The organism is Pseudoalteromonas sp. SR41-8 (assembly GCF_014163915.1).
Taxonomy (GTDB): domain Bacteria; phylum Pseudomonadota; class Gammaproteobacteria; order Enterobacterales; family Alteromonadaceae; genus Pseudoalteromonas; species Pseudoalteromonas rhizosphaerae.
In genome coordinates, this window is the sequence record NZ_JACJEE010000008.1 from 57,672 (window position 1) to 111,352 (window position 53,681).

41 protein-coding genes and 2 pseudogenes (1 of these 43 only partly in view) are annotated in these 53,681 nt (G+C 39.9%); 24 read left to right on the plus strand and 19 right to left on the minus strand.

Features of this window, described 5'->3' with window-relative positions:
- From H5162_RS07470 to H5162_RS07480, 3 genes are all read right to left on the minus strand, one after another.
- Positions 1–452, minus strand: the 5' portion of a protein-coding gene (locus H5162_RS07470; protein ID WP_182778118.1) for a PepSY domain-containing protein. 742 nt of this gene lie to the left of the window's left edge; 452 of the gene's 1,194 nt are visible here — the first part of the coding sequence; it begins with the start codon at positions 450–452; the stop codon falls past the left edge of the window.
- A gap of 17 nt (positions 453–469) precedes the next feature.
- A complete protein-coding gene (locus H5162_RS07475; protein WP_182778120.1) occupies positions 470–2,626 on the minus strand; it encodes a TonB-dependent siderophore receptor in 2,157 nt (718 codons plus the stop codon).
- Between the two features lie 99 nt (positions 2,627–2,725).
- Positions 2,726–3,289 (minus strand): hydrolase, encoded by a 564-nt coding sequence (locus tag H5162_RS07480; RefSeq protein ID WP_182734063.1) that lies wholly within the window; start codon positions 3,287–3,289, stop codon positions 2,726–2,728.
- 133 nt (positions 3,290–3,422) lie between these two features.
- Here H5162_RS07480 and H5162_RS07485 point away from each other — a divergent pair, with 133 nt between their 5' ends.
- Positions 3,423–7,961: an EAL domain-containing protein gene (locus tag H5162_RS07485; RefSeq protein WP_404936099.1), complete on the plus strand. Its 4,539-nt coding sequence runs from the start codon at positions 3,423–3,425 to the stop codon at positions 7,959–7,961.
- Positions 7,962–7,965: 4 nt separating this feature from the next.
- Here H5162_RS07485 and H5162_RS07490 read toward each other — a convergent pair whose 3' ends face one another.
- Both H5162_RS07490 and H5162_RS07495 read right to left on the minus strand, forming a co-directional pair.
- Positions 7,966–10,689: an ATP-binding protein gene (locus tag H5162_RS07490; RefSeq protein ID WP_310736420.1), complete on the minus strand. Its 2,724-nt coding sequence runs from the start codon at positions 10,687–10,689 to the stop codon at positions 7,966–7,968.
- A gap of 130 nt (positions 10,690–10,819) precedes the next feature.
- A complete protein-coding gene (locus tag H5162_RS07495) occupies positions 10,820–11,707 on the minus strand; it encodes a cation diffusion facilitator family transporter (RefSeq protein ID WP_182759460.1) in 888 nt (295 codons plus the stop codon).
- 217 nt (positions 11,708–11,924) lie between these two features.
- Here H5162_RS07495 and H5162_RS07500 point away from each other — a divergent pair, with 217 nt between their 5' ends.
- A complete protein-coding gene (locus tag H5162_RS07500; protein ID WP_182778124.1) occupies positions 11,925–13,367 on the plus strand; it encodes a sensor domain-containing diguanylate cyclase in 1,443 nt (480 codons plus the stop codon).
- Between the two features lie 596 nt (positions 13,368–13,963).
- On the opposite strand, the gene H5162_RS07505 is transcribed toward H5162_RS07500, so the two are convergent.
- Positions 13,964–14,377 carry an SMP-30/gluconolactonase/LRE family protein gene (locus H5162_RS07505; RefSeq protein ID WP_259398184.1) on the minus strand — a complete coding sequence of 138 codons (414 nt, stop codon included), beginning with the start codon at positions 14,375–14,377 and terminating at the stop codon, positions 13,964–13,966.
- A 104-nt stretch (positions 14,378–14,481) separates the two neighbouring features.
- Complete coding sequence (locus tag H5162_RS07510; protein WP_182734058.1) at positions 14,482–15,213, minus strand: FadR/GntR family transcriptional regulator; 732 nt, start codon at positions 15,211–15,213, stop codon at positions 14,482–14,484.
- A 558-nt stretch (positions 15,214–15,771) separates the two neighbouring features.
- Here H5162_RS07510 and H5162_RS07515 point away from each other — a divergent pair.
- Positions 15,772–16,227 carry a hypothetical protein gene (locus tag H5162_RS07515; protein ID WP_182734056.1) on the plus strand — a complete coding sequence of 152 codons (456 nt, stop codon included), beginning with the start codon at positions 15,772–15,774 and terminating at the stop codon, positions 16,225–16,227.
- 50 nt (positions 16,228–16,277) lie between these two features.
- Here H5162_RS07515 and H5162_RS07520 read toward each other — a convergent pair whose 3' ends face one another.
- A complete protein-coding gene (locus H5162_RS07520; RefSeq protein ID WP_182778125.1) occupies positions 16,278–16,421 on the minus strand; it encodes a hypothetical protein in 144 nt (47 codons plus the stop codon).
- Between the two features lie 194 nt (positions 16,422–16,615).
- Here H5162_RS07520 and H5162_RS07525 point away from each other — a divergent pair, with 194 nt between their 5' ends.
- From H5162_RS07525 to H5162_RS07560, 8 genes are all read left to right on the plus strand, one after another.
- Positions 16,616–17,569: a slipin family protein gene (locus tag H5162_RS07525; protein WP_145234179.1), complete on the plus strand. Its 954-nt coding sequence runs from the start codon at positions 16,616–16,618 to the stop codon at positions 17,567–17,569.
- 18 nt (positions 17,570–17,587) lie between these two features.
- Entirely contained in the window at positions 17,588–18,040 is a 453-nt protein-coding gene (locus H5162_RS07530) for an NfeD family protein (protein ID WP_182734054.1), read from the plus strand.
- Between the two features lie 320 nt (positions 18,041–18,360).
- Positions 18,361–19,035: an ABC transporter ATP-binding protein gene (locus tag H5162_RS07535; RefSeq protein WP_182734052.1), complete on the plus strand. Its 675-nt coding sequence runs from the start codon at positions 18,361–18,363 to the stop codon at positions 19,033–19,035.
- The gene (locus H5162_RS07540) at positions 19,029–20,000 is read left to right on the plus strand and encodes an efflux RND transporter periplasmic adaptor subunit (protein WP_182778127.1); all 972 of its coding nucleotides are present in this window, start codon (positions 19,029–19,031) and stop codon (positions 19,998–20,000) included. Before H5162_RS07535 ends, H5162_RS07540 begins: the two co-directional genes overlap by 7 nt.
- On the plus strand, positions 19,990–21,150 hold the full coding sequence (locus H5162_RS07545) for an efflux RND transporter periplasmic adaptor subunit (RefSeq protein WP_145234188.1): 1,161 nt from the start codon (positions 19,990–19,992) through the stop codon (positions 21,148–21,150). Before H5162_RS07540 ends, H5162_RS07545 begins: the two co-directional genes overlap by 11 nt.
- Positions 21,147–22,343 carry an efflux RND transporter periplasmic adaptor subunit gene (locus tag H5162_RS07550; protein ID WP_182778129.1) on the plus strand — a complete coding sequence of 399 codons (1,197 nt, stop codon included), beginning with the start codon at positions 21,147–21,149 and terminating at the stop codon, positions 22,341–22,343. The genes H5162_RS07545 and H5162_RS07550 overlap by 4 nt, the downstream gene beginning before the upstream one ends.
- Positions 22,343–23,578 (plus strand): ABC transporter permease, encoded by a 1,236-nt coding sequence (locus H5162_RS07555; protein WP_145234192.1) that lies wholly within the window; start codon positions 22,343–22,345, stop codon positions 23,576–23,578. The genes H5162_RS07550 and H5162_RS07555 overlap by 1 nt, the downstream gene beginning before the upstream one ends.
- Positions 23,579–23,583: 5 nt before the next feature.
- The gene (locus H5162_RS07560) at positions 23,584–24,453 is read left to right on the plus strand and encodes a patatin family protein (RefSeq protein WP_182778131.1); all 870 of its coding nucleotides are present in this window, start codon (positions 23,584–23,586) and stop codon (positions 24,451–24,453) included.
- Positions 24,454–24,608: 155 nt separating this feature from the next.
- Here H5162_RS07560 and H5162_RS07565 read toward each other — a convergent pair whose 3' ends face one another.
- Entirely contained in the window at positions 24,609–26,234 is a 1,626-nt protein-coding gene (locus H5162_RS07565) for a methyl-accepting chemotaxis protein (RefSeq protein ID WP_182778133.1), read from the minus strand.
- 140 nt (positions 26,235–26,374) lie between these two features.
- On the opposite strand from H5162_RS07565, the gene H5162_RS07570 reads away from it, so the two are divergent.
- Both H5162_RS07570 and H5162_RS07575 read left to right on the plus strand, forming a co-directional pair.
- Entirely contained in the window at positions 26,375–27,187 is an 813-nt protein-coding gene (locus H5162_RS07570; RefSeq protein WP_259398185.1) for a transporter substrate-binding domain-containing protein, read from the plus strand.
- A gap of 200 nt (positions 27,188–27,387) precedes the next feature.
- Positions 27,388–27,858 carry a DM13 domain-containing protein gene (locus tag H5162_RS07575; RefSeq protein WP_182730892.1) on the plus strand — a complete coding sequence of 157 codons (471 nt, stop codon included), beginning with the start codon at positions 27,388–27,390 and terminating at the stop codon, positions 27,856–27,858.
- A gap of 98 nt (positions 27,859–27,956) precedes the next feature.
- Here H5162_RS07575 and H5162_RS07580 read toward each other — a convergent pair whose 3' ends face one another.
- From H5162_RS07580 to ahpC, 3 genes are all read right to left on the minus strand, one after another.
- On the minus strand, positions 27,957–28,361 hold the full coding sequence (locus H5162_RS07580) for a GFA family protein (protein WP_182778136.1): 405 nt from the start codon (positions 28,359–28,361) through the stop codon (positions 27,957–27,959).
- A gap of 135 nt (positions 28,362–28,496) precedes the next feature.
- On the minus strand, positions 28,497–30,071 hold the full coding sequence (ahpF, locus tag H5162_RS07585; RefSeq protein WP_182778138.1) for an alkyl hydroperoxide reductase subunit F: 1,575 nt from the start codon (positions 30,069–30,071) through the stop codon (positions 28,497–28,499).
- Positions 30,072–30,174: 103 nt separating this feature from the next.
- Positions 30,175–30,744: an alkyl hydroperoxide reductase subunit C gene (gene ahpC / locus H5162_RS07590; RefSeq protein WP_145234205.1), complete on the minus strand. Its 570-nt coding sequence runs from the start codon at positions 30,742–30,744 to the stop codon at positions 30,175–30,177.
- A 245-nt stretch (positions 30,745–30,989) separates the two neighbouring features.
- On the opposite strand from ahpC, the gene H5162_RS07595 reads away from it, so the two are divergent.
- The 6 genes from H5162_RS07595 to H5162_RS07620 all read left to right on the plus strand — a co-directional run bounded on the left by H5162_RS07595 (position 30,990) and on the right by H5162_RS07620 (position 36,595).
- The gene (locus H5162_RS07595) at positions 30,990–31,409 is read left to right on the plus strand and encodes a DUF3429 domain-containing protein (RefSeq protein WP_149980032.1); all 420 of its coding nucleotides are present in this window, start codon (positions 30,990–30,992) and stop codon (positions 31,407–31,409) included.
- A gap of 57 nt (positions 31,410–31,466) precedes the next feature.
- Positions 31,467–31,838, plus strand: coding sequence for a hypothetical protein (locus H5162_RS07600; protein WP_145234209.1), 372 nt, complete (start codon positions 31,467–31,469; stop codon positions 31,836–31,838).
- Between the two features lie 8 nt (positions 31,839–31,846).
- Positions 31,847–32,650 carry a class I SAM-dependent methyltransferase gene (locus tag H5162_RS07605; protein ID WP_182778140.1) on the plus strand — a complete coding sequence of 268 codons (804 nt, stop codon included), beginning with the start codon at positions 31,847–31,849 and terminating at the stop codon, positions 32,648–32,650.
- A 2-nt stretch (positions 32,651–32,652) separates the two neighbouring features.
- On the plus strand, positions 32,653–33,642 hold the full coding sequence (locus H5162_RS07610; protein ID WP_182778142.1) for a Gfo/Idh/MocA family protein: 990 nt from the start codon (positions 32,653–32,655) through the stop codon (positions 33,640–33,642).
- A 217-nt stretch (positions 33,643–33,859) separates the two neighbouring features.
- Positions 33,860–35,521: a methyl-accepting chemotaxis protein gene (locus H5162_RS07615; protein ID WP_149980030.1), complete on the plus strand. Its 1,662-nt coding sequence runs from the start codon at positions 33,860–33,862 to the stop codon at positions 35,519–35,521.
- A gap of 210 nt (positions 35,522–35,731) precedes the next feature.
- On the plus strand, positions 35,732–36,595 hold the full coding sequence (locus tag H5162_RS07620; protein ID WP_182778144.1) for a DMT family transporter: 864 nt from the start codon (positions 35,732–35,734) through the stop codon (positions 36,593–36,595).
- Positions 36,596–36,660: 65 nt separating this feature from the next.
- Here the strand turns inward: H5162_RS07620 and H5162_RS07625 are convergent, their stop codons facing one another.
- From H5162_RS07625 to H5162_RS07635, 3 genes are all read right to left on the minus strand, one after another.
- Positions 36,661–37,524 (minus strand): sensor domain-containing diguanylate cyclase, encoded by an 864-nt coding sequence (locus H5162_RS07625; RefSeq protein ID WP_182734040.1) that lies wholly within the window; start codon positions 37,522–37,524, stop codon positions 36,661–36,663.
- Positions 37,525–37,855: 331 nt separating this feature from the next.
- Positions 37,856–39,883 carry an ATP-binding protein gene (locus H5162_RS07630; protein WP_182734039.1) on the minus strand — a complete coding sequence of 676 codons (2,028 nt, stop codon included), beginning with the start codon at positions 39,881–39,883 and terminating at the stop codon, positions 37,856–37,858.
- Positions 39,884–40,315: 432 nt separating this feature from the next.
- Positions 40,316–42,304 carry a ligand-gated channel protein gene (locus H5162_RS07635; protein WP_182778146.1) on the minus strand — a complete coding sequence of 663 codons (1,989 nt, stop codon included), beginning with the start codon at positions 42,302–42,304 and terminating at the stop codon, positions 40,316–40,318.
- Between the two features lie 120 nt (positions 42,305–42,424).
- On the opposite strand from H5162_RS07635, the gene H5162_RS07640 reads away from it, so the two are divergent.
- Both H5162_RS07640 and H5162_RS07645 read left to right on the plus strand, forming a co-directional pair.
- Positions 42,425–43,333 carry a LysR family transcriptional regulator gene (locus H5162_RS07640; protein WP_182778148.1) on the plus strand — a complete coding sequence of 303 codons (909 nt, stop codon included), beginning with the start codon at positions 42,425–42,427 and terminating at the stop codon, positions 43,331–43,333.
- Between the two features lie 107 nt (positions 43,334–43,440).
- On the plus strand, positions 43,441–44,130 hold the full coding sequence (locus H5162_RS07645) for a VC0807 family protein (protein ID WP_149980025.1): 690 nt from the start codon (positions 43,441–43,443) through the stop codon (positions 44,128–44,130).
- Positions 44,131–44,147: 17 nt separating this feature from the next.
- On the opposite strand, the gene H5162_RS07650 is transcribed toward H5162_RS07645, so the two are convergent.
- A complete protein-coding gene (locus H5162_RS07650; protein WP_182778150.1) occupies positions 44,148–44,753 on the minus strand; it encodes a TetR/AcrR family transcriptional regulator in 606 nt (201 codons plus the stop codon).
- A 170-nt stretch (positions 44,754–44,923) separates the two neighbouring features.
- On the opposite strand from H5162_RS07650, the gene H5162_RS07655 reads away from it, so the two are divergent.
- The 3 genes from H5162_RS07655 to H5162_RS21555 all read left to right on the plus strand — a co-directional run bounded on the left by H5162_RS07655 (position 44,924) and on the right by H5162_RS21555 (position 49,685).
- Entirely contained in the window at positions 44,924–45,973 is a 1,050-nt protein-coding gene (locus H5162_RS07655) for an efflux RND transporter periplasmic adaptor subunit (RefSeq protein ID WP_145234240.1), read from the plus strand.
- Positions 45,973–49,062 carry an efflux RND transporter permease subunit gene (locus tag H5162_RS07660; protein WP_182778152.1) on the plus strand — a complete coding sequence of 1,030 codons (3,090 nt, stop codon included), beginning with the start codon at positions 45,973–45,975 and terminating at the stop codon, positions 49,060–49,062. Before H5162_RS07655 ends, H5162_RS07660 begins: the two co-directional genes overlap by 1 nt.
- A 332-nt stretch (positions 49,063–49,394) precedes the next feature.
- Positions 49,395–49,685, plus strand: coding sequence for a GreA/GreB family elongation factor (locus tag H5162_RS21555; RefSeq protein WP_392344896.1), 291 nt, complete (start codon positions 49,395–49,397; stop codon positions 49,683–49,685).
- A 305-nt stretch (positions 49,686–49,990) separates the two neighbouring features.
- On the opposite strand, the gene H5162_RS07670 is transcribed toward H5162_RS21555, so the two are convergent.
- The 3 genes and pseudogenes from H5162_RS07670 to H5162_RS07680 all read right to left on the minus strand — a co-directional run.
- Positions 49,991–52,723: a choice-of-anchor I family protein gene (locus H5162_RS07670; RefSeq protein WP_182778153.1), complete on the minus strand. Its 2,733-nt coding sequence runs from the start codon at positions 52,721–52,723 to the stop codon at positions 49,991–49,993.
- Positions 52,724–53,080: 357 nt separating this feature from the next.
- A pseudogene (locus tag H5162_RS07675) lies at positions 53,081–53,305 on the minus strand (alpha/beta hydrolase family protein); the annotation flags it as partial.
- A 71-nt stretch (positions 53,306–53,376) separates the two neighbouring features.
- Positions 53,377–53,601, minus strand: a pseudogene (locus tag H5162_RS07680) (alpha/beta hydrolase family protein); the annotation flags it as partial.
- Between the last annotated feature and the right edge of the window lie 80 nt (positions 53,602–53,681).

Genomic DNA, 53,681 nt, shown 5'->3' on the forward strand with positions numbered 1-53,681 from the left:
CTAGTAACCACTAAAATAACCAAGAGAATGGCTAAACTCGTGACGATCAACTTACCAGTCCAACCCATCGATAGATTCATGTGCCAGTTACGTAAAAAGCGCGATACTCGCCCCCACTGACCTTCGCCAAGCCATTGCCCCGTCGCACCATCAACATACACAAACAAAAACTGTTGCTGCCACTTAAGCGACACTTCGGTTGCTAAGTAAGGTTGCTGATGGCGCAATATGCTAATGATTTGGCTGCCAGGATAACGCTGGGCAAGTGTATTCTCAATTGCAGCAAAGTCAGTATTAGGGGAATGCGAGAGGGCACGAAATTTACTATCACTAAGATATTCAATTTCGTGGCTCAAGGTTGCCAACGTGCCAGATAAACACGTTATCAATAACAAGCTGCCAACCAAGAGCCCTGCCCAAGCATGTAAGTTAAACCACTGCTTTGCTTTCATAGTACGAAATTGTCAGTTTAGAAAGTGTACTTAGCCGACAAATAGACGCGGCGTGGTTCGCCCGGGAAATGCCCAGCACGAGTTATAAAGCCACTTGATGCATACTCTTTATCAAACACGTTTTTAACTGAGAGCTGCCAAACCCATTGTTGATATTCAGTCTTCCAAGCCATGTTATAAACGGTATACGGCTGTACTTTATCACCGTCTAAACTGACTTGTTCATCAACATAATCAAGACCTGCCGCGATTGATGAGTGCAACTGAGGTAACTCATAACGCGTCCACAACCCTGCGGTATTTTGTGGCGCATTGGCAAATTTATCGCTGCCTTTTGCTTGCGCGGAAAATTTTTCACTTTGCTCAACAATACGCGTGTCGTTGTATGCGTAACTTGCTGTGATCACTAAACGTTCGGTGACATCGCCAACAATCTCAAGTTCAAAGCCTCGGCTATCAACTTCGCCTAACGCTTCCATTTGATCAACGCCAGTGTCTGATAACTCAGTGCTGGCTTGTAAAATATTGTTACGGATAATGCGATAAGTTGCCATGTTCACAGCCAACGAGTCATCAAGTAACTTAGTACGTAAACCAAGTTCACGAATATTGCTGTGCTCTGGTTTAAATGGCCCGCCTACATCTTGATTTTGGTTACTAGCCGATTGTGGCATAAAGCCTGTGCCATACAGCGCATAAGGGAAAAAGGTATCGTTTAAGTTATAACTTGTGCCAATACGATACGTCACATCGCTGTCTGAAAACTCGGTGTTATTAAGGACATCGGTGTCTTCAAAACGATCGTACCGTAAGCCAACCGTAACATTCCATTTATCGGTAACATCAACTTGGTCTTGTGCATACAGGCCAATACGTGTTGACTCAGTACTTGCTAAACGCGGTGTTACGTTTGCTAAATCATAATCATCTTTTGAAGTCAGTCCATACACAGGATTTAATATTGAGATCCCTGGGACTGGGCCGCCTTTGCTGGCTTGTACAGCTGTTCTATATGCTGATTCAAACTCATGCTTATACCAATCTACACCCACCAGCATCACATGTTGCATAGCGGCAAGCTCAGTGTCAGCAATTAAATTGGCAGTAAAACTAAGCCCGGTATTTTCGCGTTGTTGATCACGAAATTCGCGCTCGCTCCAATCCAGTACTCCATCGCCATCTGTGTCACTTAGTCCACGCGGCTCATGATAGTTTTGATTAGCATCGTTACTAAAATAACGCGCAGTGATATCACTGCGAAATACCTCATTAAATTGGTGCTGAAAACTTGCTTGAAACACGTCAGCAATAACGGTTTGATAATCCGTTGCTTCATTATGATTCCAGCTAATGTCGGCAATAAAGTTACCGTTTTTATCCACTGGCACGCCACGTAATCTAGCGCCGCCTAAATCTTGATCAACATGGGTATATTGCAATACCAAATTAGTATCGTTACTAAAATCAAAACGATAGCCTAAATCAATAATGGTATTATCTTCGCTGGTATTTTCACGAAACGGTTTATCTGAATCTTTATAAACACCAACACGGTAGGCTTGGGTCTGTGCGTCATTGGCACTGCCCGTTGATTCGATTGCGGCACTAAAAAAATCATCATTACCCAGTTCAACTGCAACGGTTGTTTTACTATCATAGCTGGGCTTTTTGGTCATATAATTAATGATCCCGCCAGGGTTACCACTGCCGTACACAGCGCCACTAGGGCCTTTTAAAACAGCCACTTGCTCAATATTAAACAACTGTGGTACCGCAAAACCACTAAATGGGTCACCTTTTACACCATCGTATAAAATTTCATCTTGGCGAAAACCACGAAACGTAACACCTGAGTAACTAAAGCCATTAACACCCGCGATATTACTGTATAGATCAGTTACTTGACGTGCAGCCTGATCGCTGATTAACGCTTGCGGAATAACCTGGATTGACTGTGGAATTTTCTCTAGCGGCGTATCGGTACGAGTACCAAACGTTGATTCTGTTGGGCGATACAGTGAAAACGCTCGTCCAACGACTGAAATGGTTTCTATGTCGTTTTTTACAACAGTAGACTCATCAGTTGCAAATCCTGCTGCTGTTGTTTGCGCAGCAACGACAACAGGCGCAATGGTAATATAACTTAGGGCTAATGCTATTAAAGAAGGTTTCATTGATATTTATACAGCAATCAAAATAATTTACGGCATGATAATAAAAACCACTATCATTTACAATGCTGAAGTGGAATTATTCTCTTCTTGTTGCCAAGCTTATTTAACAATCTTTAAAATCTCTTTAAATACAGGTGTCGCTGCCACTTCGGTCCATTGAAAAATCACACTTTCAGCGCAGCTGATCACAGCACCGGCTTGTCTTAACTGAGCGATGGCTAAATCGCGGTGCAGATCATTACGCGAACTAATCGCATCCATGACTAAAAACACCTGATAACCTTGCGCCAATAAATCTAAACAAGTTTGTAATACGCATACATGCGCTTCCATACCAACTACAATGATTTGCGGGCGCTTATAGCTAGCAATAAGCTCTAAAAAACCGTCCTCTTTACACGCGCTAAAGTGGGTTTTATCAAAGTATTCAGCCTGCCCAATCTGAGCTTTTAATTGCTGATCAGTTTCGCCAAGCCCTTGTTTATATTGTTCGGTGACTAAGATAGGAATTTGCAACAATTGTGCGGCTTTTACTAATTGCACTGTGACCTGTTTTACTTGTTCATAACGAGGCATCGCCGGACTTAATTTGTCTTGAATATCGACAACTAACAGCAGACTTTGCATGGTGTGAGTATTAAATGAATGAGGCAATGTGAACATCCTGTAATCTAAACATAGCTAACAGCATAAGTGATTTGTTATATAAAGTTAATTCTTTAATTAAACTGTAAGTTGTTATGCTATATTTACTAACGGATAACAACTATTTTACCTCAGGGGAGCTGTATCATAAGTGCGGTTGAATAACTTTTTTTTCATTTTATTTAGTATTTTATGCACTTTGTTTAGTGTTAATTCCAGTGCTCAAAGCTATGCTCAGCAATTACAACGCTTGTCCACTGATGAAGGGTTATCACAAGGCCACGTTACTAGCACACTGCAAGATAAACTAGGGTTTATTTGGATCGGAACGATGCAAGGTTTAAACCGGTTTGATGGCTACGAAGTAAAAATATTCTCTGGTGAATACACACTGGATCAACTCTCGATTATTCTGTTGTTTGAAACAAGCAATGGCGATATTTTTGTATCAACTGAATATTCTGGTGCGTTTCTTATAGATCCTGTGACACTTAAAGTCAGTAAAGTTTATTCAGGTAAGTTAAACGCTGAAGATAAACACTTTTCTCCTATTTTTGCCATCGCCGAACATCAGCAGCTGTTTTATTACGCCATTAACCAACATGTGTATGCCTTTGATCCACAAAAAAATACCTATACCCATGAGTTTTCAATCAGTAAAGATGATAATTTTGTCCGCGCAATTACTGTTCATAATGACTTTTTGTATATTGCCACCACTGATGGGTTGTACTCTAAATCATTAATTGATGAACATATAACTAAAATACCTTTAGTTGCCAAGGATAAGCTCAACCTCGATAACAATAATATCAAGTTTTTAACCGTCGACTCGCAGCTTGGCCTGCTGGTTGGCACGGTCGAAGGTTTTTATTCTATTGCATTTAATAACAATGAGTTATTAGACTTCAACAACGTAAAAACGCTGCTTGCAGAACATAATATTTGGGACTACGTTAATACCCCTTATGGTGAATTTATAGTCACCGAGGATGGTCTGTATGAATACCATCGCCATACTGATCACAATGAGTTTCTTTTTCGTTTTGATCAAAGTAAATTCAACATGACCGACAACACGATTTTAGATGTAATGGTCGATAAAACAGGGCTTATGTGGCTTGCCTCGCGCTCACAAGGTGTTTTTACTTGGTCAACTTTAGCAAGGCGTTTTGGCAATATTCAAATCACCAGTAATGATAAATTGCACAGTAATGTGATCTTTGCTGTTTACCAAGACAATCATAACGTTTGGCTTGGCACCGATAATGGTCTTGCCAAAATGCGCCAAGATGGGACAACAGAGAAAACTTACTTAGTCAGCAATGACACTAAAGCGTTTTATGGCCAATTTGCTGTGTATGGCATTGCCTCGGCACACTTAAATGAGCCAGATCGTTATTTGTGGTTACTACTTTATGATGGTCTTGCTTTATTTGACAAAAAAACCGAACAAAAAATAGCTCTACCAATGCAAGGCAATACACAAGCCATTATCGACAGCGGCCCAGCTTATGGCTATCACCAAATCACGACTGATACCTTTGCATTTTTTAGCGAGAATGATTATTTCCTGTATGATGGAAACAGTGGTCAGACTAACGTAATTAAAGGTCTCAAAGAGCAGTTAGATCCCGTCAACGTGCACACCTTTTTAAAACCGTTACCGAATAAACCCGATGACTATTTGATCAGCGTATCTGGGGCGTTATATCGTTATAATGAGTCTAGCCAAAAACTCACCTTAATATACAAAGTTGAAAATTATAACCCAATAAATTATGTCACTATTGATGACTGGGTGATCGATTATAACAATACGCTATGGCTTGCCTCTTCCCAAGAAGGGCTAATTGGTCTTGACGCCAACAGCTATGAAGTAAAACACCGTATAAACCTCAGTAATGGCATTAAAACTAAAACAATTGTCGCTTTGCAAATCGACCAATTTGGCTTTTTATGGATCAGCAGTAAAAATGGCCTTTATCGGCTCGATTTAAGTTCAATGCAACTCAATGCATATACTGTTAAAGATGGCTTAACTGTGAATGAATTTAATATCGACTCACATACACTGTTAAACGATGGCCGCTTAGCCTTTGGCAGCACACGTGGCGTGCTAACACTCGCCCCACAAGACTTTTTATCCGTCCCTAATGATCGTGACAGCACTGTGACTGAAATCACCGATATATCGTTACTCTCACGCTCACTTAATTATCATCCATTGCAATACGCCAACCAGCCTTTACAACTGACTGATGAAGACATGGGTTTAGAAGTTAGTTTTTCCAACTTTGATTTTCAAAATGTTGATAGAACACGCTATAAGGTGTCATTAACTGGCCCAAGTAAATTAAGCTATGAAAAGCTAAATAACAATAAAGTCTTTTTTACTAAACTTCCTGCTGGTGATTATCAACTTACAATCGCAGCATATAACTTAAATGACTCAGGCCTCGGTGATGAAAAAACGCTTAACTTTAACGTTGCTTATGCCCCGTGGCGTTCTCCTCTTGCAATAAGTCTTTATTTATTACTTACGTTTTTAGTGCTATTTGTTATTTTTTGGCAATACCGCTCTCGTCAGCGCATTATTAAGCATACTCATGATGAAATACTGCAATCACAACAACAAACTGAGCTTGCTTTAAACAGTAGTAAAAGCGGTGTATGGGAAGTTGATATTGGCGCACATTGGATAAAGCAGCAGCGCTTAAAACACGAACTAGGCTATCAAACTTTGCCTCAGAAGTTTAATTTTGACGATTTTTGCGCATTAATACACCCTGATGATAAGCGCAAAATACTGCATGATTGGCATATATTCATCACTCAAAAAAATGCTCAACAATGGCAGGTCACGTATCGGCTTCAACATGCTAATGGAAACTGGCTTTGGTACCACGACATAGGTAAAGTGATAGAAACGAATGAGCAAGGCTATCCTACAAGATTAGCTGGAATTTATACTAATATTACAGAGCAGCGTGCTACAGCACATCAAGCTGCGGTATTAGGTGAAGCCTTTAGTCAAATAAACGATTGGCTACTTATTTTAGACAGTCAACTCATTCCATTTTCTGTTAATAATAGCTTTGCTGAAGCCTTCTCAATGCAAAAAAAACCAGCAAAGCTTGAGCTAAAAAGGTTTTTAGCGGCACTGGGTAAAAAACAATATGTCGACTTCATCAATATTCTAAAATCATTGCAGCCAAAGCAGAACTGGCGCGGTGACGCATATATAAAAACTAAGATAAATCCGTCGCACCCCATTCATATCAGTATTACCGCAGTGGCAAAAGACAGTAATGTGGTGAGCTATTATGTGGTAGTTATTTCTGATTTAACTGAGCAAAAACGTGCTGAAAATGAGCTTCGTTATCTGGCAAACTATGATCCATTAACTAAGCTGCCAAACAGAACATTAATGTATCAAAAGATATCGCATGCGATCAAAGATGCCGATACGCGCGCGAGCCTTGTTGCTTTGCTGTTTATAGATTTAGATAAATTCAAACCGGTGAATGACTCGTTTGGTCATGCGGTTGGCGATCAGCTATTATGTGATATTACCCATCGAATGAATAGCATGCTTGATAATAATGCCATTGTCGGGCGTCAAAGTGGTGACGAATTTTTGTTATTGATTAAAAACTTAGACTCACCACAAAGTTTAAGTAACTTAGTACGTAGCCTAACTGCAGAGCTTGCAAAACGGGTGGTGATCAACGATTTTGCAATTAATATCTCGGCCAGTATCGGTGTTGCACTCTACCCATTTGATGCCGATACCACCGATGAGCTTATTCGTAATGCCGATATAGCGATGATGCATGCTAAACAATCGGGCCGCAACGGCTTTAAGTTTTTCACTGAACAAATGAATAACCAAATCACCCAAAAGCTGCTGCTCGAAAATGCTTTAAAAGACGCCTACAAGGACGATTTGTTTTTTAATAATTACCAGCCAATTGTTAACAATAAAAGTAAAAAAATCAAAGGTGTAGAGCTCTTAATGCGTTGGCAGCATCAGGCTGAATTGATATCCCCAGCAGTGTTTATACCTATTGCGGAAGAAACTGGTTTAATCGATGTACTAACCGAACAAGCGCTGACCCGTGCACTTGAAGATCTCGCACCATTATTTAAAGCTAATCCGCGGTTTTACCTATCTTTAAACTTATCACCAGTGCATATTTTAAAGTCTAATTTAGCCGAACGCTTATTACTTATTCTAAATCAGCACCATATAAAACCTGTTCAGTTACGTTTAGAGATCACCGAAAACACCTTGCTTGATGACAAAAACAAAGCGGCTAAGCAGCTGCAAGCACTCAGAAGCGCTGGTTTTAAATTGTTATTGGATGATTTTGGCACCGGGTATTCTTCTTTAACGTATTTAAGTCAATTTCCAATTGATGTGATTAAAATTGATCAAAGCTTTGTGCGTAATATCGGGCGAGATAGCAATAATGAGTCAATTATCAGAACAATCCATACCTTAGCTGAAAACCTAAATCTGTATTGCATTGCAGAGGGTGTAGAAACAATTGAGCAAATACGCTTTTTAAACAGTATCGGCTGCGATGACCTTCAAGGCTATTACTTTGCAAAACCAACAACTGCCGAGATTCTCATTAGCGATGCGTATATCCAAGCACTGCAAGAGAAATTGCAAACTACATAGCTAGTTAACTCAATGTATCAGCCCACTTTTTAAGGCATTGAAAAAGTTGGGCACGATCGACCGGTTTGGCAATAAAATCGTCCATACCCACTTCTAAACAACGTTTTTGATCGTCTTCAAAAGCATTAGCAGTAATGGCTATAATAACCACAGGGCCAAATTGAGCACCATTGTTACGGATTTCAGCTGTGCACTGGTACCCATCCATAATAGGCATTTGGCAATCCATCAAAATAATATCGGCCATGTTGTGTTGTAAGCACGCCAGTGCTTTTTCACCATCGTTAGCAACCTCTAAGGTGCAATGAGTATCACTGAGCATTTTAGCAATAACGATTTGATTGATTTGGTTATCTTCTACCAGTAATACTTTCAATCCAGTTAAATCAGGGATGTTTTGCTGTATGTCAACTTCGTCACTGAGTTGCGCCACCTCAACAGGAATGGTGATAGTAAAGCAACTGCCTTTGCCAATCTCGCTGTGTAATTTAAGTTTGCCCCCCATTAACTGAACTATTCGCTTACAAATAGCCAAGCCTAAACCAGTACCACCATATTGCCGCGTGGTTGAAATATCGGCTTGAGTAAACTCACTAAACAACGATGATTGCTGCTGCCCAGAAATACCAATACCGGTGTCTGTTACAGCCACAGACAAATGATTATCAGCATAATCAATGTTCATAGTTATACTGCCAGTTTTCGTGAATTTCCCTGCATTACTCAACAAGTTATTGACAATTTGGCTTAACCTTAATGAATCTAACTGCACCACATCTGGTACTGACGGGGCAATATTTAATACAAATTCAACGCCTGGCTGTACGCCAGTATTTGTAAACACCTGCGCTAACTGGGTAAGCAGTTTTCGTACATTAACTATATGAATATCTAGTTTGACCGCCCCCGCCTCAATTTTAGAAAAATCTAAAATATCGTTTAAAATCAATAATAGATTTTTTGCGCTTTGCTGTATCATTTGCAACTGTTCACGGTATTCCAACTTCACGTCATCAGCATTAAGTAAAATATCAGTCAGCCCCATAATACCGTTCAACGGGGTGCGAATTTCATGACTCATATTCGCTAAAAATTGTGATTTAGCTTTACTGGCCTGATTTGCAGTTGCCACAGCTTTAACTAATTCATCTGTTTTTTCATTTACTTGATACTCTAACTCTACATTAAACTGTTTTAAATGCAGATTAAGTGCTGCATTTTCAGTATTTACTTGTTCTAGATCTTTAAAGTTGCTGGTCAATTTAAATGCTAAAGTTGCAAATTGCTGCTGTAAACTCAGTACTTCCAGCCACGCATTATTTTGAGTCTGTAAATCACTGATATCAGCTTTAGGATCAAAGGCATCGATTTGTTCGGTAAGCTCTTCTATTGGCCTTACCAACCAACGGCTCAACTGGGTGATAAAAATACTGATCAAAATAATCACCACAAAAGTCAGTAACAGTGATTGCCCCCACGCACTTGCCGCCACAAGATTAGCGTATTTACGTTTTAATAAGCTTGCCACATACCAGCCTTGATGCTGTGATAAATATATTTTTACGTAATATTGTTCACCATCAATGTCGGTGGTCATAATGGCTTGTTGATCACCTTTTAACTGGGTAAATTTATCTTCAGTGAGCTGAGTCAATACCGAATAATGATTAGGCAAGGTGCTAAATACCACTTGTTTTTTGGCATCAAGAATTATCAATTCACCATCATTATCAAATATGGTTGGCCTAAATTGCAAAAATGAGCCCAACACTAACGAGCCTTCAACAACTCCCCGAAAACGCCCGTTAATATGCACTGGTGCAGAAACACCCACAATGGGTTCATTACCAAATCCTCGGCCCCTAAAAACATTAGAAATATAGCCTGTTGGCGAGTCTTTACCTATTGTAAAGTAATCCCGATCGGCAACCGATAAATCGCTACCTTTTAAGCTTTCTTGTAAACTAAGTGGGTAAAATATCCGCGCAATTGCGTTTTCATCCGTAACCATTGATGTAAGAAAGTTAGGGTATAGTGCCATCAAATGACTCAGTGCTAACTGTTTATCAACCCCCTGCTCTATGGCTTTTGCAGTTAATACGATGCCTCGGCGATAGTCATTTAAATACAGGTCAATTTTTTCGGCAATGTCTTCAGATTTTTCAGAAAGCTGCGCCTTCACTTCGTATTCGATACGCGCGTAATGATTGTTGGTAAGTACAATGGAGGTTAATAACACCACTAAAATGATGAGAATGCTTACAATGTAATTAAGAATTTTATACAACGAATTTGGTCGCTTTTGCCATACCTGCTGAATAAAGAAAAAGCTCAATAAATCAATAACACATAAAACAATAGCGGCATTTAAGAAGTACTTAACTAAGGCTGTTACTATAGCAAGTATGGGTAGCTCAATGATAAAATAACCAATTAGCCCCAGCAGTGGAATACCTATTAACAGCCAATAAATAATACCGCGGATAAACAGCAGCCGCGCGGCTTTAAAGCTAAAGTGATACAGCCAAAGTATTTCGCCAACAAATACGATTGATGGCCAACAATGCCCCCAGCGATAAAAAATAAAAGCCGCACTGATAGCGCAAGCAATTAACGCGTAGCGTAAGCCAAATAGCAACAAACAAATTAAAACAAAAAGCTGACCAAATAAAAATTCAGAGCTGTCTAGAAACCAAAATGGCAGTAAATTAACAAAGCCGGCCAACACGCCCAAAAGTATGGAGCAGCTAAATGCAAAATATCGATGCTGAGAAAACGGCAATGTTTGCTTCCGAATAAAATAGACTGTATCTAAAAGTAAAAGAAAAAACGTATTTTGCCAAGTTAACTACTTGTATTTAATGCTGACAACCATGGCTTTCGATTTGTAAAACGCTATTACCAACATTAAATTGCTGGGCTAACAATTGCTCAACTTTAAGTCGACATGCTTCATCATGTTTTTCTTTAGTACAATGTTGTTTAAGTACTACATGTGCCCCAACAACTAACTCCTTATCGCGGCGCATAACCGTAACATTATGTACATTTTCTACGTGCTCAACTTGCCCTATGGCACTTTCAATATCGGCCACATCGGGTAGTTTCGCTTTATTTAAACGCAGACCTTTAACACAACCAACAATTACTTTTACGCCTGTAAACAAAACAAATAACGCAATCAACATGCTTGATAAAATATCAATAACACTCCAACCCGTTAGATAAATAAGTATACCGGCGACAAACGTAGACACGGTTGAAATCAAATCAAAAAATGAGTGCAAAAATACCGCATAAACATTAAAGCTGGCCTTTCTGCCTTTATATAATACCCATGCTGCGGCACCGTGAAATAAAAACCCTGTGGCAGCAATTACCGACATTAAATAACTATTGACAACTGGCCCTTGCCCTTCATGGTGATGCATAAAGCGCTCGCCACCTTCGTATAAAATTACTAAACTGATCGCTAAATACAAACAGCCATTGATCAAACCACCTGTCAACTCTGCTTTTTGATAACCATCGTTGTAGTTTTTAGCTAAATGAATCGCTAAGCTCGATGCGATCAAAGCAATAAATAAAGAACTATTATGAACAAATAAATGCCCTGCATCGGCTAATACAGCAAGAGAGTTTGCATAATAGGCACCAATCACTTGGATAATCATAAATGAGCTAGTGATGGCTAATGCAATTAATAATCTACGTCGTGATGCTTGGTGAGTTGTAATGTCGGTCATGAAAGGCGGTTTTACCTGTGCTTTAGTGTGCTAAGAGTCATCATTCTAAGAAACGTTAAAAGAGTAATGATATACAGTATCAATTGTAGTACTTCCATCAGTCAAACGCACTAAAAACTTAATATCGAGTTAATTTATATATAAAACGGCTAATTAAAGTACCATTTTCTTAAAATTGAATGTAAGCTTAATTTGTTAATAGGAAGTTGGAAATCCAGTGAGACAGTATTCTGTAGACGAAATTTGGCAATCTTTACAAGCCTTACCACTTGCAATCGTATTGTTTGATCAACAAACAGACACGCTGCACGCCAATGCATTGAGCCAACAGTTACTAAATTTAATGCCGGCAATAAGTCCAGTAGAAAAAGCGTTTCAGCACTTATCTATTAAACAAACAGAAAACCACACGATTGTTGATTATCACACCTTTTTAACTCCCCAAAATAACACCGAACAAACCTATAATATCGCCACAAAACACACAATATCCTGTGTAACAGTCACCTACAGTCTAATTGGCCCACAATTAATGATGCTGGTGTTAAAATCACACTCATCGTGTTCTGTGCAAGCTGACTTTGACGAAGTAATAGCAAAAATATCAACGCAACTAATTGATATACAGATAGATAATCTAGACCAACAAATCGAAAGTGCTTTAAAAACCATAGGTACATTTTGTGATGCTGACCGCAGCTATTTATTTCAATTTAGCGAAGACGGCAAAGAAATGAGTAATACCCATGAATGGGTTAATACACAGATCAAGCCATTTAAAGAAAAGCTGCAAGGTATTCAGCAAGATTTACTACCGTACTTTTTTACTATGATGAACGAAAAGCACGTTTTTAAGGTACCGAATGTTAATTTACTCCCTCCAGCCGCTGCAGCCGAAAAAGCTGAATTTGAATCCGAAGGGATCAAATCTGTTTTATGCATTGGGCTTCGCTCTGAGAACTCCTTGTTTGGTTTTATTGGCTGTGATTGCGTAACACATATACGCCACTGGACCGACACCGATCTTATGCGGATCAAACTGGTGGGTGAAATTATTGCCAATGCACTCAAAAACGTTCTGTATAAACAACGCTTAGAGCAAGCTCAACAACAATTACTATTGGTCAACCAAGAACTGCAATCACAAGCAAACCTCGACAGCCTAACAAATATCGCCAATCGTCGCTGTTTTGATCAAACATTACTTAATGAAATTCAACGTGCAACACGCTCAAATCAACCATTGAGTTTAATCATTTGTGATATCGATTATTTTAAACTTTATAACGACAATCATGGCCACCAGCAAGGCGATGAAGCGCTCAAACAAGTTGCCCATGCACTACATAACTTATGTAAGCGACAAGGTGATTTAGCAGCCCGCTACGGCGGAGAAGAATTTGCAATTGTGTTACCCAGCATTGATAAAACCCACTGTTTAAAATTTGCCAAATTACTGCAACAGCAAATCAGTCAACTAAATATCCTGCACCCAAATTCAAACATCGCCGACCACCTCACCCTCAGCATCGGATGTTACAGCTGTACACCAGATAAACATACCACCGCAGATATGATGGTCCTCGCCGCCGACAGCGCACTCTACGTAGCGAAAAAATCAGGCCGCAATCAAATTCAAATCTTTGATGAAGAGCATTAGAGCCATGTATTCGTAGCAGCGAGTTTACCTCGCGACAAATCAAAGTGAACTTAATTTCAAATAAACCGCGCTGTTAACAATCCATCCATGGAGCTTGGTTACGTCGGTCATTGCCTAAATGGATTTAGGTACTTAGATTTTGTCGGGAACAAAAATCTGCCATGACCTCACGTCCTCAGGCTGCACTCTTTACTAGATATGTCGTTTACTTTAGGCGTCCTGCCCTTCGCCATAAAGGTCTGCTTCGCAGTTCAAAAATATTCCCGATATTTTTGTCGGTCCATCGTCACCTAAGCTGTAAGCTGCCTGCGTTGCAGTGAACAATAGAATATCAGCAAAAAAATTTTAAACGGACAGTTAGATTAAATAAGGTAACTTATCTTATAAAACATGACATATTGTACCCACTGTTTGTATACCATATTTTTAAAGTTCAAAATAAAGGCTTAAGCAAGGTATCGTGTCTGGTTCATTCAAAGCTAAATCGTTGTAGTTATACTCCCCTGAACGGCTTGTTGTAGGTCAAAAATTAAACATTCTTTCGAGTGCGGCCTCTAATGACAAGTGCACACATCGTTTATTTGCGATCTACTTAATTACAGTTGGGCTGGGCTTTCTGCGATCCCTTTGACGCTTGCCGTTAAAATAAATACGGCGCCGCTGTAGGGGTATTGTTTTAGTATCTCAGGTTCTAGGCCAGTACGGGCGGAGGTAACGGCGATGGTTGTTAGGTCATCGCCAAAAAAAGTGAGGCTGGTGATCCTAGGTGCGGGAAGTCGATAAAAATGCACGATAGTGCCATTTTCACAAAAACGATAAAGGCAGTGGCCATTCCAAGACGCGACCCACAAGTGATTGTCGTTATCGACTGTCATGCCATCGGGAAAGCCCATTGTCTCGTCAAATTTTACAAATACACGCTTGTTGCTGAGATAAGCGATACAACACCCCTGTATTGTGTTGTTGATGTTTATCCATAGCGCCAAAAAATACATGCCTATTGTGCTCATTAATAAAAACACATTTAGCAACGAGACTTGAATAACTTGTTGTGTGTGATATTGAGACTAGAATTATTTCATTAAGTATTAAGAGCATTCATTAACAAACATGGTTACTTCGATTCGTTTTGAGACTCTTTTTCAGCTATTGCTTTTTCAATAAATGACATCGCTTCGTCAATCATGTTCGTCATCATGTTTTTAGCGCGCTCAGGCTCACCATTTAAAATTGCTTGGTACACTTTAAAGTGTTCATCCGCAATGGCTTTTTTATTACCTTTCGCGGGTGTTGTATGCTGAATACTAACGTTAAGAGCAGTACAAATAAAATCACGCAATTGAAAGAAAAAACGATTACCGCTGGCAAACAAAATTGCGGTATGAAAGGCTAAATCACTTTCATGGATTTCACCATCGGAGGCATCAGCCGCAGCTTGCATTTTTTCAACTGCAATCGCAATCTCTGCAATTGCTCCTTTATCAGCACGTCTTGCTGCAAGTGCCGCAGCTTGCGGTTCAATGGCTAAACGTACCTGTAAAAATTCTTTTAATACATACAAGGTCGGGCTACTATCAAGCAACCATTTTAATACACTAGTGTCGTATAAATTCCATGTGTTTGCTGGTTCAACACGAATGCCTTGACGTGGGCGCGATGAAATAAGCCCTTTGGCAGCAAGCATTTTTACTGCTTCACGAATAGCAGTACGGCTAATGCCATACTCTTCACATAATTTTGCTTCAGTAGGTAAACCCGTTTCAGCAGTGTAATGACCATTAATAATGGCTTTACCTAACTCATTAGTTACCTGTTGTGACAAATTTAAATTTTCAATGCGTGCCATAAGCAGTTCCTTTAAAAATACTCATTCTATGATACTACTATAACCTTAGCGCGTCATCAGGCAAATCTTTGACAATGCTGCTGTAAATACTTTTTATTCGCTGTTTTAACTGCGTAATAACTTAGATTCAGAAGATAAATACATAACTTGAATTGGTAGAAAAAGTGGCCAGCTGAATATATGTGAATTGCTTTAAAAAATAGAGTAAGTATTGATGAGCGGCCGCACGCTGTTGAAGATAAATCAGCATACACAGTTACAGCGGCAACGATTGATTTATTAAAGTCCTACGAAAAAGCAGTTGTTACGATCACTTCACTGCTGATAATGGTAGTGATAGCTGCATAGCGGTTATGCACTTCGAAGCTGAATCTGCCAATCCTTTTTTCATTTTGAATATATATATTTGACATTGCTCACCACGGTGATTTCCTTTATTACGCAGCTTAAAATGCAAGCTACGTTAATATTTGACTAAATTATTTTTTATTAGCTCTTTAGATCTTTACCAAGTTGGCCGATAACATACAAATATAATATTAAGGATAATCAATAATAATGCACATACACAAACAGCAAGCCTATCCAACAAAGATAGCGACAGAGCAAACAGATACCACACAGAAAACGAAACAAGAAACAGCAACAACATCAAAAAACCAAAACGGTGCTGACTATCGTTTATCAGAGAAAGAGTTAGACAACTTATCAGGCAGGGAAACGAAAGAGAAAGCGGAAAAAGAGGCAAGTTCAGATATGCCCGATCATATCGCTAAAATGATCGAACAGCTGAAAAAAGTCAAAGAACAGATTGAACAACAAAAAGAGCAACTCGTTAAGTTAAAAGCGCTAGATAACCAGCAAGATGAGGCTGTTAAAGCACAAGTCGAAGCGCAAACTAATATGATTGTATCAATGCAAGCTCAAATGGGTTCATTAGTTCAAACAATCGCTGAAGCAATGAAAGAAGCTGGTGTTACCGACACTGGTGCGCTTATCAGTGCCATGGTATGAGCTTAGATAAACATATCAATAATTAAATTGTTCAACATCACGCCCTACCTTCAACTGGCGTTATACACCATTTGCCACAACAGCGCAGTAAACGCTTGTTGCTCTAAGTTTGTGCCAGCTTTTGCAAAATTTGGCGTACCATCGTCATTCCAAGTAAATCTTTGTGCACGTAATGAACGTGTGGCACTAACCATCACCTAAAAAGCAGTAACGTCTTATTGTATCTGCTTAAAAACTAGAATATGCTCAATTTTTAACTGACATACTTTGTCACGAATTTTCACTAGGCGGGTTAACAGCACGATGGTAACCTAGGTTTAGTCACGCTAATAATTACATAAGTAATAGTGTGGCATGCCATATTGGCCACTATTAAAGGAGAGTATCTATGGACCCGATCACGCAAGTTCTCAACATGTTATTCACTGTTGAGGCGTTTTTACTCATTTTTGTTTTAGTACTGCTAAAAAGCAGTGTTAAATTTGTGCCACAAAACCGTGCGTGGCTCATTGAACGTTTTGGTAAGTATCAATCAACTAAAGAAGCAGGCCTAAACTTTATTGTGCCGTTTGTTGATCGTATTGCCGCTGATCGTAGCTTAAAAGAGCAAGCTCAAGATGTGCCGTCGCAATCTGCTATTACCAAAGATAATATTTCATTGATTGTTGATGGTGTATTGTATTTCCGTGTTATGGACCCATACAAAGCCACTTATGGTGTTGATGATTATGTGTTTGCCGTTACGCAATTATCGCAAACAACGATGCGTTCAGAGCTTGGTAAAATGGAGCTGGATAAAACCTTTGAAGAACGTGATGTACTAAATACTAATATTGTTGCGGCAATTAACCAAGCCGCAGATCCTTGGGGTATTCAAGTATTACGTTATGAAATTAAAGATATTGTGCCACCGCAATCAGTAATGGAAGCGATGGAAGCACAAATGAAAGCGGAACGTGTTAAACGTGCACAAATTTTAGAATCAGAAGGTGATCGTCAAGCTAATATCAATGTCGCTGAAGGTAAAAAACAAGCGCAAGTACTAGCCGCTGAAGCAGAAAAAGCCGAGCAAATCCTGCGTGCTGAAGGTGAAGCTAAAGCCATTATTGCGGTAGCCGAAGCACAAGCTGATGCACTACGTAAAGTAGGTGAAGCAGCTGATACTGAGCAAGGTCAAAAAGCCATTCAATTAGACCTCGCCTCAAAAGCAATTGCCGCAAAACAAGCCATTGCTAAAGAATCGTCAGTTGTTTTATTACCCGATAACGGCACCGATGCCAGCTCTATGGTAGCGCAAGCGATGTCGATTATTAATACCTTAAATACCAAACAAAAAGGTTAAACTGTAAAGGAGCAAACTATGGAGTTCATTACCAATAATTTAGCCCAAACACTGATGATTTTAGGTGTACTGGCACTGATAATTGAAGTAGCAGTGCTGGGAATGTCGACCTTTATATTGTTGTTTTTGGGTATATCATTATTTGCAACTGGATTAATGATGAACTTCGCGCTGTTAGAAGACTCATTAACCACCGCACTTTGGAGTAATACCTTGGTCACCGCCGCATGCGCTGTTTTACTATGGAAACCGCTAAAACGCATGCAAGATAATGTTGATCATAAAGAAGTGACAAGTGACTTTGCAGAGCTTGATTTTATACTCACTAGCGATGTTGATGATTTAGGTGTTAGTACCTACTCGTATTCCGGGGTGAGCTGGAAACTAAAAAGCCAGCAACCACTAAGTGCTGGCACCCATGTAAAAGTGGTAAAAAAAGAAGTCGGTGTTATGTGGGTTGCAGCAATTTAACCTAGATGTGGGTATAACACTCTGAATATGCTGTATGATTTTTGACCTTAAAGCCAGCCAAGTAATTCTTTTATCGAATTACTTGGCTTTTTTGTAACAAAAAATATTCGCTAAACCCGCTCAACTCTTGGCTAAAACGCAACAAATCAACGGTAAAACCACGCAATTGTTAACTTATGATGATTTAATTAGCCTTTAAATGTTAAAACAATTAAAGGCTGCAAATAGACGTATATTTAACTACTAGATTTGGACTTGTGTCTCGCTATAAAACTCGCTAGTTTAACCAATCAGATAATAATAAAAACAAAAGTAACTGTATGATCAGGGTCGAAAATCTTTGCCGTACTTATGGTGCAGGCGAAACGCAAGTCATTGCATTAAGTAATGTTTCATTACATATTAAAGAAGGTGAGTTTGTCGCCGTGATGGGCGCTTCCGGTTCAGGGAAGTCGACTTTAATGAATATCCTTGGGTGTCTGGATACACCAACCTCAGGCAGTTATTTGCTCTCTGGTGAAAGTATTAAAGAAATAGATGACGAAAGTTTGTCAGCTATCCGCAATAAAAAAATTGGCTTTATATTTCAAACCTTTCACTTATTAACTCGCCTTAGTGCTCAAGAAAATGTGGCTTTGCCACTGCGTTATACCGACACCCCAAAACAGCAAGCCAGTGAGCGCGCTATGGCGATGCTGGATAAGGTTGGCTTACAAAATCGCGCACGCCATAAACCATTTGAAATGTCCGGTGGTCAGCGGCAACGAGTTGCTATTGCCAGAGCACTAGTAAATGAGCCAAAAGTCATTTTTGCTGATGAACCAACGGGTAACCTCGATAGTAAAACGTCTCATGAAATTATGCAGTTGCTTTGCTCACTCCACCAACAAGGACATACTTTGGTCATGGTAACCCATGAAGAAGATATTGCTGCTTATGCTAAGCGAATTATTCGGATGAAAGATGGCATAGTCATAGAGGATAGCGGATGTTAAAAAGTCAATGTTTCAAAGCCTGTTTAGGATTATTACTTTGCAGCTTAGCTTTCTCAAGCAATGCGCAAAGTTTGTTACTCAGCGGTGAGCTAAAAGCCAGCGATAAGCAAATTTTTTATGCTCCAAAATCAGACAACTGGCGAGTACAAGTGCAATGGATGATGAAAGAAGGCGAAATAGCGCAACAAGATGATGTTGTTGTGGTGTTTGATAGCGGCTCGATTGCCAGTGAAATTGAACAAGATGAAGTAAGTTTAGATGCCGCCGAAGAAGAGCTGCTTAGGATCACCACCAGCAATCAAGAAAAACAAATAGAAGCTGAGTTTAACTTTAAGCGCACTGAGCTTTTACTAGCGCGTGCCCGTATTGATGCTGCTATTCCACACGCTAACTTAAGTACCTATGATTATCAAAAAAATCAGCTCGAACTTGAAAAAGCCCTGATCAATAAACAAAAATCATCCGAAGAACTCAGCCAAGTTAAAACTGAAAATACCGTTGCGCGCAATAAGCAGCTACTGACTATTGAACAACTAAAAACAGACCTTGCATACAATAAAACGCAACTGGCAAGTATGAGCATTAAGGCACAGCGTACAGGGCCCGTTTTATATGCAAACCACCCGTGGAATGGCGAAAAAGCATTTGTTGGTATGACAGCCCAACCAGGCTGGAAAATTGTCGAAATACCGGCCATGAGTGAACTCTACATTGAAGCCTGGGTACACGAAATTGATTATCAACATTTACAACTTGGCCAACAGGCGCAATTGTTATTTGACGCCTATTTACAACAGCCGCTCAATGCGACTTTAAGCGAAATTTCAACTCAGCCAGAAGAACGCCTTCAGTGGGGCAAAGATGCCTACTTTAGAACTCGCTTTAACTTTAACGCTCAGAATTTAAAACTGTTACCGGGCATGAGTGCAAAATTAACAATCGGAGAAGACTCTGATGAATCATAACGTTTTATGCATAATATTGAGTATGTTGCTATTAACTGCATGTAATGACGATGAGCAACAACATTATCTAGTGAAAAAGAGTGATATTGCTATTACGGTTAATGCCAATGGCGAACTAGAGTCATCAACCAGTGCGATCATTGCCCCGCCGTCAGTTGCTCGTATGTGGCAATACCAAATTAAGACTATGCTAGCGGAAAACACCCAAGTTAAAAAAGGCCAAGTGGTGGTATCGTTTGACGATAAACAAGTTCGCGATAAGCTAATCGACAAACAATCTTCATTAGAGCGAGCAAAAAAACAGCTCGAAAATGCGCAAAATAAAGAACTTATCAAAGAGCAAGAATTGACCCTCAGCGTTGCCGAAATGAAAATGAACTACGATAAAGCTAAACGCAAAGCAGAGATTGTTGATCAATCTCGCTCTGAAGTTGAACGTAAAAAGTCACAAATTGATTTTACTATTGCAAACAACGATCTAACGCTTGCTAAAAGTAAGCAAACGTTTCAGCAACAGAGCAAAGAACTAAACTTAAAAATGGTGCAGAGTAAAGTTGCACGGCTGCAAAGTGAGGTAGACGGGTATTTACAAGATATTGAACGCCTTAAGGTAAAAGCCCCAATTGATGGGCTGGTAATTTATAAAACCAATTATGAAGGTGAAAAGTCATCCATTGGTGAAAGTGTGCAATTTGGTCAGCCTGTTATTGAGCTTGCTGTACTTAAAAATATGCAAGTAAAAGCACAAATCGATGAACCCGACAGCGGTAAAATTGCCCCAGGGCAAACCGTTAAAATAACCATTGATGGCAGTAGCGAACTAGTTGTGTCAGGGAAAATAAAGAGTTTGGGTCGTGTATTTAGAGAAAAGTCATATCAAGATAAGCGTCGGATTGTGGATGCCATTGTTAGTATTGATAATATTGACACCAGTGTTATTCGCCCAGGACTTACTGCGCGCTTAGAGATCACCACCGCTCGCCTACCTCAAGTATTAAGTATTCCTTTAACCAGTTTGCAATATGATCAACAAGGTCCCTATGTTGCAACCACTGAAAATAACAAACAATTTATAGAGATAAGTCACTTTACCGATAATCTCGCCGTAGTCAAAAGCGGCCTACAACTAGGCGACGAGGTAAAATTATGAAAACGAGCTTTGCACTTAGCTTAATCGTTACAGCTTTATTTATCAGCGGTTGTTCAAAAGAACATGAAATTCAAAACGCGCTTACTTATACGGTTAGTGAACATAGTTTTAAAACTGAGGTTGAAGCCAAAGGGCATTTGATCGCAGCAAATGAAACCCTGATTGTTGCGCCAGCATCAAGCCGTGGGCCACAAACTTTAGCATGGTTAATGCCAGAATATAGCCAAGTTAAAAAAGGTCAGGTCATTGCTCGTTTTGATGGCGAACAAATGCGTCGGCAAAGCCAAAAAAACACTAATCAAGCGGCTTTAGCAGCGCAAGATTTAGCACAAAAATCAGGAGAAATAGATAAAGATAAGACTATTTTAGAGCACGATATTGTATTGGTTAATGAAGAAAAGCAATTTGCCGAAGATTACTCAATTGAAGATGAACGCATTCGCTCTAAATTAGATATTTTAGAGTCACAACAAAATGTTGAGTTTTTAAATGCAAAACATAACTACTACGACTGGCAAACTGGCCGTTTTGAGCAAAGTGCCACCGGAGAGTTGATGTTATTAAAAATGAAAGAAGACCAATACAAACAAAAATTAGCAACGTTGAACACTAACCTATCATTGCTTGAGATCATCGCCCCTCACGATGGCTTATTAACCCATAGTACTAATTGGCGCGGCGAAAAACCGCGAGCGGGTGAATCCTTATGGCCTGGTCAAAAAATAGCAGCACTGCCTGATGTTAGCCAAATGCAGTTGATGTTATATGTGTCTGAACGTGAAGCAATCGATTTAACCGTAGGTCAGTCACTTACATTCAAACTTATTGCATTGCCTGAGCAGCAATTTAGCGGCGAGTTAATCGCGGTATCGCCGTTTCCTAAATCAATAAAACGCGGCGATCCACAAAAATTTTACGAGCTAAAAGCAACGATAAATCAGCAAAATAACGCTTTACGCCCGGGTTTAAAACTCAATGCGACTATTTTAGTGACACCGCAAAGTGAGCGTTTAGTGGTACCCAAACAAAGTGTTTTTACCGAACAAAATGCGCATTATGTTTATGTTGAAGAAGCTGGCGAATTTATCAAAAAGACCGTTTCATTAGGCAAACATAACCTTAGTCATGTAGAGATCCTCGCAGGTTTAGCTGCTAATGATGTGATCTCACTCATTGATATAAAGGACATCTGATGAAATATTTAACTTTATTTATTGACACCGCCTTAGAGCTTGCACAGCATAAGTTACGTACTTTACTGACTTTATTAGGGATGATATTTGGTGTCGGTGCCGTCATTGCTATGCTCAATATTGGTGAAGGTGCTGAACGTGAAGCCATGAAAATGATTGACTCTATGGGGTTATATAATTTGATTGTTAATGGCAAAGAGTTCGATGAAAAAGAACTCAAAGAGCAACGTAAGCATTCGGCCGGTTTAAGCCTGCGTGATGCCCAAGTTGCCCACGATTCGCTGCCTTTTGTTACCGATTTTGCCGCACAAAAAACCATCGAGACGTATCATATTTTTAGCCAATACAATAACAGCGACGCCAATGCCGTAGGTGTAAGCGCTAATTATTTTCAGCTGTCACATTTTCAACTATTTGCTGGACGTATATTAAATAAAAACGATCAACAACGGTTTGCTCAAGTGGCAATGCTTGGCGCAAATACTGCCAAGCAACTATTTCCGTTAGGTGACGCACTCGGTCAACAAATAAAAATTAACCACTTATGGTTTAAAGTAGTCGGTATTTTACAAGCGCCTTATTTAAAGAAAAAAGAATTTCAAGGAGTCAAACTTGGTAACGAACAAAACCAAGTATTTATTCCACTTAGTACTGCATTACACCGCTTTGAAAGTGGCTTACTTGATAGTGAAGTCAGCAGCTTGAAACTAGCCATTGATAAATCGGTTGATCCAATTGTTGCCGCACAAGCACTGGAACATTTACTGCAAAATCGCCACAGTGATATTGATGATTTTGAATTAGTTATTCCTGCCGCGTTATTAGCCCAGCAAAAACAAACCCAGCAAATATTTAATATTGTGATGTCCTGCGTGGCAGGCATTTCACTCTTGGTTGGCGGTATCGGTATTATGAATATCATGTTGGCGACGGTGCTTGAACGCACTAAAGAAATTGGCTTACTGCGTGCTATTGGTGCAACACAAAAAGACATTCGGATACAATTTATTGCCGAGAGCTTTACCATTTCTATTTTAGGTGGCTTACTGGGTGTGGTATTTGGTATTGGCTTGTCTGAAATTATCTCTATGTATTCGCAGTGGGCGGTATCGTGGTCAATGACCGCCATAGTGTTATCGTTTAGTATTTGTGCGTTAGTCGGCCTTATTTTTGGTGTATACCCCGCGATCAAAGCGTCACAGCTTGATCCTATTGAAGCACTGCAAAGTGATTAACTCGAATGTTAGTAGTTAAAGGAGAAAACTCGGTGAGCAACAACAAACACACCCTTGTTGTAGAAGGTGGTGCAATGCGCGGCATATTTGCCACCGGCGTACTTGATGCGTTCTTAGGGGCACAATACCAACCATTTAATCGCTGCTTTGGTGTCTCTGCTGGAGCAACTAATATTGCGGCTTATTTATGCCAACAAGCTAAACGTAATCATAAAGTGATCACTGATTATTCATGCCGACCCGAGTTTATTAATTTAGCGCGCTTTATCCGTGGTGGGCATTTATTTGACTTAGATTGGTTATGGCAAACCACCATGGCTGATATTCGTTTAGATCTTGGCACATTTGCAGCACAGAACTGTGAATTTTATATAGTCGCAACCGATATAGACACAGCATCAGCGCAGTATTTAAAAGCGACAGCAGAGCAAATGGAGCAGCAGTTAAAAGCCTCCTGTGCGATTCCTATTGCTTATCGAGATTACCCAGTCATTGATGGTATTGCCATGACCGATGGCGGTGTGGCTGATTCAATTCCGATCCGAAAAGCCTATCAAATGGGGGCTGAAGAAATCACGGTCGTTTTATCACAACCACTTGGATATCGTAAAAAAACCAGTAAGGCCCCATGGTTTACACGCCGCATTTATAAAAACCACCCGGCACTTGCCAGTGCATCTTTAGCTCGTGCTGATAACTATAATGCCAGTATTGCGTTTATTCATAATCCACCTGCAGACTGTAAAATAAATATCATCGCACCACCTGCTGACTTTAACGTTGGCCGCACCACTAAAAACTATCAAAAGCTCAGCGATGGTTATCAGATGGGGATTGTGGCTGCACAGCAACACTTGCAAAACATGCAGCTATAGAACAATGATTTTATCTATAAAAAAGTGTGTGGCAGCTTATTGTTTTTGCTGATGTTGTCACAAAACTGCGCGATCCAAACCTTGTGAAACTAATAAATTTAGACTGTACCTTGTCATTCGTACTCTATTAGTAACAAGGTACACTCATTACAGTGTTATACTTTAAACTCATTTACTTGTTGTTGTAACATACTTGCGAGTAACGCCAACTCCTGTGATGCTTGTGCGTTTTGCTGAGAACTTTCACTCACTGATGCAATACTAGAACTAAACTCGTTGATGTTACTACTTAATTCATGGGCCACCATTTTTTGCTCTTCAGTGGCTGTTGACACTTGCGTGTTCATATCGGCAATTTCGGTTACCTCTTGATTTATTTCAGTTAAAACTTGTGATGAATATTCTGCATGATCAACACTTTCTTGTGCACTACTTTCAGCGTTGCCCATAGCAACAACAGCTTGTTGAGCCATACCTTGTAGCTTGCTGATCATTTCATTAATGCTCGCTGTGGCTTTTTGGGTATTATGAGCAAGCTGCCTTACTTCATCGGCAACAACAGCAAAACCACGACCAGAATCCCCTGCTCTTGCGGCTTCAATCGCAGCATTTAAAGCCAGTAAGTTAGTTTGCTCTGCAACGCCTTGGATCATCATTACAACCTGATTTATATCATTTGTTTGTGTATTAAGGTCGTTTATTAATTGTGTATTTGTATTTACTAACTTAGATAACGTTTGGATTGAGCTAATATTATCAGCAACGGCTTGCTGCCCTTGTTGTGCTTTACTATCTGCATTAGTGGCTTTTTCTGATGTGGCCATCGCATTTTGTGCCACTTGTTCAATCGCACTACTCATTTGCGTAATGGCTGTCGCAATCATTGTAGACTGTTGCTCTTGCTCTGTGGCTGTTGAGGCCACTTGCTCACTAATTGAGTTCATTTCTTCTGCCGCAGAAGATAAAGTTAACGTCGCCCCAGATACATCGGTTACTAAAGTATGTATACGTGACAACATATTATTAAAGTTTCGTGCAGTATCTGCAATTTCATCTTCACCAAGTACATTGGCTCGTATTCGCAAGTCAGCATTATTTGCAATTTGCGTAATGGTATCGCGCAGCGCCACCAATGGGTTTTGAATTGAACGGTAAATAAAATAAGCAATGGCTAACAACAAAAAAATCAACAGTGCTACTGATAGTTTCATCACTAGACTTACTAACGCAAAGTTTTCGTCGGCTTGTTTCTTAAAGTGATTAGCTTCATTTAATTGCAGCTCTATTAAAGCTTGATAGCTTGCGCTTAACGGATCGAATACATTATATAGATCAGTAACAAACTGCTGTTGTGGGAGTGACTGGAAATCCCCTGTGCGTACTTTGTTCAACAAGTTTTTAATTTGCGCTTGAACTGGCTTAAGTTTTTGTTCGACAGTATTTACTAAGCTTTTTTCTTCACTGGTTAAGTCTGTACTAAGGTAAGTATTCCATTCTTTATCGGCTGTATTTTGAGACTGCTGTACTGCCGCAAGTAAATCATTTTGACTAATGTTACCAGCTTTGAACTTATGAAATAAATCAACAATATTAACTGCGTAGTTATCTGACACCGTTTTTATCTGTTTCAATGGTACGACACGGTTCTCATATAAACTGTCAATTCCTTTAACTAATCCTCCCATAGTACTAATTGAATATATGGCAGTAATCGTAAAAATTACAACGGGTAAAAGCGCTAATACAATTAAACGGGAACGGACCAAGTAATTATTTAACATAGTATTCCAAAGCTACATCTTTAATATTTACAAGTATAATACGTAATTCAAAAGCCTCTACGTTTTTATAATATTTTTTGCAACAATGAGGTATTATAATTTTGCTATACTTGAGCCATAAACTTTTAAGTTATAGCTCAATGATGAAATTGTATAATTTTGCAGTGCTCTGGTTATTGTTATTGCCTTTGGCGTTTACTAACTTTGTACACGCTAATGAAGCAATCGTTAATCTTCACTTAGCAAGCCCCAGCACAACAGATACCCCTCGTAATCACTATATTCATGCGCTGTTAACGCTCGCCTTTGCTGAGCAAGGAAAACAGGTTAATTTTATATACTCCATTAGACCAATGAATAAAAAACGCGTGGTGGAAGAGTTGTCAAAAGCAAGCAGTATTAATTTAGCTTGGCTATCGCTCCCTGCTAACAGCTACCCAGATTTACATCATACCTCATTGTCAATTTACCAAGGTTTACACGGCAAGCGATTACTAATAATTAATAAAAATCAACAACCGCGCTTCGCTGAAATATCAACTTCAGCACAGCTTAAGCCTTTAATAGCATTACAAAAGCAGAGTTGGTCTGATTATGATGTACTTATACGCAATGGCTTCACTGTTAATGGAGAGCTAGATTATAAAGGCATGACTAGAGCACTCGAGACAGGTTTGGCAGATTATTTTCCTCGCTCTGTATCAGCTATTGCCGCTGAGGTGACTAAACTGCAGCATCAAAACTTAATGATTGAACCAACGATCATGTTGCAATACCCGAGTCATTATTATTTTTACACTCATAAACAAAACGATGCTTTACTAATGGAGTTAGAGGCTGGGTTACTAAAACTTCAAAAAAACGGTAAGTTTGAGCAGCTTTATCAACAATTTTTTGGTGACAAAGAACAAGATCTCGCATTATCAATAAGAAAAATTTTCCAGTTAAATTAGCAACAACATAGCTCACATTACTTATTGCGAGCTAACAACTAAGTCAGTTCACAATAGGGTCAAGCACCCTAATAAAGTAAATACTTAAATGACGATTGAACTCGCCCAATCCGATTTTGTAAGCTAGCTTATAACTATAGATGAAGGCATCCGCTTGTTTTGCCCAATATACTGAATATTCTCATGGATAAGGTCTTATTATGATGCGTAAATTGTGGCAGGTAGTCGTTTATCTGATGATATTTTGTGTTGGCTTTGTTGCAGGGTTATACACACTGCCAATTTTAACGGCTCCACCCTCTCCTAGCAAACTTGAGTTGGCCACACATGCACAACAAGCACTTTATAGTGGTGAATTCAAAGCTGATCTCGCAGGCTCTGATGCTTTGCATTATGGTAACGGCCAAGTCAGATTAACCAACAATATGATCTCTTTTGATGGCATCTTGAGCCCAGGCCCAGATTATCAGCTTTATTTAGCTAATCGCTTTATTGATAATGAAGCCGATTTTTTAGCATATAAAGGTACAATGACAAGGGTTGCAAGCGTAAATACATTCGATGGTTTTATAATTAAGGTGCCAGCCGATATTAATATTGCACGCTTTAACACTGTGATTGTGTGGTGTGAAAGTTTTGAACAATTTATAACCGCGGCTCAATACCAATGAACAAGTGCTGGGAAACAACTGCTTTAAAAGCAACAGAGAGTTGCGGCACAGACTATTTACCAGTTTACTTATTATAAAAACACTATCAGCCAACGAACTTAGCGGGTCGGTTCAAAACCATCATAATGTGGGATATCAGCATTTATTTGCTCCCAATTCGCTTTTGAGCTAACAAAATTATGACTAATTGGCCGCTCTGTAATATCACTATCGAGTATACCCAGACGCAACCTTAGTCTGCTTATATCATCAAGGTTTTCACTGTAAATTGGGCTACCGCATGCACTACAAAAATAGCGGATACGCCCTGGTTTAAATTCAAATTTGCTTAACCACTCATTGCCTTTGATTACTTTAAAATCAGCACGATTAATAAACCCGTTAGTAGCAAATGCGGTACCACTAGATTTACGACACAACGAGCAGTGACAATGAATAATGCTCTGGATCGGGCCATCAATTTGTACTGTGACCTTGTTACACAAACAACTTCCTTGATACATGCTAAAACTCTTTAAAAAAATAAGCATAAATACTAGCACAATTTTTTATACAAAAAAGCCGCCTTTGGAGAGGGCGGCTTGGGTGAACAAACAGCTATGGGTGGGAGCTGTTATATCAAGAGACTATAATTTGATTTATGCTACGCGTTGCTCTTCACTAGGTGTTTGACGAATTAAGTAATCAAATGCCCCTAGGCTTGCTGTTGCACCACTGCCCATCGCAATGATAATTTGCTTAAATGGTGTGGTCGTTGCATCTCCCGCAGCATATACTCCCGCTAAAGATGTCGCTCCTTTTGCATCTATTATTATTTCGCCAAACTGACTGAGTTCAACATTACTGTCTTTTAACCATTCAGTGTTAGGTATTAAGCCTATTTGCACAAATATACCGGCTAAGTTTAACTGTTTGTTCTCACCTGAGGTGCGGTCAGTATAGCTTAAGCCCGTCACTTTTTTACCATCACCGAGTACTTCTGTAGTCTGGGCATTCTTAATAATGGTGATATTCTCTAAGCTATTGGCTTTACGAATAAGGACGTCATCGGCGCGTAACGTATCTGCAAATTCAAGTACCGTAACGTGCTCAACAATATTAGCTAAATCAATTGCCGCTTCTATACCCGAATTACCACCACCAATAACGGCAACAGGTTTGCCTTTAAATAACGGTCCATCACAATGTGGACAATACGCTACACCATGACCACGGTATTGTTGTTCACCAGCTACGTTCATTTCACGCCAGCGAGCGCCCGTTGCCAGTACTAACGATTTAGTACTGAGTACAGCTCCGTTTTCAAGCGTGATTTCATAACCATTTTTATAACTAAGACCGACGGCTCGTTGATTGTGCATGACATCTACATCGTACTCTTTAACATGCTCTTCAAGCTGAGCTACGAGCTTAGGCCCCTCGGTTGCTTTAATAGATATAAAATTTTCTATTGCTAGCGTATCAGCTACTTGTCCACCAAACCGGTCAGCAACAATGCCCGTATTTAAGCCCTTACGTGCTGAATAAATTGCTGCCGATGCACCAGCAGGGCCACCACCTACGACAAGCACATCAAATTGTGATTTTTCATTGAGAGAAGCGGCTTGGCGCTCTGCCCCTTTACTATCAACTTTATTTAAAATATCAGTTAAGCTCATCGCACCTTGGCTAAAGGGCTGGCCATTTAAGTATACCGCGGGTACTGCCAGTATATTTCGCTGCTCTACTTCATCTTGAAATAATGCCCCATCAATCATAGTTGTTTTGATGTTGCTATTGTTCGCAGCCATTAAATTAAGCGCTTGTACGACTTGCGGGCATGTTTGGCAACTTAATGAAATATACACTTCAAACTCAAGTGGCTGAGTCAGTGACTTGATTTGCTCAAGATCTGCAGCCGACGCCTTACTCGGATGCCCGCCCGTATGTAACAACACTAATACCAAACTGGTAAACTCATGCCCCATCGGCACACCAGCAAAGGTAATTTGGCTATCTCGAATAGGTGAAGATACCGTTATTGATGGACGGCGTACGCCACTATCTGGATTATCTCGCACCAAAAATTTGTCGCTCAACGACGCAATATCGTTGGCTAAATTGTCAATTTCTATTGATTTTTTGCTGTCATCCAAGGCGATAAGTAGCTCAACAGGATCAGCAATAGCTGCAAAGTGACTTTTTAATTGATTTTTAATGTTGGTATCTAACATGACTTACCCTTGTTTTAGCAAAAATGCCCATCATCACACTAATGTGCTTAATAAAATTGTGATGATGAGCCTTCAAGCATATTAATGCTTTGTAATAGTAGATTTAAATTTTGCCAACTAAATCAAGCGATGGTGCTAATGTTTCTTCACCTGGCTGCCAAGAAGCCGGACATACTTCACCATCATGAGTCGCAATGTATTGTGCCGCTTGTACTTTACGTACTAGTTCTTTGGCACTACGGCCAATACCTAAATCATGTGTTTCAATGATTTTGATTTCGCCCTCAGGGTTCATTACAAACGTACCGCGAAGTGCTAGGCCTTCGTCTTCGATCATTACACCAAAGTTACGTGTAATACGTCCTGTTGGGTCACCGATCATAGGGTAAGTAATTTTACCAATAGTGTCTGATGTATCGTGCCATGCTTTGTGAGTAAAGTGAGTATCAGTCGATACTGAGTAAACCTCTACACCCATTTCTTGTAATTGCGCGTAGTGATCTGCAACATCACCCAGTTCCGTAGGACATACAAAGGTAAAATCAGCTGGGTAGAAAAAGAAAATAGACCACTTACCTAAAACATCTTGTTCTGATAGTTCAACAAAATCACCATTGTGGTAAGCCGTTGCATTGAAAGGTTGTAATTTAGTGTTAATTAATGAAGTGCTCATAGTATTCCTCATTTGTTTATTTAAAGTGTAAACAACGCAGGCTGCTGCGTTGGCTTGAGTAATACAATAAGGTGTAAATGAAAATTAATAAAATTGATTATTTAGATTAATTCAATCGATTTTATTGACTAAAGTGTTCATTGTCATCTGGACAGATAGGGCTAAAGCTTTTTTTGCGTCTAATGTTACAATGCTCACTGAAAAATATCGCGAATACGTATTTTTAGTTAATTTTGGGGTAAGCCATGAATAAATTCATCAATCATATCCAGTTAGGCTATTTAGGCTTATTGCCCTTTTTAGCGTGTGTCGGTTGGCCGTTATTAGTCGGTAGTAATAACTTTAATATGCAGTTTTTTACTTTTTATAGTATTGCGATTTTGGCTTTTATGAGTGGTAACTTATGGCACGCTGGACAACAGAGTTATCGAGATGCGATTAAGGCTATACTACCGATTTTACCGCTTGGCTTTTTAGCTTTTTTACCACAACACATAACCTTGGCTTGGTTAGCGGTTAGTTTTTGGCTGGTATTACTATTTGAAAAAACCAGCCCGCAATGGCAAAGCTATCATGCTGATTATCAAAAAATGCGCTTTGTATTAACCTCAGTGGTGTTTGTTTGCCATATATTAGTAATAGGCATTAGTTTATACCCTAACTAACTCGCCCTTTAAAACGGATTAATGTACCATCCGTGCACTGCTTTTTGAGGAACTAAAATGATAGACCAATTGCGCCAACAGCTTGATCAACTCGGTGAAAACTATGTTGAGAAAAGCGCTCATTTCAAAATTAAAGTGATCCCTTTTTTTTGTGCTATTCAAATCAAGAAAGATCATAAGAGTGAAGGCCGATTATCGTTTTATTCTAATCAATGGCTTGAAATTGCACTCGTGGTACTATTTTTACTGTTTGGCTTAATGCTCTTCGATCCTGACGCAGGCTTTACTCATGGCCCTATTCATATTGCGTTTGCAGTATTAATCACGTTTAATTTAATTATCAAACAAATCGCGATTGAAGGACTTAAGACTCGCTTAGCGTTTTTACGTTTAATTGATCATGATGCTAAAAACACACCACTAGAATAATTGAATTAATGTATTTAAATCCTAATTGGCGGATCCTTACCGTTGGCGATGGCGACTTATCGTTTTCTCATGCTTTATCTACTGATCTAGAGCCGGCCAAGTTAGTTGCTTCTACCTATGATAGTGCAGCCACGATTACCTCCAAATATGCTGATAACGCACTAAATGCACTGCGAGATCATCACATTACGGTACTTGATAGTTTTGATGTGACTGACCCACAAGCCTGGCAACGCTTAAATGGCGAGCTATTTGATGTGGTGATTTTTCAATTTCCGCTTATTCCTGCTTTTGTCGGGGAGAGTGCTTATCGTGAAAACACCCAAACAACCAGTATGAACACCCTCAACCGGGCTTTGCTACACCAATATATTAAATATGCCACCAGCTATGCTCTTGATAACAATGGCCCAATGTTGTGCTACATCACCTCAAAAGATGTTAAACCATATCGTGAGTGGAATATTGAAGGCAGCTTAAATTATGGCTTAGCATCACGCTATATCGGCCAAATGCCATTTGATATCAGTCCTTTCCCTGGCTATAAAATCCGTAATGTTGATCGTGACAAACACGTAAAAGACACCAGTGGCACCACTTATGTATTCAGCCCCAAAGAAACGACTGAACTCCATAATCGATTAACTATACCAAGCTACTTAGCAGTTGATAGCTGTTCGCTGTGCCGAGTAGGTCCATTTCAAGCCAGTGAAGATAAACAAAAACACCTATTAGCTAAAAAGCACCAACAAATGTTAGGCTTTGAGGCAGACTGGCAAGCTTGGCTTGCACAATTCAACAATCAGGAGTGACCATGAATTTTGTGATAGTCGGCACTAATTTTATTAGCGATACTTTACTTGCAGCGGCTAAAACAGTCAGTGAGTTTTCACTATATGGCGTATATTCGCGAGCCGAGCAAAGCGGTCATGCATTTTTAGCTAAGCACGCTATAAAAAATGCAAAAATATTTACGACTATTGAGCAAGTATGCAGCGACGACAGTGTAGACGCTGTATATATCGCAGCCCCCAATAGTTTGCATAAAAGCTATGCTGTGGCCTGTTTAAATGCAGGAAAGCACGTGTTAGGTGAAAAACCTGCAGCAGCAAATAGCCAAGAATTAGCCGCGATAGTGGACGCGGCAAAACAAAATAATCGCCTTTATATGGAAGCGATGATGACCACTCACTTACCTAACTTTGCTGTTTTACAACAGGCCATTGCCAAAATTGGGACGCCACGTAAATACATAGGTCAGTATAGTCAATATTCATCACGCTATGATAAATACAAAAATGGTGAGCGCCCTAACACCTTTTTGCCAGCATTCGCTAATGGTGCGCTCGTTGATTTAGGGGTTTATCCGCTATATATCTTGATCGCACTTTGGGGTGCACCAAACACGGTAAAAGCCAGTGGAGTATTACTTGAAACAGGGGTAGATGGTGCTGGTGATGTATTACTAAATTATAGTGATAAGCAAGCAGTGATCAGTTATTCAAAAATATCTCAAGGTGATAATTTTACAGAAATCCAAGGTGAGCTGGGCCGTATTAGAATTGAAGCCGTTTCGTTATTAAAACAGATACAATTTATTGCTAATGATGGCAGTGTTGAAGAATTATCACAGCCATTTGATGAACACTTTATGCGCCACGAAGTTGCCCATTTCATTACAATCGCCAACGCAGGACAACTCGAATCACCTATCAATACCCATCAACTAAGTATCAATGTGATGGCTGTACTTGATAAAGCAAGACAGCAACTTGGTGTTATTTATCCAGCCGACAGACTATAAGCTATAAAATATTATTCACGCAAAACAACGCCTCAATGCTTTGAGGCTTGCCAATGTTGTTGTCACTTTTATCATACTCTTGCAATCTGCTCACTAATTTAATGCGTATCCAATAATAAATAAAATTCATGAATTCTTTAGTTAATTGAAATTATATTCTATAGTTATTTAGCATTATTATTAAATCGCATCAGAGGCAATTTTGACAATAAGATTAATGCTAAGAACTGTTTTTGCTCTAGCAATCACAATTGCAGCAGGGCTACTCATTATCATATTACTGTTAAAAACAGGATTATCTGATAGTCAACAATCAGCTCAGCAACGCTATCAACTAAGTCATTTTGCTAAGCTGTCTGCCTCCAACTCAATCAAGCTAACAGAACTCGCCCGGCAATATGTTGTAACCCTTCAACCTAGCTATAAAAAACAATACTATGAACTTGTAAATCAAATTGAAGGGACTGAACCCTGGTTAGACGGTCGTAAAAAATCTTATATTGATCGCTTAAAAGAATTTAATGTGAATGAACAAGAACTTGCTTTGCTAAATAAATCTAACTCGCTCTCTTTGCAGTTAGTCAGCACTGAAGAACAAGCTTTTCAATTGGTAAGTAGTTTTGCTGGGCAATCACCATCATTATTAAATACGAGCGAATCAAAACAGTGGGTACAGGCAATAGGACTGCTAACCGATAAGGGATATATGGATGAAGTAGCTAAAATACAGACACCGGTGCAAGAATTTTTAGCTGCGGTAGAAAACAGCAGCTTGCAAGAAGTAATGAATAATAACAACCGTGTTGCTAATTTAAGCCTTATTAGTATTGTGATGGTATTAGTTATAATCACTATTTTAATTTTATGCTACTTACAGCTTGAGAAGCGCGTAATAAAGACAACCACGCTATTAGTCAATGAAGCACAACGAATCGCCAATGGTGATTTAACGCATAAAATTGCTCACTCCGGTAACGATGAAATTGCAGAGTTATCAGCCAGTTTTAATATTATGATCGATAAACTATCTACCTTACTGTCAGAAATTAACTCGCAATCCCAACAAGCCCAAATTGCTGCCAACGAGCTAGATTCTATTGCACAGCAGGCAAGACTGCTTAATGACGAGCAGAGTCAAGCAATTGAGGTGATCTCAAGTTCAGTATATGAAAACTCCACCGCCGTCAAAGAAGTATCAAAAAACTGCTCTGAAGCGGCTCAAAACGCAGGAGATGCGGATGCTAAAACACAAGCAGGGATCGATGTCGTTAATCAGAGTATTCATTCTGTCGAATCGGTTGCTGAAATATTAACCGAGTCAATTAATGATTTAAATGATCTCGAATCTTCAGTTAACGAAGTAGCGGTGATCTTAAATGTGATCAGCAATATTGCTGAACAAACTAATCTATTAGCACTTAATGCTGCAATTGAGGCCGCACGAGCTGGCGAACAAGGTCGAGGTTTTGCCGTCGTTGCCGACGAGGTAAGGACATTAGCGAGCAGAACACAAAGCTCAACAGTTGAGATACAACAAAAAATCAATAGCTTACAGTCTGCAAGTAACGCTGTAACCGAACGGATCCGTAGCAGTGATACGCGGGTTAAAGACGCAGTATCAAACTCAGAAAAAGTGGGCTCAATGCTCAAAGAAATAAGCACCCAAGTGCGCTTAATTTCAGATGCAAACCGAACCATTGCAGCTGCATCCGAGCAACAAGCACAAGTAACCGAAGATATAGCTGAACGCTTAACTGGTATTCAAGATGCCAGTATGCAGTCGAAGTCGCAAACCGCACAAATTTCGTCTTCGTCTAGTGAACTCGCGCAAGTTGCGATTAATTTAAATACACAAATAAATAAGTTTAAATTAAGCTAATATCACTTGCCAAAGCAGTCGTTATTTATACTAAAAGCACTATATTTAGTTTAAGACTACGCTGAGGCAAGAATACAAAAACCTAAGTTTACTAAAGCGCATTGGGTACCTCATCATAATTAAAAACTTTTACCGCAAAAGCTTAGCCCCGCTCTCAAAAAGCGCGTAGAATCCCCGCCAATAACCTTTTGCACTACTATAAGGACTGTAATGCAACGCACAATTCCTCCTTTTTTCATTGCTGTTATTTGCGTATTACTTGCCATGGTGACTATTCAGTCAGGCGCTTCAATTGCTAAGCAACTGTTTCCAATAATTGGCCCAGAAGGGACAACGGCACTTCGTTTGGGTTTCTCAGCAGCTATATTGTGTTTAGTGTTTAAACCTTGGCGCGCATTTCCGCCACTTGGTCAACGCATGCCAATTATGGTTTATGGTTTATGCTTGGGCGGTATGAACATTTTATTTTACTACGCCATTGAGCGTATTCCATTGGGGATTGCAGTCGCACTTGAATTTACCGGCCCGTTAGCGGTAGCGCTGCTATCATCGCGACGAAAGCGAGATTTATTTTGGGTCGCCTGTGCTATATCGGGGATCGTAATGTTGCTCCCGGATATGAAAGGTGAAGAAAGTCTCGATCTACTGGGCGTAATTCTGGCACTGGGAGCTGGTGCGTGTTGGGCTGGCTATATCTTATTTGGCAAAAAAACGGGTAATCAAGGCTCTGGCGGGATGACTGTTGCCCTTGGTATGAGTGTCGCGGCACTTATATTAGTGCCTTATGGTGCTATTTCTCAAGGTGGTGCACTACTAAACTGGGAAGTGATCCCTTTAGGCTTATTGGTTGCTATTATGTCAAGTGCCCTACCTTACACGCTGGAAATGGTTGCACTGCGTAATATGCCTGCACAAGGGTTTAGTATTATGATGAGCTTAGAGCCCGCTATTGCGGCACTTGCTGGCTTTATAATTTTAGGCGAGTTATTAACTCTTTGGCAGTGGTTAGCCATTCTTTTGGTGATAGTTGCATCGGTTGGCAGTTCAATGTCTACAAGTAAAGACAGTAACTAACAAACCCAAAAAGACGTATAGTTATAAAGCTAAATGTTGATTTTAATCAAAGGGGAGTAACGTGTTTAGACAATACGATTACCCCCTGCATTTTTTGCAACATACATTGCTTGATCTGCATGTTGAATAAGTTGTTGTTCATTCTCGCCCATTTCAGGATAACTGGCGATACCGATACTGACTGAAAGCTGTAATGAATGTTCATCTATCACAAAAGCTTGTTCGCACTCTTTGCGGATTTTTTCAGCTGTTTTATGTACGTCTGAGCGTAAGCTAATCCCATGAAGTAAGACTAAAAATTCGTCGCCACCTAAACGCCCAACAGTATCAGACCCTCGAACACACCCTTGTAGCCGAGCAGCAATGGCTTGTAATAATCGATCACCACATTGATGCCCATATGAATCATTAACTTCTTTAAAACCATCAAAATCTATAAATAGTAGCGATAATTCAACCTGCTGTCGGTCAGCTTTCGTTAATGTTGATTGAATTCGGTCAAGTAACAGCATGCGATTGGGCAACCCAGTTAACTGATCATGTCCCACCATATGTTGTAATTGCTTTTCAAATTTTTTGCGCTCGGTGATATCATGAGCAACAGCAATTCTGAACTGATGTGAATCAGACCAGCGAACAGACCATAATATATGCACTACTTGCCCGTCTTTTCTCACCCAACGATTTTCAAAGCGCGGTTTAGAGCCTCCAGATAATAACGTATCTACTGCGTCAAGCGTGATCTCAACATCTTCTTTATAAACAAAATCGAGCATTGGTTTACCGATTACTTCGCAAGGCTCGTAACCAAAAATGTCTTTAAAAGCCGCGCTCACAAAAACAAATACCCCTTGCTTGTCAACCACGCAAACAGCGTCAAGCATCAGTTCAAGTACATCAGTGAGACAAACCACACCACTATTTTTCATTCAACTCCATGCCTCAAACAGTAAAATTGCAGACTTTATTATTTATTTACAGTACACATCAGTTAAGCAATCAATCATTGCGTAATAGTGTATAACGTATCTTAGGATACGGTTCATTGCTGTTGAGAGCTATAAAGAAATAATAATATATTGCGATAATAAAACTAATCATAGTGCGTTTTATCAAATACCACATTAAAATACATACAAATATTAGGCCACGTTATGTTTATCTGTCAGTAAACTGCTTTTACTGTACTGCTCAAATGCTAAACACGCCGTCACCAAATATAACTTGAAAAGCTAAAACCTTAAAAAATACCGCTGTAAACTAGCTTATTTCTTTAGTTTTGCTCCTTCCTACAGCATTAACTACCGCTTCCTCAATCGAATGTAGTTTAAAAGGCTTTGAAATAAACATATCCATGCCAGCTTCTTTGCATGCAACTTTATCGGTAGATGATGTATTTGCAGTTAATGCCACTATTAAGGTATCTGCATAAGGACAAATATGTTGCGCTCGCAAAATTTTAGTGGCCTCAAGTCCATCCAGCTGCGGCATCACGCAATCCATAAAAATAAGATCGTATTTTTTTTGCTTACACTTTAAAATTGCGTCTTCGCCATCAACTGCAAAATCGGCTTTAATATTTAGTTTTTCAAGTGAAGCGTCCAGTACTAATCGGTTTATTTGGTTATCATCAACGACTAAAACCGATAAATTAGTTGCCGCTATGACAACGTTTACCCGAGGATTATTTTCGATTTGTACGGCGCCGACTGCAAGTGGGATATCCACGATAAATGTCGTACCCTGATTAAAGGTACTATCAACCGTTATTGTCCCCCCCATAAAATCAATCAATTCTTTTACGATTGCCAAGCCTAAGCCGGTACCACCTTTACTCTTTTTTGCGTCTATTTCTTGTGTAAAAGGTGAGAACAATGAATCTAAAAATGAGTTGCTCATCCCCCTTCCGCTGTCACACACTTCAAGATGCAAGGCTAATTTATCACCGACTACGTTCACATCAGCATTAAATTTTACCAAGCCTTCGTCAGTGAATTTTAACGCGTTACTTAATAAGTTTGACGCAATTTGGCTCAGCCGAGCATTATCGCAATAAGCCCAACAGTCATCTGCTATCGTTATATTTGTTTTAAAATCAACCTTACTATCTCTAAACAATGGAATGTACAACGAAGCAAGATCAACAAAAATTGTTTTTAATAAAAAATGATTTGGTTCGAGTTTTAACTCACCGTGGTTTATTTTTGAAAAGTCGAGCACTTCGTTAATTATACTCAGTAAAATATCCGCGCTACGCAAAGCTATCTTTAGTTTTTCAACTCTCTTATCTTCACGGCGCTCACCTAATAGCGTAGTTAACATTCCGGTTATGCCGTTCAATGGTGTCCTGAGTTCGTGACTTATTTTAGCTAGTAGCATGCTTCTATCTTCTAACATGCGCTCTGCTTCTGCTTTTTTATTTTTTAACTCTTCGCGAAGCATGACCGATTCAGTCACGTCTTGTAAGGTACCAAATAACCTCACACATCGACCATTTAATAATTCAGCTTCACCAAATGTTGATACCCACAAAGTCTGTCCATTAGCGGTAACAAGTTCGAGGTCGAGATGCCATTTCTCGCCACTTTGTATTGCAGAGTTCACTGCATTAACGATGCTTTCTCTGCTTTCTCCTGCTTTAAAAAATTCAGTCGCAGCATTAAGATCAGGAACATAGCTATCACTAACTTGGTAAATACGCCGTGTTTGCTCGCTCCAAGTGACTTTGTCAGTGAGTAAATCAACTTCCCACGTGCCAATATTTGCTACAGCCTCTAATTTTAACAGCGTGTTATTGTTTTTAACAAGCTGTTCATTGGTGATCTTGCGGGCAAACTCAGCACCCAACCATTGTGCAAATAGCTCAACATAGTCATGGGCTTGTTGTGAAAATGGAGTAGATACAGCCGGTGATGAAAAATTAACTGTACCAAATATGGTTGCACCGACTTTTATTGGCGCACCAATATAAGATTCGAGCTGGAAATTTAGGTAACATGGGTGGTTTGCAATGCGACTACTCGACGCTTTATGAAAAGTAAGCGCGGCATTTGCTGCGAGTGTATGTACACAATAAGTGCCTTCTAAATCAAAAGTTGTACCAGAAGCTAAAGAATTATCAGGTGTTATAACGTAGAGCACGGTATAAATATTTTGTTCAATTTTACTAACAATCGCGATATCTAAATTAAATACATCAAGCCCAAACTTGAGCAAACTATGCGTTTTCTCGTCAAAACTTTGACTTTGATCAGATACAATATCATGGAAGCTTCGAAGGAAATTCAAATAAATACCTCGTATTATTTTGCATAGTGACAGATGCTATAGCTAAAAAATCTTATCTAACCACTTCATATTGGTTAATTATTATAGCGTGTAATTAAATATTTACCTTACTAAGGCGACTGACCTTTCAGGATTAAAATTTGTTCAATTTAGGTGTAACGCATAGCGCACCGTATGTTTGCCAGTAATGCTGCGTTATCGCCTATTTATGAGGAATAACCACACTGCATAAGCTCAGCCTTGCCTAAAAGCCAAACACATTGCTGCAAACTTCGAAATAGAAACACACGCTACCCTAACTTTAGAGTAGAAACTTTTCATCAGCAATAGTTTATTTATATTTTCAGTTAGTTATAAAGCTCCATTTATAAAATAAGGCCTCAATTGAGACCTTATTACTTAACCTAAGCAGGGGTTACTAAGTGGTATGCATTAAAACTGCCACCCGAGCGATGCCCAATAACGGCGTCCGTCTTCGACATAACCATATTCATTCTCAGTGATATCTTTATCAAATAGGTTATAAATACCAAAGCCTAACTTTACGCTTTTAGTCAAAACATAATTACCACCCACATCGGCTAACGTGTAGTTAGGTGCAATTAGGCTGCTTTGTGAAGGACCTGTGGTTGGTTGGCTTTCCTCACCACGATAATGCACACGTAACCAACCCCCTAACTTATCGCTTGGCTGCCAGTTTAACGATGTTTGCACTATATGTTTAGGTAACTGATTGAGAGGACTGCCTTTATATTGCCCGGTTTTTTGCTCAGAATCGGTATAAGTGTAATTAGCGCTTAAACCTAAATCGCTGGTTAAGTCGTAAGAGACTGAAAATTCAAACCCTTGAGTCACGGCTTCATCAACATTTATATAGGTTGTCGGATCTGAACCAAACTGATTTTGGCCATCCGTGCATTGCGTAAGTGGGCATGCAATTCGCGTAATTTTGTCATCAAACTCATTGTAAAACACAGTACTTGAGATTGTGTAATCACCACGTGGATCGTAATAAATACCCATTTCATAATTCAATGACTTTTCAGGACTAAGATCTGGGTTGCCATAGATATTGCCGCCTCGACTTACTTGTCCCCAGTCTGCATTTGATTGACGAATATTAGGCGCTCTAAAACCTGTCGAAATACCACCTTTGATAGTGATAGCCTTAGACGCGGTATAAACTCCATATAAACGTGGACTCCAATGGCCTGAAAAATTATCGTCGTGGTCGTAACGCAAACCTGTGGTGAGCTTAAATTTGTCGCTGGTGCTCCACTCATCCTCAGCAAATACCGACCACTGTTTATTTTCTACATGGGTTAACTCGCTGATCCTATTACTCGTGTAATCATCAAGCACTTCTTTTAAGTAGGCTGCACCAAGCGTCGCGTTATGACCGGCAAAAATCGGTAAAGTCCAACTGGTTTGCGCATCCGTGTTTTCAACAAACATTTCACGAGAAGTATTATCGTACTTATCGTATTTTAAATAGCTGCGCGAGTTACCAAAGTCATAATAACCGTTATGGGTTAGCGAGTAAGTTTGTTGCTCATACTCTGTTGTCGATGATTCTGGGCAACCTCTTCGGCCACAGCTTTCACCCGGCGCCAATGGTTCAACTGTTTTACCCAGTGTGTTTTCAAATTTTTGCTGCGCGCTGCCAACCTCTAGCATTATTTCGTGATTATCGTTTGGCGTTAAAATAAACTTCGCTTTAAGGTTACTTTGCTCTTTGCCCCTAAAGCCTGCAGTAAAGTTATCTTCGTCACGTTTGGAAAACTGCCCATATAATTGCACACCTAATAATTCTGGGACAAGTCCACCAGCTGCGAAAAAACTACCTTGATTAGTATTACCTGAGTCGCTACTTTGTTGAACTGTACTGTCTAAACGCAGCTCACCATACCACTGCTGGGGTGTTTTTCGAGTAATAATGTTTATCACCCCACCGATAGCGTCTGAGCCATACAAGGACGACATAGGCCCACGTATCACTTCAATGCGTTCAATTGCAGAGATTGGCGGTGTCCATGCACCTTCAACACCTGGTCCATCACTGTTTGGCCTTGTTTCACGTGATGATTGTCGCTGGCCATCAACTAAAATTAATGTGTATTGGCTAGCCATGCCTCGCAAGCTTATATCTTTGCGATCGCCACCGCCGGTAACCACAACTCCAGGTACATCGGTCATTGCATCGGTTAAGTCACGATAAAAGCGTTTTTCCAGATCTGCGCGATCAATCACACTGATGCTTGCTGGCGCGTCCTTTAACATTTGCTCATAACCTGACGCTGATACCACGATAACTTCCATATCTTGTTTCGTTTCATCAGCTAACACTATTGAGCTGGATAAACTAAGCGCGGTTAAAATGGCGCTAGTTAACGGTATTAACTTACAACTTACCGTGTTCATGATTTTTCTCCGTGACAAATGCAGTTTAAATGATAATAATTAGCGTTTGCATGGTAGTGAGATGTTCCTTTTTCTACAATGTGTATTTTCTTAAAACAGTATTAAGTAAGACTTAACCAAATGAATACAAAATTACTTCGCGCATTAACTGTATTTGTGCGCATTGTTGAAACGGGTAGTATGAGTAAAGCCGCAGTTGATCTTGCCATGACCACATCAGCAATTAGCCAACAAATCAAACAAATAGAGCTTGATATTAAGTTGAGCTTATTTAATCGCAGTCCACGAGAACTGACACTCACCGAGGCTGGCGAGATTTATTATCAAAGCTGTGTAACCATCCTCACCGCTGCAAAACAAGCAGGTGAAAAGCTGCAATTTTTACAAAACAGCCCTAGTGGTCAATTAAAGTTAGTAGCACCGGTTGGATTTGGTGGCGGAATATTAAGTGAACCGCTTAAAAAATTAACCAACCAGTTCCCTGATTTTGATGTGCAACTGACTTTATCTGACGAACCCCTTGATATAATAAAGTCGGGCGCTGATTTGGCTATAGCGATTGGCCCGCTGGATGATTCAAGTTTAGTTGCTCGGCCTTTGGCGAAGTGGCCACTCGTATTATGTGTGCATAAAAGTCACCCATTGGCTGAGCATTGCACACTGTCGCCTTGGCAGTTAAACCATCATACTCGTATCTCGCATTGCACTGCAGATCACCCACTAACGCATAGTTTAAACAGCCAAAAAAAAGCGCTCCCAAAACCACGTATCGTGGTTAATAATATGCACAGTATTATTCAATTAGTGTGTGATGGCGTTGGTTATGCAATTTTACCAAAGCCAGAAGTACAATCATTATTGCTAGAAGGAGAACTCGTTGAGTTATGCACTGACTGGCAACTGCCAACCTACAGTGTGTATGCAATTACCCCAGCAAGAGATATTTTGGCAGGTAAAACCAAAGTGGCTATCGAAATTTTAAAACAGCACTGTGATGAAATCTCAGATTCATTAAAGCAGTCTGCATAAAGCAAATTATCCTAAACTTACTTGTAACTACTGCAACACAGCGGGTCTATATCTTAAAGTAACTTGTGTATATACTTTATGTATTGAATACCAATGATTGATGCATAATGACAGCGGCAAAAAAGAAGAGTAATTTTTTCAGTAATATAATTTTTAATATTATTTTACCTGCGGTGATTTTAAGCCGCTTTAGTACACCTGATACGTTAGGCCCGGTATGGGCAGTGGTGGTAGCACTTGCTTTTCCGCTGTTATTTGGTTTGTGGGAACTTAAACAATCAGGCAAAGTAAACTTTTTCTCAGTACTTGGCATTATCAGCGTACTACTTACTGGCGGTATCAGTTTATTTGAACTTGACCCAGCTTATATCGCGATTAAAGAAGCGATGGTACCAGCAATTATTGGTGTGATTGTATTGATCAGTCAGTACACCCCTTATCCGCTGATCCGTAAATTACTAATTAACCCTGAATTGCTTGATATTGATAAACTTATGCATTCGTTAGAGCAACAAAACAACACCGCGGTATTTGATGCAAAAATGCGTCTTGCCGGTTTTATTGTTGCCAGTGCGTTCTTTTTATCTGCAACACTCAACTACTTTTTAGCGAAAAGTATTGTTGTTAGTATGCCCGGCACCACAGCTTATGCCGAAGAGTTAGGACGTATGACTTGGTTAAGCTACCCAGTCATTGTGGCGCCGACTATGGTGCTATTAGGCGGAGCAATTATTTTCATTTTTAAGCAAATAGGTAAATTAACTAAACAACCTATCGATGAATTTATATTGCAGTAAGTGGTTACTCAAAAGCCTTAGCGATACATTTTAACAAACCGCCTTACGCAATCTTCAATATATGCTGCTGGCGGTACATCATTAATTTTTGCGTGCCCAAGTGCATGGCGTAATTTCCAATCACCTGTGGCCATGCCCAGTAACTGTAACGTGGCAAACTTAGGGTTGTCGATATCAAGCAAGCCCGCCTGTGCAATACTACATAAGCAGACCTCTACCTGCTGCATCACTACTTTAGGGGCGGCGTCATAAAACAATAAGGCCAACTCAGGGTATTCATCCTTGTGCGCTACGCACGTGTCGTATACTTTCAATGCCTCGGGTGAAAATACCAGTGTAATAAAATTAGTCACAACACGTAGTAAGTTTTCCTCTAGGCTTTGCGCTGGCTCAAAACGCTCTTTACGTAAGTTTGAGGAGGAACAATTCGCTGTTACAGTTTCAACAAATAGATTATTTTTGTCTTTGAAATGACTATAAACCGTTTGTTTAGATACTTGGGCTAATTTAGCAATTTGATCCATGCTGGTATTAGGAAAGCCTTTATCCATGAACAAGGTCGTTGCAGCTGTAATAATTTGTTGTCGTTTTTGTTCTGACCGACTTAGGGTAGTTATTTCCATTTTCACCTCAAATCAAACTAGACAGTCTAGTTTGATTGATTTATATTCATACAAAATTAGACTCTTGAGTCCAATTCTAAATCATTCTGCGTCTAGCACAAAGCATAACTGTGTTTAATGCACCTGACTAACCACGCTGATTTAACATGGCGATAAATAAGGATATTATAATGAAAAAATATCTGCTAAGTGCATTCATTTTATTCACATCATTTATATGTTATGGCGAAAGTCTGGTTCATGTAGCTGCCTACACAGTACAACAAGAGGCGGGCTATTATCAAACACGTACGCTTAGTGGCAAAGTGGTCATACAAAACGATGCAAAGTTGAGTTTTGAATTTCCAGGAAAAATTGCACAAATTTATTTTGATCAAGGCGAGCAAGTAAAACAAGGCGATATTATTGCACGCCAAAATACGCAGCTTTTAGTTATCGAAGAACAAAAACTCCAGGCGCAAAAACAACGAATTCAAGCACAACTTACCTTCGCTAAACTTGAAAAAAGGCGTTTAGCAGAACTTGATAAAAAGAACTACTCGGCCACCTCGGCACTTGACCAAGTTAAAACCAATATCGCTGTACTTAACGCAGAACTAGCCGCAATAGCAGCAAACTTGAATGAAGTCAGTATCCGCACTGAAAAGGCACATTTAACCGCGCCATTCAACGGTATTTTAGGCCAGCGCTTTGCCTCACAAGGTGAAATTGTTGCAGCCAGTACACCGATTGTGCGTTTAATCGAAAACCAACATGCGCAAGTAAGCATGGGGATCCCACTGACACTGCAAAGCACCATCCAAAATAGCATGGACATTGAGATTGCCGGACAAAACTTTACTGCACAATCTATCAGTAAAGGAGCGAGTATCGACCCACATACACAAACCTTAACAATGCGCTTTGCTTTGCCAAGTAGCGCAGTTGTTTATGCTGGTCAATTAGCAAAATTAACAGTGCAACAATATCAACAACAAAGCGGTTTTTGGGTGCCTCTTGATGCCCTTGCCGATGGTGTGCGCGGTACTTGGCAGGTTTATCAAATAAAAAACAAGGTACTAAAACCTATCATTGTGCAGCTTTATTATGCCCATGATGGCTATGCGTTTATTGGCGCCCCATTACACAATGGTGCGCAAATTGTTGCCAATGGCATGCATAAGCTGTCGGCCAACATTTCGGTTAATGTTGTTGCAAATCAACCAACTAAGGTGCTGTGATGATCCGCTATTTATTTAATCACGGGCGTGTCCAAGCGCTTTTAGTGGCGTTACTTATCGTTAGTGGTTTAGCTGCGATCAGTGGCTTAGCGCGCAGTGAAGATCCTCGAATAACTAATCGTATCGCTATCGTAACCACTGCTTTACCTGGCGCCAGTGCTGAACGAGTTGAGGTGCAAATAAGTGAGAAAATCGAACAAAAACTAAAATCCCAAGCTGAAGTAAAGCATTTATCGTCGATTTCTCGTCCTGGGCTCTCAGTGATCACCATTGAGCTAAAAGACGAAGTCACGAACGTTAAACCCATTTGGTCGCGAATGCGTGATTTATTAGGTGATGTCAACAACCAGTTGCCAGTAAATGCTTCATCACCGCTACTGGATGACGAGCGTGGCTATGCTTATACTCGTATCTTATCGCTTAACGCCAATGACGATATAACCACATTAGCAACGGTTAATCGCTATGCAAAAGAACTGCAAAATCAATTACGTAATGTTTCAGGTGTGGAGTTGGTGCATTTTTTTGGCCAAGTTGATGAGGAAATTTTAGTTGCGGTTGATCAACAAAAAGCCAGTTTAGCTGGTATTCCTTTAGCGCATATTCATGCAGCTATTCAAGGTGCAGATGCAAAAGTAGCCGCTGGTACCCTTACAAATGACAAATCGCAAATGCAAATTGAAGTGACCGGTGCGTTTGACTCGATTGCTCGCATTGGCGCAATTCCACTAAGTAGTAATCAAAATGCAGGGCAATATCAACTCTCTGATGTAGCCCAAATTACTCGCTCAGTAAAAACCCCCGTGAACGAAATTGCATTAATTGATGGAAAACCCGGTATTTATATTGCGATCCGCATGTTACCAAACTTGCGTATCGATACTTTTTCTAAGCGTGTTGATGTCGCCATCGATAACTTTAGCCAAGACTTACCAAGCCAAATTTTACTCCAAGATATTTTTGATCAACGCGGTTATACCCAAACTCGTTTAGCCGATTTACTCAGCAATATTACCGTGGGGTTTGTGCTTATTCTAGTGGTATTATTTATCACTTTAGGTTTTAAAGCTGCTCTGGTTGTCGGCACCGCGTTACCTTTAACCGTATTGTTTACGTTAGTAAGTATGCAGCTCTATGGCTTACCTATTCATCAAATGTCGGTTACCGGTTTAGTCGTGGCACTGGGCATTATGGTTGATAACGCCATTGTGATCACCGATGCTGTTCAGCGCTTTCGCCAACAAGGCCTAACAGCTTTAGCCGCAGTAGAAAAAGCCGTGGCACATTTTTGGCTTCCACTGCTTGGCTCAACTCTAACAACTATTTTAGCGTTTGCACCGATTGTGCTGATGCCAGGTGCTGCAGGAGAGTTTATTGGCGGTATTGCCTTAAGTGTTATTTTTGCCTTAATTGGTTCATACCTGATTTCACACTCTTTAGTGGTGGTATTTGCAGGGCAATTTATCAATAACGAACAGCGTACTGGTATCTTTTATCAAGGTATACGCACACCTAAACTCAGTAAACGCTTTGAAGCAACGTTAAAACGTAGCCTAGAAAAACCAATACTCACTTTACTACTGGTCTTTATACTCCCTGTTGCCGGTTTTTTTGGGGCAGGACAACTCACCGAGCAGTTTTTCCCGCCCTCAGATCGCGATATGTTTCAAATTGAAGTGCATTTTGCCCCTCATGTGAGTATTACATCAACTCGACAAGCCATAGAGAAAATGGATCAACTAATTCGGCAATCTGAAGGCATTGAAAAGCTTGATTGGATGATCGGAACTAATTTCCCAAGCTTTTACTATAATATGCTCCAGCGTAATCGCGGCGCCAATAACTATGCGCAAGCGATGGTAAAAGTAACCGACTTTAAACGTGCCAACGAGTTAATAAAAAGCTTGCAAATACAACTTGATAAAGCATTTCCAAACGCACAAACTTTAGTCAGAAAGCTTGAGCAAGGTCCACCATTCAATGCACCAATTGAAATGCGTATTTATGGCCCAAGCCTAGATACTCTCTCTGAACTGGGCCAACAATTACGCACGCAGCTCATTGCTCATAACGATATAACCCACACCCGTCCAACCTTATTGTCGGGCTCGCCTAAACTATGGTTAAACACCGATGAAGCAGCGCTGACTCATGCAGGATTAAGCCTAAGTAATATGGCAACACAACTACAAAACCAGTTCAATGGTGTCGTGGTCGGCAGTATTATTGATAATACCGAAACCGTTCCCGTACGCGTTAGAGTTGCAGATAAGCGCCGAGATGATATTAGCTCGCTATTTAGTACGCAGTTAAATACGCCAGCTAGTTCAAACCAAATAGATACTGCACAACCGCTAGTGGTTGAATCATTTGCCAGTGCAACACTGAGCCCTTCTCGTGGCTCTATCGCTCGCCGTGACGGTGAACGTGTTAATATTATCGAAGCTTATTTAGCAACTGGCGTATTACCGCAAACCGTACTGAATGAAGTGACCGCCACCATTGCACAATCAGGCTTTGTATTACCCCATGGCTACAGATTAGAGCTCGGTGGTGAGTCGCAAAAACGCAACGAAGCGGTTGGTAAATTGCTTGGCCAAGTGGGGATTATTGTCGTGTTATTGATCACCGTACTGGTGATGTCATTTAATTCATTTACCACCACAGGGCTAATCTTAATAAACGCCCTGCAAGCTGCAATGCTGGGCTTGCTCAGTGTATTTATTGCTGGCTACCCGTTTGGTTTTACTGTGATCATTGGTTTATTGGGCTTAATGGGACTGGCCATAAATGCCGCCATTGTCATTTTATCAGAGTTAAATTCACTGCAAGCCCTCACTGATAAAAACAAAATCGTTGCCGCTGTGATGACTTGCTCACGCCATATCAGCTCCACGACTATCACCACCGTTGGTGGCTTTTTACCACTCATACTCGCCGGCGGAGGTTTTTGGCCTCCGTTTGCCGTCGCTATCGCAGGTGGTACTGTATTAACCACTGTGTTGTCATTTTACTTTGTTCCTGTGGCATATTATTTAGTATCAAAACGCACGCTACGCACAAAAAAACATGGAATTAACGCACACTAGTAAATTTAAATTAATATCTTTATTTTTAAATTATAAAACACCATTGATATAATATTTTTATGAGGTATGATTACTTTAAATAAGAGGAACATCATGTTTATATTAATATCTCATCCACAAAAAACAAATCTCACCTTCGACATTTAAGCCGAGTGTAACTCTTACACTCGGCAGTCTCACTGTATTATTTTAAATTTAAGTTCGGTTCAGTTTTCGTGGAGATTTAGTCCGTGTTTGCTTTTCTGTTCGGGTACAAAACCCCTGCTTTTTATAAGTATAAAAACTATTTAAGCCAAAGTTCAGCATTTTTACATCCGCTGAAACTCGCGCATGTGTTGCAAAAAATAGAGTATTCACAACGACCTTGGTCAAAGTTTAGCCCACATGTACAAATTGGCTGTACCGTAGTCATCCAGCATACTGATACGGGTTATAAACGCCGTATAAGCTTAGTTCCGGCTACAGAAAAGGGGCTATGTAATAATGTTGTGTCATTACACTCTTCTATAGGTACTGATCTTTTAGGACATAAAATAGGTCACATTTTTGAGTGTAAAGAATATGGATGTTTTCACTCTTGGCAAATATTAGCAATTAATAGTAAGGAGAATTATATAGAGTAAATCATTTCAATTTTTATTTATTAATTTTTATATATTTAATTGGAGTTATTTATAATGAGTAAAGAAAAAGCTAAAAAACCAGCAAAAATGACGTTAAAAGAAAAGCGAAAAATACGTAAAGAGAAAACAAAGACAACCGAAAAGTAAAGAGTTGTCACTTTACATATAACGTTTCATGGAAACCTTAATAAAGTCCAAAGCTCGGCATTATAAAAATGTCGGGCTTTTATCGTTTAAATATATTAATAAAAAAGGCCTCAATAAAGACCTTTGTTATAGATGAAGTTTAAATAAATCTGAATTAGCTACTGTATTGTTGGCACGGTAATAATTGATACAGAGCCTAGCGGATCTACGTTATAGTCTTCACTCGGTTCGCCTTCGTCAGCGGTGATGATTAATTTACCATCGGGACTGAAAGTTACCATATCTGGCAGTGCTCCGACCGCAGATATCATTTCAAGCTCATAACTACTCGTGTTAAACATAGCAACAACGCCAGTATCAGTTTTCACGCCTGACTCGATCGCAGCGGCAAGTTTTCCGTTTGATACTGCGACAGAATTAACACCTGCACCGTAATAGCTAATATCAATTGCGCCAAGTGTTGCAATGTTATTTGGGTTAGCAAAATCAATCACTTCAATACGAGGAGCGTTAAGCAAGCTGCCGTTATTTACTACGAATAAACGTTTTGTTTGTGCATCATAAGCCGTGATCTCTGCGGCGCCTTCACCACCTTCAATTAACAAGCGTGATGCAAAATCAAACTTGCCTTCGTTGTTTTCACTATAGACGGTGATATTACCACTGTCTTCGTTTGCAACTACCAGCTGCGCTTTTGACGTTGGGCTTTGATCAGCGGTTATAAATAACACCCCTTCTGGCGCATCATCACCTTGGGTAACGAGCATTTGCACAAAACTTACGGCATTAACATCACTAATATCATATACTGCAACCGCATCAGCACGCTCTAAAGCAATAAATGCATAGCGCTTATTGGCAACCATACCTGTTGTTACACTCTCAGGCTCAGTGCCTTTCGCATCACTGCGACCATCTGGGTAAACGCCGGCTTTATTAGCTTCAAAGGCAAGTGATGAACCACTATCAAACACCTGCTCACCGGTATCACCATTGAAGATTGAGAATGAACGTGCACCAAAACTATAGAGTTTATTATGACTTGATGCTGCAGTATCAGAATCAACATATTGCGATACTAATAAACGCCCTAATTCGACGTTGTTTTGTAATATACTTACGTCTGTAAATACCGACTCATCAAGCACGATATCTGCAACTTTCTCACCTTCAGCGAAGTTGCTAAACCAGTCACGTATATCCCCCTCGTTGGCAGTTAAAACGTAATCTATGCCATCTTGTGTAAATGTTGCGATGCCATCAGGTTGATACATACCCACTACGTTTGCGCGAGTTTGTAGTTTGATCATATTATCTTTATCACTGGCATCGATTTCATTGCCAGCCATACCATAATCTTTAAAGCCCAGCGGAAAAATATCAGTGATAGTTTTCGTGGTTAAGTCTATTTTTGCAAGGCCGTTATTCTCTTGCAATGACACCCATGCAGTGCTTGAATCAGCTGATACGGCGACATACTCAGGCTCAACGTCTGCAGCTAAATCTGCACCTTTACCAAATACTCGGAAGCCTTTGCTTTCAAGAGCCGCTTCTTGATCATTAAATGATGTGAAATTTAATGTAGTTGCAGCACCAACATGCATAGGAGTTTTGAAGTTTTTACGTCCAGGGCTGGCATAAAGTTGTGGCGCATTCTCATCAACAAGCTCTATAAATTCCATACCATCAGGAAAACGGCCATAACTATTAACATGGAAATCGCCATAACTGACTTGTTGATGCAATTGGCCTTGGTATTTTAGTTTAATGGTTTCGCCTTTGCCTAAGCCAAAGTCTTCATTATTATTTAAAATAGCCGTTGCGGGTGCACCGTTAGGTAACTGAGCACCCGTAACTAAATTCGGCAATAATACAATAAAGCCGTGGCCAGGAATTTCTGTACCTGCAGGGATAGTTAAACCCGCTTGGTTATTCGCTTCACGGTCTAAATCAACTAACTCCCACTCATTAGCTGCAAAAACAAATGGTTCAGAAGATGTGTTGTACAGCTCAACAAAATCAAAATCGGCGTCATCACGGCCTTTTGAAACCACTTCATTGATCACAATATTAGCGGCAGTTGCACCATCAACCGGCGCTGGTAATTTATTGGCAGCACCAGGCGTTGGCGCGAGCGCTTCATCTTGAGTGTGCCAATTACCACCATCTGGTAAACGCCCCCATGTAGACACATGGCTACCATCACTCCAATGTGCGCTATCTACAATTTGATTGTTGTGTACCAGTAATGCGGTGTCGCCTTTACCTAAACCAAAATCAGTATCGCCAGCAGTGGCAACTAAAGTATCTGTTGGTGCATCAAATGGAATGCTAGTTTGATCTGTGGCAATCACTAAAAACCCACCTGCAGCGATGGTTGTACCTTGTGGAATTTTAATGCCCGGCTCTTTATCAATCTCAAAGCCTTTTAAATCATTTACTGCCCAATTAGCGTCACTAAAGGTAAATGCTTGTTCAGAGTTATTAAACAACTCAATAAAATCATAACCGCCTTCATTTGAACGCACCTCGTTGATCACCACTTGCCCTGCTGATGGTGTCTCAGTAATTTGGCTAAATGTTGCAGTAACCTCTTTATGGTTATTCATTGTAAGAGTTAAAGAAGTCGCGCTATAGTCTGCATTACCAATATCGCCAGACCATGAAACAAATTTATATCCTTGTGCAGCCTGAGCGTTTAGCATAACAATAGCACCTTGCTCATAATCAGCACGCTCTGGACTTATTACTACGTTTCCAGCACTTTGCTCTGTGATATTTAATATCAGTTGGTAACGCAAAGGCTCTAAATCATTATCATCATCTGCTAGATCACAGCCACTTAATAGACCTAGCAATAATAAGCTGCCTACTATCGGTTTCAATTTCATCACATTTCCTTGGTATCGTTTTAGTTTTAATTAATCACGATACCCTAAAGCGTAATATTGACAGCTAAATGTAATTATCATGTCAATGGGATGACATTGCGAACGAGAATAAACTATAAGATCATGATTTAATTTATAATTCACCTCATTCTAAATAACCAAAATTCAGACGTACAGGTAGTAATTTCCAACTCTAACTACGTTGAATTTACTTGCCGTTGCTCTCTAACTAATAGCTGTAGTGATGTACTGAATATCAGGTTGTAACTCTGCGCAATAGGAAAAATTTATAAAATGCTTAAAATTGTGAGGGGCACTTTTTGGCATAAAAAGCGCAGCATAATCCGCGCTTTCAATTTACTCTGATACAGAAGGTTCAGTATTTGCTTGAGCATCGTTTGCAGGAGCTTCGTCAGTTAACAAGTATTTATCCAGCCATTGCTCTTGCTCCCAAAGCACATGCAGTAAACTCTTGCGAGCACGGTAGCCGTGAGCTTCGTAAGGTAACATCACTAAACGCGCTTCTTTACCTAAACCTTTTAGCGCAGCGTACATACGCTCGCTTTGCATCGGGAAGGTGCCGTGAGATTAAGGGTGGGTCTTCATCCCCATATAATTAAATCAACAAGCGCGGCATAAACCGCGCTTTGAATTTATTCTGTTAAAGAAGGCTCAGTATTTACTTGAGCATCGCTTGCAGGAGCTTCGTCACTTAACAAGTATTTATCCAGCCACTGCTCTTGTTCCCAAAGCACATGCAGTAAACTCTTGCGAGCACGGTAGCCGTGAGCTTCGTAAGGTAACATCACTAAACGCGCTTCTTTACCTAAACCTTTTAGCGCAGCGTACATACGCTCGCTTTGCATTGGGAAGGTGCCGTGAGATTAAGGGTGGGTCTTCTTCCCCATATAATTAAATTAACAAGCGCGGCATAAACCGCGCTTTCAATTTACTCTGA

What these genes read in the sequence shown, in the direction of transcription:
- H5162_RS07475 (WP_182778120.1), bottom strand. Translation starts at nt 2,626, where the DNA reads ATGAAACCTTCTTTAATAGCATTAGCCCTAAGTTATATTACCATTGCG.
- H5162_RS07480 (WP_182734063.1), bottom strand. Translation starts at nt 3,289, where the DNA reads ATGTTCACATTGCCTCATTCATTTAATACTCACACCATGCAAAGTCTG.
- H5162_RS07495 (WP_182759460.1), bottom strand. Translation starts at nt 11,707, where the DNA reads ATGACCGACATTACAACTCACCAAGCATCACGACGTAGATTATTAATT.
- H5162_RS07505 (WP_259398184.1), bottom strand. Translation starts at nt 14,377, where the DNA reads ATGAGCACAATAGGCATGTATTTTTTGGCGCTATGGATAAACATCAAC.
- H5162_RS07510 (WP_182734058.1), bottom strand. Translation starts at nt 15,213, where the DNA reads ATGGCACGCATTGAAAATTTAAATTTGTCACAACAGGTAACTAATGAG.
- H5162_RS07515 (WP_182734056.1), top strand. Translation starts at nt 15,772, where the DNA reads ATGCACATACACAAACAGCAAGCCTATCCAACAAAGATAGCGACAGAG.
- H5162_RS07520 (WP_182778125.1), bottom strand. Translation starts at nt 16,421, where the DNA reads ATGGTTAGTGCCACACGTTCATTACGTGCACAAAGATTTACTTGGAAT.
- H5162_RS07525 (WP_145234179.1), top strand. Translation starts at nt 16,616, where the DNA reads ATGGACCCGATCACGCAAGTTCTCAACATGTTATTCACTGTTGAGGCG.
- H5162_RS07530 (WP_182734054.1), top strand. Translation starts at nt 17,588, where the DNA reads ATGGAGTTCATTACCAATAATTTAGCCCAAACACTGATGATTTTAGGT.
- H5162_RS07535 (WP_182734052.1), top strand. Translation starts at nt 18,361, where the DNA reads ATGATCAGGGTCGAAAATCTTTGCCGTACTTATGGTGCAGGCGAAACG.
- H5162_RS07540 (WP_182778127.1), top strand. Translation starts at nt 19,029, where the DNA reads ATGTTAAAAAGTCAATGTTTCAAAGCCTGTTTAGGATTATTACTTTGC.
- H5162_RS07545 (WP_145234188.1), top strand. Translation starts at nt 19,990, where the DNA reads ATGAATCATAACGTTTTATGCATAATATTGAGTATGTTGCTATTAACT.
- H5162_RS07550 (WP_182778129.1), top strand. Translation starts at nt 21,147, where the DNA reads ATGAAAACGAGCTTTGCACTTAGCTTAATCGTTACAGCTTTATTTATC.
- H5162_RS07555 (WP_145234192.1), top strand. Translation starts at nt 22,343, where the DNA reads ATGAAATATTTAACTTTATTTATTGACACCGCCTTAGAGCTTGCACAG.
- H5162_RS07560 (WP_182778131.1), top strand. Translation starts at nt 23,584, where the DNA reads ATGTTAGTAGTTAAAGGAGAAAACTCGGTGAGCAACAACAAACACACC.
- H5162_RS07565 (WP_182778133.1), bottom strand. Translation starts at nt 26,234, where the DNA reads ATGTTAAATAATTACTTGGTCCGTTCCCGTTTAATTGTATTAGCGCTT.
- H5162_RS07570 (WP_259398185.1), top strand. Translation starts at nt 26,375, where the DNA reads ATGATGAAATTGTATAATTTTGCAGTGCTCTGGTTATTGTTATTGCCT.
- H5162_RS07575 (WP_182730892.1), top strand. Translation starts at nt 27,388, where the DNA reads ATGATGCGTAAATTGTGGCAGGTAGTCGTTTATCTGATGATATTTTGT.
- H5162_RS07580 (WP_182778136.1), bottom strand. Translation starts at nt 28,361, where the DNA reads ATGTATCAAGGAAGTTGTTTGTGTAACAAGGTCACAGTACAAATTGAT.
- ahpF (WP_182778138.1), bottom strand. Translation starts at nt 30,071, where the DNA reads ATGTTAGATACCAACATTAAAAATCAATTAAAAAGTCACTTTGCAGCT.
- ahpC (WP_145234205.1), bottom strand. Translation starts at nt 30,744, where the DNA reads ATGAGCACTTCATTAATTAACACTAAATTACAACCTTTCAATGCAACG.
- H5162_RS07595 (WP_149980032.1), top strand. Translation starts at nt 30,990, where the DNA reads ATGAATAAATTCATCAATCATATCCAGTTAGGCTATTTAGGCTTATTG.
- H5162_RS07600 (WP_145234209.1), top strand. Translation starts at nt 31,467, where the DNA reads ATGATAGACCAATTGCGCCAACAGCTTGATCAACTCGGTGAAAACTAT.
- H5162_RS07605 (WP_182778140.1), top strand. Translation starts at nt 31,847, where the DNA reads ATGTATTTAAATCCTAATTGGCGGATCCTTACCGTTGGCGATGGCGAC.
- H5162_RS07610 (WP_182778142.1), top strand. Translation starts at nt 32,653, where the DNA reads ATGAATTTTGTGATAGTCGGCACTAATTTTATTAGCGATACTTTACTT.
- H5162_RS07615 (WP_149980030.1), top strand. Translation starts at nt 33,860, where the DNA reads ATGCTAAGAACTGTTTTTGCTCTAGCAATCACAATTGCAGCAGGGCTA.
- H5162_RS07620 (WP_182778144.1), top strand. Translation starts at nt 35,732, where the DNA reads ATGCAACGCACAATTCCTCCTTTTTTCATTGCTGTTATTTGCGTATTA.
- H5162_RS07625 (WP_182734040.1), bottom strand. Translation starts at nt 37,524, where the DNA reads ATGAAAAATAGTGGTGTGGTTTGTCTCACTGATGTACTTGAACTGATG.
- H5162_RS07635 (WP_182778146.1), bottom strand. Translation starts at nt 42,304, where the DNA reads ATGAACACGGTAAGTTGTAAGTTAATACCGTTAACTAGCGCCATTTTA.
- H5162_RS07640 (WP_182778148.1), top strand. Translation starts at nt 42,425, where the DNA reads ATGAATACAAAATTACTTCGCGCATTAACTGTATTTGTGCGCATTGTT.
- H5162_RS07645 (WP_149980025.1), top strand. Translation starts at nt 43,441, where the DNA reads ATGACAGCGGCAAAAAAGAAGAGTAATTTTTTCAGTAATATAATTTTT.
- H5162_RS07650 (WP_182778150.1), bottom strand. Translation starts at nt 44,753, where the DNA reads ATGGAAATAACTACCCTAAGTCGGTCAGAACAAAAACGACAACAAATT.
- H5162_RS07655 (WP_145234240.1), top strand. Translation starts at nt 44,924, where the DNA reads ATGAAAAAATATCTGCTAAGTGCATTCATTTTATTCACATCATTTATA.
- H5162_RS07660 (WP_182778152.1), top strand. Translation starts at nt 45,973, where the DNA reads ATGATCCGCTATTTATTTAATCACGGGCGTGTCCAAGCGCTTTTAGTG.
- H5162_RS07670 (WP_182778153.1), bottom strand. Translation starts at nt 52,723, where the DNA reads ATGAAATTGAAACCGATAGTAGGCAGCTTATTATTGCTAGGTCTATTA.